54 protein-coding genes (1 of these 54 only partly in view) are annotated in these 56232 nt (G+C 68.7%); 29 read left to right on the top strand and 25 right to left on the bottom strand.

What is annotated here, in order from left to right:
- Together OZ671_RS05945 and OZ671_RS05950 are read right to left on the bottom strand one after the other, a co-directional pair.
- On the bottom strand, nucleotides 1-263 hold a 263-nt coding region (locus tag OZ671_RS05945), incomplete at its 3' end, for a hypothetical protein (RefSeq protein WP_268859883.1).
- Nucleotide 264: 1 nt separating this feature from the next.
- Complete coding sequence (locus OZ671_RS05950; RefSeq protein ID WP_268859884.1) at nucleotides 265-2475, bottom strand: TonB-dependent hemoglobin/transferrin/lactoferrin family receptor; 2211 nt, start codon at nucleotides 2473-2475, stop codon at nucleotides 265-267.
- Nucleotides 2476-2781: 306 nt separating this feature from the next.
- Here OZ671_RS05950 and hemP point away from each other — a divergent pair, with 306 nt between their 5' ends.
- The 4 genes from hemP to OZ671_RS05970 are packed head-to-tail and all read left to right on the top strand — an operon-like array spanning nucleotide 2782 to nucleotide 5766.
- On the top strand, nucleotides 2782-2922 hold the full coding sequence (gene hemP, locus OZ671_RS05955) for a hemin uptake protein HemP (protein ID WP_268859885.1): 141 nt from the start codon (nucleotides 2782-2784) through the stop codon (nucleotides 2920-2922).
- Between the two features lie 23 nt (nucleotides 2923-2945).
- Nucleotides 2946-3854, top strand: coding sequence for a heme/hemin ABC transporter substrate-binding protein (locus tag OZ671_RS05960; protein WP_268859886.1), 909 nt, complete (start codon nucleotides 2946-2948; stop codon nucleotides 3852-3854).
- 8 nt (nucleotides 3855-3862) lie between these two features.
- Nucleotides 3863-4942 carry a FecCD family ABC transporter permease gene (locus tag OZ671_RS05965; RefSeq protein ID WP_268860042.1) on the top strand — a complete coding sequence of 360 codons (1080 nt, stop codon included), beginning with the start codon at nucleotides 3863-3865 and terminating at the stop codon, nucleotides 4940-4942.
- Complete coding sequence (locus OZ671_RS05970; RefSeq protein ID WP_268859887.1) at nucleotides 4939-5766, top strand: heme ABC transporter ATP-binding protein; 828 nt, start codon at nucleotides 4939-4941, stop codon at nucleotides 5764-5766. Before OZ671_RS05965 ends, OZ671_RS05970 begins: the two co-directional genes overlap by 4 nt.
- Here OZ671_RS05970 and OZ671_RS05975 read toward each other — a convergent pair.
- Nucleotides 5730-6176 (bottom strand): RrF2 family transcriptional regulator, encoded by a 447-nt coding sequence (locus OZ671_RS05975; RefSeq protein WP_268859888.1) that lies wholly within the window; start codon nucleotides 6174-6176, stop codon nucleotides 5730-5732. The genes OZ671_RS05970 and OZ671_RS05975 overlap by 37 nt on opposite strands.
- 179 nt (nucleotides 6177-6355) lie before the next feature.
- Between OZ671_RS05975 and OZ671_RS05980 the strand changes: the two genes are divergently transcribed.
- The 8 genes from OZ671_RS05980 to OZ671_RS06015 all read left to right on the top strand — a co-directional run bounded on the left by OZ671_RS05980 (nucleotide 6356) and on the right by OZ671_RS06015 (nucleotide 14656).
- On the top strand, nucleotides 6356-7129 hold the full coding sequence (locus OZ671_RS05980; protein ID WP_038314136.1) for a FadR/GntR family transcriptional regulator: 774 nt from the start codon (nucleotides 6356-6358) through the stop codon (nucleotides 7127-7129).
- 287 nt (nucleotides 7130-7416) lie between these two features.
- Nucleotides 7417-8736 carry an ABC transporter substrate-binding protein gene (locus OZ671_RS05985; RefSeq protein ID WP_268859889.1) on the top strand — a complete coding sequence of 440 codons (1320 nt, stop codon included), beginning with the start codon at nucleotides 7417-7419 and terminating at the stop codon, nucleotides 8734-8736.
- Nucleotides 8737-8767: 31 nt separating this feature from the next.
- Nucleotides 8768-9664, top strand: a complete 897-nt coding sequence (locus OZ671_RS05990) for a branched-chain amino acid ABC transporter permease (RefSeq protein ID WP_268859890.1) — start codon at nucleotides 8768-8770, stop codon at nucleotides 9662-9664.
- A 2-nt stretch (nucleotides 9665-9666) separates the two neighbouring features.
- Nucleotides 9667-10623: a branched-chain amino acid ABC transporter permease gene (locus OZ671_RS05995; RefSeq protein ID WP_268859891.1), complete on the top strand. Its 957-nt coding sequence runs from the start codon at nucleotides 9667-9669 to the stop codon at nucleotides 10621-10623.
- A complete protein-coding gene (locus OZ671_RS06000) occupies nucleotides 10620-11381 on the top strand; it encodes an ABC transporter ATP-binding protein (protein ID WP_268859892.1) in 762 nt (253 codons plus the stop codon). Before OZ671_RS05995 ends, OZ671_RS06000 begins: the two co-directional genes overlap by 4 nt.
- Nucleotides 11378-12067 (top strand): ABC transporter ATP-binding protein, encoded by a 690-nt coding sequence (locus OZ671_RS06005; protein WP_268859893.1) that lies wholly within the window; start codon nucleotides 11378-11380, stop codon nucleotides 12065-12067. The genes OZ671_RS06000 and OZ671_RS06005 overlap by 4 nt, the downstream gene beginning before the upstream one ends.
- Nucleotides 12068-12184: 117 nt before the next feature.
- Entirely contained in the window at nucleotides 12185-13786 is a 1602-nt protein-coding gene (locus OZ671_RS06010) for a class I adenylate-forming enzyme family protein (protein ID WP_268859894.1), read from the top strand.
- 105 nt (nucleotides 13787-13891) lie between these two features.
- A complete protein-coding gene (locus OZ671_RS06015; RefSeq protein ID WP_268859895.1) occupies nucleotides 13892-14656 on the top strand; it encodes an alpha/beta fold hydrolase in 765 nt (254 codons plus the stop codon).
- Nucleotides 14657-14696: 40 nt separating this feature from the next.
- Here the strand turns inward: OZ671_RS06015 and OZ671_RS06020 are convergent, their stop codons facing one another.
- Entirely contained in the window at nucleotides 14697-15617 is a 921-nt protein-coding gene (locus tag OZ671_RS06020) for a LysR family transcriptional regulator (RefSeq protein ID WP_268859896.1), read from the bottom strand.
- Nucleotides 15618-15730: 113 nt separating this feature from the next.
- On the opposite strand from OZ671_RS06020, the gene OZ671_RS06025 reads away from it, so the two are divergent.
- A complete protein-coding gene (locus tag OZ671_RS06025) occupies nucleotides 15731-16609 on the top strand; it encodes a pirin family protein (protein WP_268859897.1) in 879 nt (292 codons plus the stop codon).
- A gap of 70 nt (nucleotides 16610-16679) precedes the next feature.
- Nucleotides 16680-17360, top strand: a complete 681-nt coding sequence (locus OZ671_RS06030; protein ID WP_268860043.1) for a hydrolase — start codon at nucleotides 16680-16682, stop codon at nucleotides 17358-17360.
- A gap of 49 nt (nucleotides 17361-17409) precedes the next feature.
- Here the strand turns inward: OZ671_RS06030 and OZ671_RS06035 are convergent, their stop codons facing one another.
- From OZ671_RS06035 to OZ671_RS06045, 3 genes are all read right to left on the bottom strand, one after another.
- The gene (locus OZ671_RS06035) at nucleotides 17410-17814 is read right to left on the bottom strand and encodes a hypothetical protein (RefSeq protein ID WP_268859898.1); all 405 of its coding nucleotides are present in this window, start codon (nucleotides 17812-17814) and stop codon (nucleotides 17410-17412) included.
- Nucleotides 17815-17833: 19 nt separating this feature from the next.
- On the bottom strand, nucleotides 17834-18970 hold the full coding sequence (locus tag OZ671_RS06040) for a serine hydrolase domain-containing protein (RefSeq protein WP_268859899.1): 1137 nt from the start codon (nucleotides 18968-18970) through the stop codon (nucleotides 17834-17836).
- Nucleotides 18971-19118: 148 nt separating this feature from the next.
- Nucleotides 19119-20474, bottom strand: a complete 1356-nt coding sequence (locus tag OZ671_RS06045) for a M20 family metallopeptidase (RefSeq protein WP_268859900.1) — start codon at nucleotides 20472-20474, stop codon at nucleotides 19119-19121.
- Between the two features lie 144 nt (nucleotides 20475-20618).
- Between OZ671_RS06045 and OZ671_RS06050 the strand changes: the two genes are divergently transcribed.
- The 5 genes from OZ671_RS06050 to OZ671_RS06070 all read left to right on the top strand — a co-directional run bounded on the left by OZ671_RS06050 (nucleotide 20619) and on the right by OZ671_RS06070 (nucleotide 25910).
- Nucleotides 20619-22202 (top strand): ABC transporter substrate-binding protein, encoded by a 1584-nt coding sequence (locus tag OZ671_RS06050; protein ID WP_268859901.1) that lies wholly within the window; start codon nucleotides 20619-20621, stop codon nucleotides 22200-22202.
- A gap of 84 nt (nucleotides 22203-22286) precedes the next feature.
- Nucleotides 22287-23177 carry a MurR/RpiR family transcriptional regulator gene (locus OZ671_RS06055; RefSeq protein WP_268859902.1) on the top strand — a complete coding sequence of 297 codons (891 nt, stop codon included), beginning with the start codon at nucleotides 22287-22289 and terminating at the stop codon, nucleotides 23175-23177.
- Nucleotides 23177-23809, top strand: coding sequence for a cysteine hydrolase family protein (locus tag OZ671_RS06060; protein ID WP_268859903.1), 633 nt, complete (start codon nucleotides 23177-23179; stop codon nucleotides 23807-23809). The genes OZ671_RS06055 and OZ671_RS06060 overlap by 1 nt, the downstream gene beginning before the upstream one ends.
- Nucleotides 23810-23814: 5 nt before the next feature.
- The gene (locus tag OZ671_RS06065) at nucleotides 23815-25140 is read left to right on the top strand and encodes a glutamine synthetase family protein (protein ID WP_268859904.1); all 1326 of its coding nucleotides are present in this window, start codon (nucleotides 23815-23817) and stop codon (nucleotides 25138-25140) included.
- The gene (locus OZ671_RS06070; protein ID WP_268859905.1) at nucleotides 25140-25910 is read left to right on the top strand and encodes an N-formylglutamate amidohydrolase; all 771 of its coding nucleotides are present in this window, start codon (nucleotides 25140-25142) and stop codon (nucleotides 25908-25910) included. Before OZ671_RS06065 ends, OZ671_RS06070 begins: the two co-directional genes overlap by 1 nt.
- A 24-nt stretch (nucleotides 25911-25934) precedes the next feature.
- Here the strand turns inward: OZ671_RS06070 and OZ671_RS06075 are convergent, their stop codons facing one another.
- Nucleotides 25935-27044, bottom strand: a complete 1110-nt coding sequence (locus tag OZ671_RS06075; protein WP_268859906.1) for a saccharopine dehydrogenase family protein — start codon at nucleotides 27042-27044, stop codon at nucleotides 25935-25937.
- Nucleotides 27045-27261: 217 nt separating this feature from the next.
- Here OZ671_RS06075 and OZ671_RS06080 point away from each other — a divergent pair, with 217 nt between their 5' ends.
- On the top strand, nucleotides 27262-27768 hold the full coding sequence (locus tag OZ671_RS06080; protein ID WP_268859907.1) for an Lrp/AsnC family transcriptional regulator: 507 nt from the start codon (nucleotides 27262-27264) through the stop codon (nucleotides 27766-27768).
- 84 nt (nucleotides 27769-27852) lie between these two features.
- Here OZ671_RS06080 and OZ671_RS06085 read toward each other — a convergent pair whose 3' ends face one another.
- The gene (locus OZ671_RS06085) at nucleotides 27853-28404 is read right to left on the bottom strand and encodes a cupin domain-containing protein (protein WP_268859908.1); all 552 of its coding nucleotides are present in this window, start codon (nucleotides 28402-28404) and stop codon (nucleotides 27853-27855) included.
- Between the two features lie 147 nt (nucleotides 28405-28551).
- On the opposite strand from OZ671_RS06085, the gene OZ671_RS06090 reads away from it, so the two are divergent.
- Nucleotides 28552-29889, top strand: coding sequence for an aspartate aminotransferase family protein (locus OZ671_RS06090; RefSeq protein WP_268859909.1), 1338 nt, complete (start codon nucleotides 28552-28554; stop codon nucleotides 29887-29889).
- Between the two features lie 177 nt (nucleotides 29890-30066).
- Here the strand turns inward: OZ671_RS06090 and trhA are convergent, their stop codons facing one another.
- The 12 genes from trhA to OZ671_RS06150 form a co-directional block, all read right to left on the bottom strand.
- Complete coding sequence (gene trhA / locus OZ671_RS06095) at nucleotides 30067-30735, bottom strand: PAQR family membrane homeostasis protein TrhA (protein ID WP_038314151.1); 669 nt, start codon at nucleotides 30733-30735, stop codon at nucleotides 30067-30069.
- 66 nt (nucleotides 30736-30801) lie between these two features.
- Complete coding sequence (locus OZ671_RS06100; RefSeq protein ID WP_268859910.1) at nucleotides 30802-31770, bottom strand: glutathione S-transferase family protein; 969 nt, start codon at nucleotides 31768-31770, stop codon at nucleotides 30802-30804.
- A gap of 219 nt (nucleotides 31771-31989) precedes the next feature.
- Nucleotides 31990-32748: an FCD domain-containing protein gene (locus tag OZ671_RS06105; RefSeq protein ID WP_268859911.1), complete on the bottom strand. Its 759-nt coding sequence runs from the start codon at nucleotides 32746-32748 to the stop codon at nucleotides 31990-31992.
- A 47-nt stretch (nucleotides 32749-32795) separates the two neighbouring features.
- Nucleotides 32796-33647 (bottom strand): tryptophan 2,3-dioxygenase, encoded by an 852-nt coding sequence (kynA, locus tag OZ671_RS06110; RefSeq protein WP_038314159.1) that lies wholly within the window; start codon nucleotides 33645-33647, stop codon nucleotides 32796-32798.
- A gap of 196 nt (nucleotides 33648-33843) precedes the next feature.
- On the bottom strand, nucleotides 33844-34671 hold the full coding sequence (locus tag OZ671_RS06115; RefSeq protein ID WP_268859912.1) for a polysaccharide deacetylase family protein: 828 nt from the start codon (nucleotides 34669-34671) through the stop codon (nucleotides 33844-33846).
- Between the two features lie 30 nt (nucleotides 34672-34701).
- Nucleotides 34702-35463 carry an SDR family NAD(P)-dependent oxidoreductase gene (locus tag OZ671_RS06120; RefSeq protein WP_268859913.1) on the bottom strand — a complete coding sequence of 254 codons (762 nt, stop codon included), beginning with the start codon at nucleotides 35461-35463 and terminating at the stop codon, nucleotides 34702-34704.
- On the bottom strand, nucleotides 35456-36220 hold the full coding sequence (locus OZ671_RS06125) for an SDR family NAD(P)-dependent oxidoreductase (RefSeq protein ID WP_268859914.1): 765 nt from the start codon (nucleotides 36218-36220) through the stop codon (nucleotides 35456-35458). The genes OZ671_RS06120 and OZ671_RS06125 overlap by 8 nt, the downstream gene beginning before the upstream one ends.
- The gene (locus OZ671_RS06130) at nucleotides 36213-36932 is read right to left on the bottom strand and encodes an ABC transporter ATP-binding protein (RefSeq protein WP_038314164.1); all 720 of its coding nucleotides are present in this window, start codon (nucleotides 36930-36932) and stop codon (nucleotides 36213-36215) included. The genes OZ671_RS06125 and OZ671_RS06130 overlap by 8 nt, the downstream gene beginning before the upstream one ends.
- Entirely contained in the window at nucleotides 36919-37728 is an 810-nt protein-coding gene (locus OZ671_RS06135; protein ID WP_268859915.1) for an ABC transporter ATP-binding protein, read from the bottom strand. Before OZ671_RS06135 ends, OZ671_RS06130 begins: the two co-directional genes overlap by 14 nt.
- A gap of 3 nt (nucleotides 37729-37731) precedes the next feature.
- Entirely contained in the window at nucleotides 37732-38667 is a 936-nt protein-coding gene (locus tag OZ671_RS06140; protein WP_268859916.1) for a branched-chain amino acid ABC transporter permease, read from the bottom strand.
- Complete coding sequence (locus OZ671_RS06145; protein WP_268859917.1) at nucleotides 38664-39545, bottom strand: branched-chain amino acid ABC transporter permease; 882 nt, start codon at nucleotides 39543-39545, stop codon at nucleotides 38664-38666. Before OZ671_RS06145 ends, OZ671_RS06140 begins: the two co-directional genes overlap by 4 nt.
- Nucleotides 39546-39621: 76 nt before the next feature.
- A complete protein-coding gene (locus OZ671_RS06150; protein ID WP_268859918.1) occupies nucleotides 39622-40779 on the bottom strand; it encodes an ABC transporter substrate-binding protein in 1158 nt (385 codons plus the stop codon).
- A 295-nt stretch (nucleotides 40780-41074) separates the two neighbouring features.
- Here OZ671_RS06150 and OZ671_RS06155 point away from each other — a divergent pair, with 295 nt between their 5' ends.
- Nucleotides 41075-43462 carry a penicillin acylase family protein gene (locus tag OZ671_RS06155; RefSeq protein WP_268859919.1) on the top strand — a complete coding sequence of 796 codons (2388 nt, stop codon included), beginning with the start codon at nucleotides 41075-41077 and terminating at the stop codon, nucleotides 43460-43462.
- 82 nt (nucleotides 43463-43544) lie between these two features.
- Here the strand turns inward: OZ671_RS06155 and OZ671_RS06160 are convergent, their stop codons facing one another.
- Entirely contained in the window at nucleotides 43545-44333 is a 789-nt protein-coding gene (locus tag OZ671_RS06160) for an IclR family transcriptional regulator (protein WP_268859920.1), read from the bottom strand.
- 524 nt (nucleotides 44334-44857) lie between these two features.
- Here OZ671_RS06160 and OZ671_RS06165 point away from each other — a divergent pair.
- Nucleotides 44858-46255: an MFS transporter gene (locus OZ671_RS06165; protein ID WP_268859921.1), complete on the top strand. Its 1398-nt coding sequence runs from the start codon at nucleotides 44858-44860 to the stop codon at nucleotides 46253-46255.
- A 51-nt stretch (nucleotides 46256-46306) separates the two neighbouring features.
- On the opposite strand, the gene OZ671_RS06170 is transcribed toward OZ671_RS06165, so the two are convergent.
- Entirely contained in the window at nucleotides 46307-47008 is a 702-nt protein-coding gene (locus OZ671_RS06170; RefSeq protein WP_268859922.1) for a GntR family transcriptional regulator, read from the bottom strand.
- A 157-nt stretch (nucleotides 47009-47165) separates the two neighbouring features.
- Between OZ671_RS06170 and OZ671_RS06175 the strand changes: the two genes are divergently transcribed.
- Genes OZ671_RS06175 through OZ671_RS06190 form a run of 4 tightly spaced genes read left to right on the top strand, consistent with a single transcriptional unit; the run spans nucleotide 47166 to nucleotide 52060 of the window.
- Nucleotides 47166-47966 carry an enoyl-CoA hydratase/isomerase family protein gene (locus OZ671_RS06175; protein ID WP_268859923.1) on the top strand — a complete coding sequence of 267 codons (801 nt, stop codon included), beginning with the start codon at nucleotides 47166-47168 and terminating at the stop codon, nucleotides 47964-47966.
- A gap of 8 nt (nucleotides 47967-47974) precedes the next feature.
- Complete coding sequence (locus OZ671_RS06180; RefSeq protein ID WP_268859924.1) at nucleotides 47975-49546, top strand: CoA-transferase; 1572 nt, start codon at nucleotides 47975-47977, stop codon at nucleotides 49544-49546.
- Between the two features lie 29 nt (nucleotides 49547-49575).
- Nucleotides 49576-50721, top strand: coding sequence for an acyl-CoA dehydrogenase family protein (locus OZ671_RS06185; RefSeq protein WP_268859925.1), 1146 nt, complete (start codon nucleotides 49576-49578; stop codon nucleotides 50719-50721).
- A complete protein-coding gene (locus OZ671_RS06190) occupies nucleotides 50714-52060 on the top strand; it encodes an FAD-dependent oxidoreductase (protein ID WP_268859926.1) in 1347 nt (448 codons plus the stop codon). The genes OZ671_RS06185 and OZ671_RS06190 overlap by 8 nt, the downstream gene beginning before the upstream one ends.
- 114 nt (nucleotides 52061-52174) lie before the next feature.
- Here the strand turns inward: OZ671_RS06190 and OZ671_RS06195 are convergent, their stop codons facing one another.
- Nucleotides 52175-53428, bottom strand: a complete 1254-nt coding sequence (locus tag OZ671_RS06195; RefSeq protein ID WP_442957057.1) for an NAD(P)/FAD-dependent oxidoreductase — start codon at nucleotides 53426-53428, stop codon at nucleotides 52175-52177.
- 91 nt (nucleotides 53429-53519) lie between these two features.
- Nucleotides 53520-54743 (bottom strand): cytochrome P450, encoded by a 1224-nt coding sequence (locus OZ671_RS06200; protein WP_268859928.1) that lies wholly within the window; start codon nucleotides 54741-54743, stop codon nucleotides 53520-53522.
- A gap of 250 nt (nucleotides 54744-54993) precedes the next feature.
- Here OZ671_RS06200 and OZ671_RS06205 point away from each other — a divergent pair, with 250 nt between their 5' ends.
- Together OZ671_RS06205 and OZ671_RS06210 are read left to right on the top strand one after the other, a co-directional pair.
- Nucleotides 54994-55323 carry a DMT family transporter gene (locus OZ671_RS06205; protein ID WP_268859929.1) on the top strand — a complete coding sequence of 110 codons (330 nt, stop codon included), beginning with the start codon at nucleotides 54994-54996 and terminating at the stop codon, nucleotides 55321-55323.
- Between the two features lie 103 nt (nucleotides 55324-55426).
- Nucleotides 55427-56232, top strand: the 5' portion of a protein-coding gene (locus OZ671_RS06210) for an ABC transporter ATP-binding protein (protein ID WP_038314173.1). The gene runs 118 nt beyond the window's last position; only the first 806 of its 924 coding nucleotides appear in the window; the start codon lies at nucleotides 55427-55429; its stop codon lies beyond the right edge, outside the window.

Genomic DNA, 56232 nt, shown 5'->3' on the forward strand with positions numbered 1-56232 from the left:
ACCGGCGGCGCGGCGACCGCTTCGGTTTCCGTGGCTCCCGTGCGGCTGCCGATGCTCAAGGCCGGAACCGGAGCAGCGAGGGCATCGCCGACGCGATCGGCCGCCGGCGCGAACAGCGCGACCGGCTCGGCGACCGCCGTCGCAGAGGCGATCGGCGCGGCCCCGGCGAGGATCGGCTCGGAACGATCGTGCGGCCCGGTCCGTCGCCGGGGAAGCCTAGCGCCCCGCTCGGACGTCCGCCGCGCAACCGCTGCCCGGCTCATGTCAGAACCTCGCCGAGACGTTCATGGTGAAGTAGCGGCCCGGAGCGCGCAGCAGCTCCAGATTGACGTTGTTGCTGGCGACACCGGCCACGTCGATGGCGTTGAAGTAGCGCGCATTGCCGATGTTCATGACGCCGGCATTGACCGTCAGGTGCCGGTTGATCTCGTAGCTGCCGAGCAGATCGAAGGTGGCATAGGCGCCGGGCTTGAAGGTCGAGACGCCGCCCTGCTGCATGGTGGAATCGACCAGGGTCTTCGCCGCCGCCGCACGCATCCGGCCCTCGATAGTCCAGCCCCGGCCGCTGTCATAGCGGAGCCCTGCAACGCCGGTCAGCGGGTCGACCGAATTGATCGGCTGGCGGGTGACGAGATTGGTGCCGCGGGCATAGGCGAGCGCGCCGGTCAGGGTCCATTCCGGCGTGATCCGCCACTCGCCCTTGGCCTCGAATCCGTAGATCTCGACCGAGGAAATGTTCTGGTACTGGAAGGTCTGGAAGCCGGTCGTCGGCGAAGTGCGCACCAGCACCGTGTCGATGAAGTCGTGGTAGCGGTTGTAGAAACCCGAGACCTGGAAGCTCGAGCCGTTGGCGAAGCGGCCCCTGAGGCCGCCCTCGAAGCCGTCGCTGGTCTCCGGCTTCAGGTTCATGTTGGGCAGGATCTCGTAGCGCTGCACCGGATTCGAGAAGGCGAAGTTCGCATTGTCATAGGGCGGCGCGCGGAAGCCGCGCGAATACTGGGCGAACAGGCGGAAGGTCTCGTTCAGATCGTAGGTGATGCCGAGCTTCGGCGACACGGCGAAGGCCGAGACATTGCCGATCGCATAACCCGGATTGGAGTTGTAGAAGGCCGCGTCCGGGTTCGGCGTCAGGTGATAATAGTCGAAACGGATCGCCGGGATGATGCGCAGGGCGCCGTACTGAGCGGTGTCCTGGATGTAGAAGGCGGCCTGGGTGCTGCGCGTATCCGGGAAGTTCTTGTTCGGGAAGCTCTCGCCGGCGATCGGTCCGGGGATGACCATGCCGGTGACGAGATTGGTCTCGGTGCGCATGCGCGGGCGCGACGTCATGGTGTAGTCGACAGTCGCGCCATAGACGAACTGATGATCCCAGCCGGCAAACTGGCGCTGCGCCGTGAACTGCAGGCCGGCGCCGAAAATGACCTGACGGAAATCGAAGTCGGAGACGCGCAGCCGGTTGGCCGCCGTCACCGGCGAGGGCACGCTGCGGCGCCACTGGTCCTGGTGCTCCTGCCGGTCGAGGTCGGTCCAGTAGGCCATGGCCGTCACCTGATCGGCGATGGCCCACGAGAGCTGCTGGGTCCAGTCAAGGCTCAGCCGGAAGCGCTTGTTGGTGTCGTGGGCGATCGAATCGGCGACGCTGGTCGAGCGGTCGGTGATGAGATTGGTGGCGTAGCCGCGCCAGGTCGCCTCGCCGGTCAGCCGCCAGCGGCCCGAATCCGGCGTCTCGTAGATCAGCTTCGCCAGCAGATTGTTCGACTGATAATATTGCGGGTTGGCACGGCGCGTCGCCGAATTGATCAGCGTTTCCGTGCCGTCGCGACGGGTGAACTGCAGCAGCGCCTGCCACGGCCCCTGGCGGGCGGCGCCGGTGAAGGTCTCGGCAAACGAGCGGTCGACGCTGTTGAAGCTGAGCTTGGTGCCGGCATACCAGTCGCGGCCAACCTCGCGCAGATAGTCTTCCGGATCCTTGGTGACATAAGACACGACGCCGCCGATGGCGTCGCTGCCATAAAGCGCCGAGGCCGGGCCACGGATGATCTCGAGCCGCTTCAGGCTGTCGAAATCGACGAAATCGCGGGTATAGAGGCCGGCGCCGACGTTCGAGCCGGGATAGTCCGGCACCCGGACGCCGTCGACCTCAATGCGCACGCGGTTGTCGCCGATGCCGCGGATGACGTAATTGCCGATGCCGCTGCGGGTCGGGCTGTTGGTGACCGCAAGGCCGGGCTCGTTGCGCACGGCATCGCGCGGATTCTGGATGACCTGCTGGTCGATCTGCCGGCTGTTGATGACGGTCACCGTGCCGGGCGAGTTGAACACCGTGCTGGGCGCGCGCTCGGCGCTGACGGTGATTTCGTCGAGCGCCGTCACGGGCTGGCCGGCGGCCGGCGGCCGCTCCGGCGTCGGGGCTGCGCCCTGAGCCCCGGCTCCCGCCATCCCCGCCGCCAAGACGACGAACGAAACCGACGCCATGAGCGCCGCATGCCTGTACCCGCTGACCATTGTCCGACCGCTAGCCTGTCTCGATTTGTCGGCTGGCTGGCTTCGGCGCAAAGCACCGGGCTGGCTGGCGATTTTTTTGCGCTGCGGCATCCCCGCCCAAAGCGCCCTTGACGCTTGGTACTTAAGCTGACTACCAATGTCAACAATACCTCCTGGATAGCCAGATTTGAACGCTTCCAAGGAGTTACCGTCGTTTATTACAGTTCTAAACTAGGTGTCTTCTTCATGATCTCCGGCCTTTCCCGGCCGCCCAACGGCGGTCAGCCCAGCACGTCCGTGCCGGCATCCGCCGATGCGGTTCCGACCGTCGAGCTGACCGCCATCATGGGGGCCGGCCGGGAGGCGGTGATCCTGCACAAGGGCGAGCGCTACCGCCTGAGGGTCACCGCCAACGACAAGCTGATTCTGACCAAATGAGCCCAGGTCCGATGCCCCGCGCCATGCCGAACCCCTCTCTCCCGCTCAGCCGCAGGGCCTTCGTCGCGCTGGCGAGCCTGGCGGCCGGCGCCGGCCTGCAGCCGGCTCCGGCGCGCGCGCAGGCCGCCGCAGCGCAGCGCATCGTCGCGGCCGGCGGCGTGGTCACCGAGATCCTCTATGCTCTCGGCCTTGCCGACCAGGTCGTCGGCGTCGATACGACGAGCCTCTATCCGGCGGCCGCGCTGAGGGACAAGCCGAATGTCGGCTATGTCCGCGCGCTGTCGGCAGAGGGCGTGCTGTCGCTGAAACCGACCCTGGTCATTGCCATCGAGGGCGCCGGCCCGCCCGACACGATGAAGCTGATCGAGGAGGCCGGCATCCGGGTCGAGCGGCTGCCCGACGATCTCACCGCGCCCGGCATCGTGACCCGCATCCGCACGGTCGGCCGGCTCGCCGGCGCGGCCGAGAAGGCCGATGCCCTCGCCCGCGAGGTGGAGGCGAAGTTCCAGACGCTGGCCGCCGAGCGCGACAAGCACGCGGCGCGCAAGCGCGTCCTGTTCATCCTGTCGCTGCAGAACGGCCGGGTCGTGGTCGGCGGCCGCCATTCGAGCGCCGATGCCATCATCGCGCTCGCCGGCGCCGTCAACGCGGCGGCCGACGTGGAAGGCTACAAGCCGCTCACCGACGAGGGCATCATCGCCGCGGCGCCCGACGCGGTGCTGGTCATGCAGCGCGGCGACCACGCGCTTTCCGCCTCGGACGTGTTCGGCCTTCCCGCCTTCGCGGCGACACCGGCGGCGCGCGACAAGGCGCTGATCGGCATGGACGGGCTGTATCTCCTCGGCTTCGGCCCGCGCGCGCCGGACGCCGCCCACGACCTGATGGCCGCGGTCTATGGCCGCAGCGAATGCCAGGCGGGACGCCGGCCGTGAGTCTTGCCATGGAGGCAGGCACCGTCCCTGCCCTGTTTGCCCGCCAGCGCCGCCGCCTCGCGCTGGCCGCGGCCCTGCTCGTGCTCCTCCTGCTCGGCCTCGCGGTGATCTCGCTCGGCACCGGCGCCGTGGCGATCCCGCCGGGCCGCGTCGTCGCCGTCATTCGCGGCTGGTTCGCCGGCGATCCCGCCGTGCTCGCCAGCCGGGAGGCCCTGGTGATTTTCGGCATCCGCCTGCCGCGCCTCGTGCTCGGCGGCCTGATCGGCGCGGCGCTGGCCGTCTCGGGCGCGCTGATGCAGGGCCTGTTCCGCAATCCGCTGGCCGATCCCGGCCTCGTCGGCGTCTCCTCCGGCTCGGCGCTCGCCGCCGCCACCACCATCGTGCTCGCCGACCGCATCCTCGGCACCAGCCAGTTCCAGCTGCCCTTCGTGCTCCTGCCGGCCGGCGCCTTTCTCGGCGGCCTCGCGAGCACGCTCATTCTCTACGCGATCGCGACGCGCGAGGGGCGCACCTCGATCGCCATCATGCTGCTCGCCGGCGTCGCGCTCGGCGCCTTTGCCGGCGCGCTGACCGGCGTTCTCTCCTTCATCAGCGACGACCGCCAGTTGCGCGACCTCACCTTCTGGTCGCTCGGCTCGCTCAGCGGCGCGAGCTGGACCAAGGTCATGACGGTCGCCCCACTGATCCTGCCGGTGCTCGTCGCCGTGCCGATGCTGGCGCGCGGGCTCAATGCCCTCCTGCTCGGCGAGGCGGAAGCCTTCCATCTCGGCATTCCCGTGCAGCGGCTGAAGAACACCGCCATCGTCATGGTCGCGGTTGCGGTCGGCGCGGGGGTCGCCGCCGCCGGCGTCATCGGCTTCGTCGGCATCGTCGTGCCGCACCTGCTGCGCCTGATGTTCGGCCCCGACCACCGCATGCTGCTGCCCTTCTCCGCCCTGGCCGGCGCGACGCTGCTCACCGGCGCGGACCTCATCGCCCGCGTCATCGTCGCGCCCGCCGAGCTGCCGATCGGCATCCTGACGGCGGCTATCGGCGCTCCGTTCTTCCTCTGGCTGCTGCTGCGGCGCGACCGGAGCCTCGACGCATGACGGCGATCCTGGAAGCCACCGGTGTCGGCATCGCGGTCGGCGGGCGCCGGCTGGTCGACGGCGTCTCCGTCAGCCTTGCCGCCGGCGAGCTGCTGGTGGTGGTCGGTCCGAACGGCGCGGGCAAGACGACGCTGATGAAGCTGATGACCGGCGAGCTGACACCGACCGCCGGCGAGATCCGCCTCGACCAGAAGCGGCTCGCCGACCTGCCGGCCTGGCAGCTCGCCGGCAAGCGCGCCGTCATGGCGCAGGCGACCCGCCTCGCCTTTCCCTTCACCGTGGTGGAGGTGGTGCGCATCGGCATCGACAGCGTCGGCCGCTCGCTGCCGCGCGCCGAACGCGAAAGGCTGATCGCGGAGGCGCTCGCCGCCGCCGACATCGAGCCGCTGGCCGCGCGCAACTACCAGACCCTGTCAGGCGGCGAGCAGCAGCGCGTGCAGTTCGCCCGCACCTTCGCGCAGCTCAAGGCCGGCAGGCGCAACCACCCGCGCCAGGTCATGTTCCTGGACGAGCCGGTGGCGAGCCTCGACCTCGCCCATCAGATCGCGCTCATGGAGGCGGCCGGTGCGCTGACGCGCGACGGCGTCGCCGTGATCGCGGTGCTGCACGACCTGAACCTTGCCGCGACCTTCGCCGACCGCATCCTGGTGATGCGCGGCGGCCGCGCCGAGGCGGTGGGTGCGCCGGCCGCGGTGATCACCCGCGATCTCGTCGCCCATGTCTTCGGGGTCGATCTCGTCAGCGCGGAAACGCCGGCGGGCGGGCTGCCGGTGGTGCTGCCCCAGAACTATGCGCGCAGCCGGGCGATGCGCGGCGCATCCTGATCGCCGCGCCGCGTGCCCTGCGCGATCAGGCGCGGCTCGATCTCGGCCAGCGTCGTCTCCTCCAGCGGCTGGAAGAATCCGCGATGGGCGCGGAACATCAGCTTGGCGACGGGATCGCTCGCCTCGTCTGTCATCAGGAAATTGGCCGGGCAATCCTTCGGCTCGAAGGCGCGGACGATTTCGGCCACCTTCACCTCATGCGAGGGCCGGGCGAGCCTCAGGCCGCCGTAACGGCCGCGTTCGGCCTCGGTGAGGCCGGCACGCGCCAGGGCGTGGGCGGTCTTCTGCACATTGAGGAAGGTGATGCCGGTCGCCTCTGCGAGATCGGCCGCCTTGACCGCATGGGGCCAGCGGGCGGAAAGCTCCGCCATCAGCCGGATCGCATCAAGGGTTCGCTGATTGAGCCACATGGCCGCTGGTCTAGCCGATTGGCGGGCGAGATCAAACAGTTATGTCGTCGCAGCGGCGGCCTTGCGCAAGGCCCGCGCCGCCACCGGCCCCTTCGCGCCCATCCCAATGGCGACGGTAGCGCCGATTGACGCTGCCGAGCCCCTTGCTAGGATGAGCATTGTCGGACAAACGGATAAACATGACCAGCGAAGCGGACCGTTTCGAACGCATCCAGCCGGCCCCCGCCTATCAGCAGGTCGCCGAAGCCATCGAGCAGGAGATCCTGTCCGGGCGGCTGCAGCCGGGCGATCCGCTCGGCACCGAAGCCGATCTCGTGCGCCAGTTCCAGGTCAATCGCTCGACCGTGCGCGAGGGCATCCGCCTGCTCGAGCAGGGCGGCCTGATCCGCCGGGGCCAGGGCCGGCGCCTGCATGTCAGCCTGCCCCGCTACAACCGGCTCGCCACACGCGTCAGCCGGGCGCTGGTGCTGCACCAGGTCACCTTCCGCGAGCTGTGGGAGGCCTCGATGCACCTGGAGACGGCAACCGTCGAATCGGCCGCGGCCCGGGCGAGCGATGCCGACATTGCCGAACTCGAAGCCAGCGTCGCGCGCATGGCGGCAGCGACGAGCGCCGAGGCCCATGCCGAAATCGACAGCGATTTCCACGCCCTCGTCGCCCGTGTCTCAAAAAACCGGGTGCTGCAGCTCGCGCGCGAGCCGGCGGGCCTCCTGTTCACGCCGACGCTGACCATGATCCTCAACAGCGTGCCGCAGGCCGGCCCGCGCAATCTCGAGGCGCACCAGCATATCGTCGAGGCCTGCAAGGCGCGCGACGTCGTGGTGGCACGCGACTGGATGCGCCGGCACATCACCGACTGGCGCCGCGGCTTCGAAATCGCCGGCAAGTCGCTGGACGACCCGGTCGAGCGCACCTTCGCCGGCCATCTCGGCCTCGGCAGCGCATATAGCTGACGCGAGTGGCGAATGGCGTGCCGCTGCCGCGGCAGTCTTTCCCACCCGCAATTCGCCACTCGCCATCCGCCCCTTCATCCCATCGATAGCCTTGACGGCAACGCCGCGCCTATTTCACTGTTCGATTGTCCGACAATAGAAAGGCCAAGGCGATTCATCGCCGGCCGGACCTGCCGCGGGCGAAAGCAACGAGCCGGGCCCCGCGGGGCGGCGGCGCAAGACGGCCTCAAGGCCGCATATGTCGAGGAAACCGTCGAGCGCACGCAGGCGTGCCCAAGGGAGATCCCATGTCCAGAACAGCCCGAAGCGGCGGCCGATGGTTCGGCCGCACCGCCATCATCGCCGCAGCCTTCGCCGGCCTCGTCAGCTCCGGCGCGCGGGCACAGGAAACCTTCAAGCTCGGCATCGTCACCTTCCTCTCCGGGCAGGCGGCGGAAAGCTTCGGGGTCCCTGCCCGGCACGGCGCGGATTTCATCATCGAGCAGCTCAACCGCGGCCAGGCGCCGGCGCCCTATAACCAGGTCGGCTTCGGCGGCCTGCGCATCGAGCCCGTCATCATCGACGAGAACGGCGGCGCGACCAAACAGGTCCAGGAGCTGCGCAACCTCTACCAGCGCGAGAACGTCGACGCGGTGGTCGGCTATATCGGCTCGGGCGACTGCCTGGCAGTGGCACCGGTGGCGGAGGAGCTGAAGAAGTTCCTCATCCTGTTCGACTGCGGCACGCCGCGCATCTTCGAGGATGCGAGCTACAAATACGTGTTCCGCACCGCCGCCCACGCGACGCAGGACAATGTCGCGCTGGTCCGCTACATGCGCTCGCGCAACATTGCCGCCGCCAGCTACAGCATGATCAACCAGGACTATGCCTGGGGCCAGGACTCGCGCGGCGACTTCATGGCGGCCATGGCGCAGCTCTATCCGCAGGCGAAGGCCGCGGCCGACCTGCTGCCCGCCTTCGGATCCGGCCAGTACGGCACCGAGATCTCGGCGCTCGGCCGCGCCGGCTCCAACGTCGTCTATTCCAGCCTCTGGGGCGGCGATCTGCAGGCCTTCATCCTGCAGGGGGCTCCGCGCGGCATCTTCCAGCGCAGCCAGGTGGTGCTGAGCGCCGCCGACCACGTGCTGCAGGCGCTCGGCGACAAGATGCCGAACGGCGCCATCATCGGCGCGCGCGGCGCCTATGGCCTGCTCGCCCCCGACAACGCCCTGAACCGCTGGTTCTTCCCCGGCTACACGCAGTTCCGGAACGGCACCTATCCGGTGCAGGCCTCCTACCGCATGGCGCAAGCCCTGCTCGGCCTGAAGGCGGCGGTCGAAAAGGCCATGGCCGCCAATGGCGGCCGCAAGCCGACGCCGGAACAGCTCGCCGCGGCCATGGAGAACCTCTCCTGGGAGACGCCCGGCGGCCTCATCCAGATGCGGCTCGGCAATGGCCACCAGGCGATCCAGGACATGGCCATCGGCCGCACCCGCTATGACGCGGCCCGGCGGATGGTAGTGGTCGAGGACATCCAGCGCTTTCCGGCCGAATGCGTGAACCCGCCGGCCAACATGCGCAGCCTCGACTGGATCAAGGCCGGCTTCCCCGGCGCCCGCTGCGACTGACGCACGGCCAGCCCGAAGGGAGTAACGACCGGTGCAACTGGCGCTCACCATCGTCATGGACGGCCTGATCTACGCGTCCTGGCTGTTCGTCGTGGCCCTCGGGCTGACCCTGGTCTTCGGCGTGCTGAAGATCCTCAACATCGCCCATGGCAGCCTCTATGCCGTGGGCGCCTATGCCTCGGCGAGCGCGGTCGGTCTCATCACCGCGCTCGGCTGGCCCCCCGGCCTGTCGCTTCTCGCCATGCTGCTCGCCGCCATCGCCGTCGCGCTCGTGCTCGGCCCGCTCATGGAACGCGGGCTGCTGCGCCTGTTCTACGGCCGCGACGAGGTGGTGCTGCTGCTCGTCACCTATGCCCTGTTCCTGATCCTCGAAGACGCGGTCAAGCTCGTCTGGGGCGTCAATCCCTACTATGTCTCCGAGCCCTACCAGCTGTTCGGCAATATTGCCTTCGGCCCGCTCTTCTACGTCGGCTACGACTTCGCGCTGATCGGCCTTGCCGTGGTCTGCGGTCTTGCCGTCTGGTTCGGCCTCAACCGCACCGTCTCGGGCAAGATCGTGCTCGCGGTCATCCACAGCCGCGAGATGAGCGGCAGCATGGGCGTCAATGTCGACCGCGTGCAGTGGATCGCCTTCACCATCGGCGTGTTCCTGGCAGCCCTCGGCGGCGCCTTCACCGCACCGATGATCTCGGTCCAGCCGGGCATCAGCGTCAGCGTCATCATCGTCAGCTTCGCCGTCGTCATCATCGGCGGGCTCGGCTCGATCGAAGGCGCGGCCATCGGCGCCGTCGTCGTCGGCCTCGCCCGCGCGGCCGCCGTCCACCTCATGCCCGAAGCCGAGCTGTTCAGCATCTATCTCGTCATGGCGGCGGTGCTGATCTTCCGGCCGGAAGGGCTGTTCCAGCGCGCCGCCGCGCGGAAGATCTGACCATGACGCGCATCAGCCTCTCGCTCGCGGCCGCCGCCCTCGTCGCCGGCCTCGCCCTTCTCGGCCTTGTACTGCCGCGCTGGCTCCTGTTCCTCGTCACCATGGCCGCCTCGCACGGCATCGTCTCGCTCGGCATCCTGATCATCATGCGCGGCGGCGTCGTCTCGTTCGGCCAGGGCCTGTTCTTCGCCTTCGGCGGCTATGCGGTGGCGCTGTCGGTGATCAAGCTCGGCCTCACCGACGCGCTCGTTCTGCTCGTCATCGGCGGCGCGGCAGCCGGCCTGGTCGGCGCGGTCACCGGCCCCCTGCTCGCCCGCTACAGCGGCATCTTCTTCGGCATGCTGACGCTGGCGCTGTCCATGGTGCTCTACGGCATCCTGATCAAGTCGACCGCGCTCGGCGGCTCCGACGGCTTCAACATTCCGCGGCCGAGCCTGTTCGGCCGGCGACTGGAAGGGCCCGGCGGCGACTACGCACTCTACGTCCTGGCGATCGTGACGACCGGCCTTGCCGCGCTCCTCACCGCGCTGCACACGCGCTCGGCGCGCGGCCTCGTCACCCAGGCGATCCAGGCCAATCCGCTCAGGGTCGAATATCTCGGCACCTCCGTGCAAAGGGTCATGGCGGTCAATTTCACCCTGGCCGCGGCGCTGGGCGGCATCGGTGGGGCGCTGACCGTGCTGGCGCTCGGCCATATCGAGCCGACCTTCGCCTTCTGGACCCAGTCGGGCGAATTCGTCTTCGTGGCGATCCTGGCCGGCGCCAAGAGCGTCGTGGCGATCTTCGTCGCCTCGCTCGCCCTGGAGCTCGTCCGGTCGTTCTCCGGCCTCTATTTCCCGAACAGCTGGCAGATGGCGCTCGGCCTGTTCCTGCTCGTCATCATCCTGTTCCTGCCGGCCGGCATCGGCTCGCTCTGGGTCCGGCGGCGGGGCGCAGCCACCAGCGAGGAGCGGCCATGACGGCAAACGCGACACCCGTCCTGTCGGCCCGCGGCCTTGCCAAAAGCTTCGGCGCGGTGGTCGCCGCCGCCGACGTCACCATCGAGGTGCCGGCCGGCCAGAGGCTCTGCCTGATCGGCTCGAACGGCGCCGGCAAGACCACCTTCGTCAACATGGTCACGGGCTATCTGAAGCCCGACGGCGGCGCGATCGAACTGGACGGCCAGCCGATCCTCGGCCTCGGCCCGCGGCAGATCGCCAACAAGGGCATCTGCCGGTCGTTCCAGATCCCGCAGCTCTGCGTCGAGCTGACCATGCGTGAGAACATGCTGGTCGCCTGCGCGGCCGCGGCACCCTCGGGCCTGTCGTTCTGGCGCGATCCCGGATCCGACGGCCGCCGCGCGCGGGCCGACGATCTGATCACCCGCTTCGGCCTCGCCGCCTTCGCCGACCGGCCGGTGAGCGAGCTGCCCGGCGGCGTCCGCAAGCTCCTCGACATCGCCATGGCGCTCACCCGCAAGCCGCGCCTGCTGCTGCTCGACGAGCCGACGTCGGGCGTCAGCGCCGAGGAGAAATTCCCGGCCATGGACCGGGTCATGGAAGCCATCGCCGGCGAGGCCGCGACCGTCGTCTTCGTCGAGCACGACATGGACATCGTGCGCGGCTATGCCGACCGCGTCGTCGCCTTCTACAGCGGCCGGGTGATCGCCGACGGCGCTCCCGACGCGGTGCTCGGCGACGGCGAGGTGAAGCGCTACGTCACGGGAGATGCGGCATGACCGGACCGACCGCCGCCGGCCTTCCGGCACTGCTGAGCGTCGAGAACCTCTCCGTCACCATCCAGTCCATGCAGGCGCTGCGCGGCTTCTCCTTCGCGGTGGCGCGCGGCCGGATGATCGGCATCATCGGCCGCAACGGCGCCGGCAAGACCACGCTGATGCGTTCGATCATGGGCCATACCACCATTGCCGGCGGCCGCATCCGCTTCGACGGCGACGACCTGGCGGGCCGCCCGCCGCATGGCCGCGCCCCGCTCGGCATCGGCTACATGCCGGAGGACCGCCAGCTGGTGCCGGAACTGACGGTCGAGGAGAACATCCTCCTGCCGGTCTGGGTGTCGAAGACGCTGAACGGTCCGGACCGGCTCGGCTTCGTCTACGACATGATGCCCGAGGTCGCCGCCATGCGCGACCGCAAGGCCCTGCTCCTGTCGGGCGGCCAGCAGAAGCTCGTGGCGCTGTGCCGGGCGCTCGCCGCCGGCACCCGCCTCCTGCTCCTAGACGAGCCTTTCGAGGGCGTCGCGCCAGCCTTGTCGCAGCGCCTCGCCGAGGTCATCTCGGGCCTGAAGGGCACCGATCTCAGCGTGGTGATCGCCCAGTCCGACCTCAACCATTCGCGCACGCTGTTCGACGAGGAGCACGTCATCGAGCGCGGCGCCAATGCCGTCCACGGCGCGGCGGCCTGAGCCGCGCGCATGAGATCCCCGCGCCGGCCGGGCGATCCGGGCGGGCCCATTTCGGGTTACTCTCTCCCTTCAAGCCTTAGTGCCGGCGCCGGCGCGCCGGAGACAGGATCCGATGCGATGAAGTGGCTCGACGGCACCTTGACCTCCGTTTGCCCCGCTGTCCGGCGCGAGGCGCATTTCGCCGATCGCGTGGTCGCCTGCTTCGCCGATCGGCCGGCGGGTACCTATGCGATGTTCACCGAGGCGGTGGCGGCGAACCCGGCCGGTGAAGCGGTGGTTGCGGGCGAGCAGCGCCTGACCTACCAGCAGCTCGACGCGGAGGTCGCCAGCCTTGCCGCCGCGCTCGCCGGACGGGGCGTCGGCGCCGGCGACCGGGTCGCGCTGCTGCTCGGCAACCGCACAGAATTCGTCACCCTGCTGCTCGCCATTCTCCGGCTCGGCGCCATCGCCGTGCCCATGGGCATCCGCCTGCAGACGCCCGAGATCGCCTATGTGCTCAACGATTGCGGCGCCCGCCTCATCGTCCACGAGGCCGACCTGAGCGACCGCCTGCCCGCCCCGGCCGACGTGCCCGGCCTTGCCGAGCGGATCGCGACCGGCCCCGCCTTCGCCGCCCTGCGCGCCGGCGGCGACGGCCGCGTGGCCGGCCCGCCCGCCACGCCGGCGGAGGAGGACACGGCGGTGATCCTCTACACGTCGGGCACGACGGGACGGCCGAAGGGCGCCATGCTCACCCATCTCGGCATCGTCCATTCCTCCATGGTCTATGCCACCTGCATGGCCCTGACCCCGGCCGACCGGTCGGTCGCCGCGGTGCCGCTCAGCCATGTCACCGGCCTCATCGCCAACATCACCGCCATGCTGCGCGCCGCCGGCACGCTGGTGATCATGCCGAGCTTCAAGGCGGCGGACTATCTCAGCCTCTGCGCCCGCGAGAAGGTGACCCAGACCATCCTCGTGCCGGCCATGTACAATCTCTGCCTGCTGCAGCCCGACTTCGACCGCTACGACCTGTCCGCCTGGCGCATCGGCGGCTATGGCGGCGCCCCGATGCCGACACCGACCATCGAAAAGCTCGCCGAGAAACTGCCCGGCCTCAAGCTGATCAATGCCTATGGCGCGACCGAGACGACCTCGCCCTCGACGATGATGCCGCCCAATCTCACGGCGAGCCGCGGCGACAGCGTCGGCCTTGCCGTCCCCTGCGCCGAGATCATCGTGGTCGACGATGCCGGCCGCGAGCTGCCGCCGGGCGAAACCGGCGAGATCTGGATCAAGGGGCCCGCGGTCGTGAAGGGCTACTGGAACAATCCGGCCGCCACGGCGGAGAATTTCACCGGCGGCTTCTGGCATTCCGGCGATGTCGGACGCATCGACGCCGAAGGCTTCGTCGAGGTGCTCGACCGCAAGAAGGACATGATCAACCGCGGCGGCTACAAGATCTTCACGGCGGAGGTGGAGACCGTGCTGGTGGCGGCCGAGGGCGTCGTCGAATGCGCCGTCGTCGCCGTGCCCTGCCCCGTGCTCGGCGAGCGCGTCCATGCCTTCGTCGTCATCGACCCGGCGGAACAGCCGACCATGGAGGCGCTGAAGCGCTACTGCGCCGAGCGGCTCACCGACTACAAGGTGCCGGAGACCATGACGCTGACCACCGAGCCGCTGCCGCGCAATGCCAATGGCAAGGTGATGAAGCGGGCGCTGCGCGAGACGCTCGGCTGACGCCCGGCGCCACGCCGCGCGGCATTGTCATGCGGCATCGGCTTCCCCATCATCGGGCATCGCGCGGCCGGCCCCGACGGCCTCCGCAGGGAGGATGGACGAGCCATGCAATCGCTTTCTCTGGCGGGCACCGACGCCAGGCTGCGCTATCACGACATTCCGGGAAACGGCGCGCCGCTGATCTTCGTCCACGGGCTCGGCTGCGCCTCGTCCTGCGACTATCCGCGGGTCGCGGGCGATCCTGCATTGGCCGGCCGGCGCATGGTGCTGGCCGATCTCCTGGGCTCCGGCTTCAGCGATCGGCCCGACGATTTCGACTATGCGGTCGACAGCCACGCCCGGACGATCGCCGCGCTCGCGGAAAGCCTGGGCCCGGGTCCGGTCGATCTCTACGGCCACAGCATGGGCGGCGCGGTCGCCATTGCCGCGGCGACCGCGCTGGGCGCCAAGGTCCGCCGCCTCGTGCTCAGCGAGCCCAATCTCGACCCGGGCGGCGGCGCCTTCAGCCGCGGCATCGCCGCCATGGCCGAGGCCGACTATGTGGCCCATGGCCACCGCGACCTCGCCCGCTCCTCGGCCGCGACCGGCAACGACGTCTGGGCCGCTTCGCTGCTCGTCAGCGCGCCCCGGGCGGCTTACCGCGGCGCGGCCTCGCTGGTGGCCGGCGGCAGGCCGAGCTGGCGCGACCAGCTTCTGCGTCTCGCCATGCCGAGGACCGTGCTCTTCGGCGAGCAATCGCTGCCGCAGGCCGACGCCGGCGCGCTGCCGGCACACGGCATCGCGGTCGGCCTCGTGCCGGCGGCCGGCCACGCGATGGCCTGGCAGAATCCGGGCGGCCTTGCCGCAGCGCTGCACCGGGCACTCGCCTGAACCGCCGTGGCCCTGGTCCGCCGGCGCGCCGGGCGAGGACCTAGACCCTGATCCCCGCGGCTGCCTCGAGCGCGGCATATTCGGTGGCGAGGTGATCCAGCAGAGCCCGCACCGACGGCAGCAGGCCGCGGCGCGAAGGGAAGACCGCATGGACGATGTGGCTCTTAGGCACCCATTCGGGCAGGACGTCGACCAGCAGCCCGCCGGCAAGCTCGTCGACGATCATCATCGTCGGCAGTTGCGCGACCCCGACCCCATGGCGCACGGCGAAGCAGAGCCCGACGACATCGTCGACGATCATCCGCGGCCGGTGCTGCACGCGCGCATGGGCGCCGTCCGGGCCGTCCAGCGACCAGACATGGTCGCCGGCCCGCGGCCCGAGAGCGATGCTCGGCAGCGTCGCCAGATCGGCCGGCACGCGTGTCTGCGGATGGCGCGCGAGCAGCGAGGGAGCCGCGATCAGCCGGTGGCGGCTGTCGCCGAGCACCTTCATGACGAGATCCGTGTCCTCGAGCGGCGGCTGCCGTGCCCGCAGCGCGACGTCGATGCCTTCCGCGACGACGTCAACGCGCCGGTTGGTGCATTCGAGCTGGACCTCGACGCCCGGATGAGCCGCCATGAACCGCCCGAGCATGTCCCCGACATGGAAATAGACGAGCGCCGGCGGGCAGCTCACCTTGATGAGCCCGCGCGGCTCGGACCGCATCTGCGCGATCGCCTCCTCCGCGGCATCGGCCTCGACCAGCATGGCCACGCAGTGCCGGTAATAATCCTGGCCGATCTCGGTCACGGCAAAATGCCGGGTGGTCCGCTGCACGAGGCGGACGCCGAGCCTGTCCTCCAGAACCGCGATGCGCCGGCTGAGCCGCGATTTCGGGATGCCCAGCGCGCGCGACGCCGGCGCAAACCCGCCGTGCTCCACCGCCTGGACGAAAAAATAGAGGTCGTTGAGGTCTCTCATCGTTCCATGAATAGGACTCTGAAACCCAAAATGCCAGGCTATTGAGCCCATCGTCCCATTGGCATCTTCTTTCCATGCGATCGGCCCTTCCGACGGACAAGGAGATCACCGCCATGAGACAGGTTCTCGGCATCTACAGCGCACCAGAGCAGCATTGGGTCGGCGACGGTTTCCCCGTCCGCTCCATGCTGTCCCACGGCGCCCAGGGCGGCCATATCAGCCCGTTCATCCTGCTCGACCATGCCGGCCCCACCCGCTTCACGCCGACCACGGCGCGGCGGGGCGTCGGCCAGCATCCGCACAAGGGTTTCGAGACGGTGACCATCGTCTATGAGGGCGAGGTCGCGCATCGCGACTCGACCGGCGCGGGCGGCACGATCGGCCCCGGCGACGTGCAGTGGATGACCGCCGCGAACGGCATCCTGCACGAGGAGTTCCACTCCGCCGATTTCGCCAAGACCGGCGGCAATTTCGAGATGGTCCAGCTCTGGGTCAATCTGCCGGCGAAGGACAAGGGCGCCGAGCCCGGCTACCAGAACCTGCTGGCGGCCGACATCCCGACCGTCGCGTTGCCGGGCGAAGCCGGCACGCTCAGGGTGATCGCCGGCCGCTTCGGCAGGGTCATCGGCCCGGCGCGCACCTTCACGCCGATCAACATCTGGGACGTCAGGCTCGCCGCCGGCAAGACCGCGGCGCTCGACGTACCCGAAGGCCACACGCTCTCCGTCCTTGTGCTGTCTGGCACCATCGCGATCGACGGCCGGGACAGCGCGGGCGCAGCCCAGACGGTGATCCTCGGCCGCGAGGGCGGCGGGCTGACCATCACGGCCGGCACCGACGCCAAGCTGCTGGTGCTCACCGGCGAGCCGATCGACGAGCCGGTCGTCGCACACGGGCCGTTCGTGATGAACACCGCCGACGAGATCCGTCAGGCGATGCGTGACTTTCAGGCCGGCCGGTTCGGCGCGATCCGCCGCACCGCCAGCGCCTGACAGGAACGGCACCGGTCCGCTGCCGCCATTGCGGACCTCCCCACCGACAGGAGACATATCCATGACCACCATCGCCTCGCCCGCAAATTTCGCCGGCCAGACGCCGAAGATCGATCCCGACAAGGCGGCCATGCTGCTGATCGACCATCAGAGCGGGCTGTTCCAGACGGTCGCCGACATGCCGATGCCGGAGCTGCGCCAGCGCGCGGCCGCGCTCGCCCGCATGGCGACGCTCGCCAAGCTGCCGGTGATCACCACCGCATCCGTGCCGCAGGGACCCAACGGACCGCTGATCCCGGAGATCCATGCCAATGCGCCGCACGCGCACTATGTCGCCCGGCGCGGCGAGATCAATGCCTGGGACAATCCCGACTTCGTCGCGGCGGTGAAGGCAACCGGCCGGACCCAGCTCATCATCGCGGGAACCATCACCAGCGTCTGCATGGCTTTCCCCTCGATCGCCGCCGTGCATGACGGCTACCAAGTGTTCGCCGTGGTCGACGCGTCCGGCACCTATTCCAAGATGGCCGAAGAAATCACCCTCGCCCGCATCGTGCAGGCCGGCGTGGTGCCGATGGATACCGCAGCCGTCGCCTCCGAGCTGCAGCGGACCTGGCACCGCGCGGACGCCGAGGAATGGGCAAAAGTCTACACCCAGATCTTCCCGCCCTACCAGCTCCTGATCGAAAGCTACCAGAAGGCGCGCGAAGTCGAGAGCAAGGGCGAGCAGCTCGACTCGGCCCGCAGCTAGAGGTCGCCGCCGCGGCCGTGGCCCGCCCCGCCGGATCGCGTCACGGCCGTCATCGCCCGTCCGGCCCCCCGCCGGCGCCGCGTCCGAACCTGTCGCCGAGCGGCGGGCTGTATGCGAGGGCGAGGATCGCTCCGAGCAGCATGTTCTCCGCGATCGACAACAGCGTCATGAACCCGGACGTCTCGGCCGCGCCGAGCGCCGCCGACGCCGCGACATAGAGCGCGGCCTGAATCGTGACGACGGGCCGCGCCCAGCGCCTGAAGAACGCCAAGCCGAGCAAGGGCAAGCCGACGATGGCGGTAACCGCCGCGACGACGGCGGCGGCGACGGCGACCTCCCCGTAGCGAGCCACGAAAGGCTGCGCCGCGCCGGGCGGTTCGCCCCAGTTGACCGCGGCGCTCGCCAGAACCACGGCGAAGTCGAGCGCGACCAGCCAGCGAAAGACGCGCGTCACCGCCCCCTCTCGCCGGCGGTTACCGCAACGCCCCGACCAGGCGGGAAAAGAACCCGTCCGCGGCGCTCTTGTCGATCCAGCGCAGCACCACGACGAGATCGTGGTCCGGATCGGCCCAGATGACGTTCGTGCCCGCGCCGAGCGCGGAAAAGACCGAGGCCGGCAGGTCGGGCTTCGCCGCGGCGCCGCGGTTGAGCCACCAGAGATAGCCGTAATTGCCGAGGGTCGGCGACGGCGTCAGCATGGCCTTGACCCAGGCGTCCGACAGGATGCGCCGCGAACCCCAGAGGCCGCCGCGCGCCACCATCAGACCGAAGCGGGCATGATCGCGCGCGCCGATGAACAGGCCGCCGCCCCAATGGCCGCCGCCCGGCACCGACTGCATGCTGCGGCCATCGATATCGACCCAGGAGTTGCGGTAACCCTGCCATTCCCAGCGGTCCGAGGCGCCGATCGGGTCCATGACCCTTTCACGCAGGATCTCCGGCAGCGGCCTGCGGAAGCGCTGCAGCAGGCAATAGCCGAGCAGGTTCACCCTGACGTCATTGTATTCATAATAGGTGCCGGCCGGGTTCAGCGCCCGCTTCTCGCCCTTTCGGCTGTTGTCGGCGCCGGGGCCGATCTGCCTGAAATGGTCGACCTGGTCGGACTTGCCGAAGAGCTCGCCCTGCCATTCGCTCGACTGCTGCAGCAGGTGGCGCCAGGTGATCGGCGCATTGTGGGGGCTGGCAAAAAAGGCATCGTCGACGGTCGCCCGCACGGGCTCGTCGACATCGCGGATCAGACCGTCGTCGAAGGCGAGGCCCGCGACCACCGCGAGATAACTTTTCGCGATGGAGAAGGTCATGTCGGTGCGGTCGGTCTCGCCCCATTCGGCGACGCGCCGCCCGCCCTTCAGGACAAGCCCCGCGGGACCGCCGCGCTCGCGCACGGGACCTGCGATCTCGCTCCACGGCCCGGACTCGTTCCACTCGACGATGCCGACATAGCGTCCGTCGGGATAATAGAGGCTGCGCGGCCAGGAACTCTCGCTCGCCTTGGCGAAATCGATCGCTGCCTGCAGCCGCGCGGGGTCGAACCCGGCCTCTGCGGGCGCGAGGTCGGCCCACTCGGCGCCGTCGCGCGGGGGGATGTAGAGATTCGGCTCGGCGGTCATGCAGGTCTCCGGACTGGCGCCACGAGGGCGGCGTCAGTCCTAGCAAGGCGCGCGGCGACTGGCGACGCCTCAGGCGAATGGCAGCCGGGCGCGAAAGCCACCCGGCGGCGAACGCGCGGAAACACGGCGGGATGCGCGCGAGCGCGCGTCAAGCCCTGACGCCGCAGAACCTGACGACGCTGTCGGCGATGACCGCGGCGGTCTCGGTCAGCGAAGACATCAGCACGAACTCGTCCGGCCCGTGCTGGCCGCCGCCGGTCGGGCCGAAGACGACGGCCGGAATGCCGCGCGCCGTATAGTGCGCGGCATCGGTCACGCCCAGCATACCGGCAATGACGGGCTCGCGGCCGCTCGCCCTGATCGCGGCCTCGACCGAACGGGTCAGCGGATGGTCGAGCGGCGTATTGACCGGCGGGAAATGCAGGTCGCCGAGCTCCCAGCGGATTTCCGGCGGATGCTCGCGCAGCCACGGATCGGATTTGGCGAAATGGCCGATCCAGTCCTCGAACTCGCGCCGGATATCGGCCGAGCGCTCGTGCGGCAGGAACTTCATGTCGAAGTCGATGACGCAGATGTCCGGCACCATGGCGGGGTTGCCGAGCAGGGCCGGCAGGCCGTCCGGTCCCTCGCCGCAGCCGGCGACCATCACGCCGGGGCTGATCGTGTTCATCCCCGCCGGCATGCCGGGGAAGCGGCGGGTGAGCCCCCACTGGGTCTCCAGCTCGCGCACCGCCGCCAGCAGGCGGGTGCCGAGTTCGATGGCATTGACGCTGCGCACCGGCACGTCGTTGACGGGGTCCACGGGATAGATCGAGGCGAAGCGCCGCGCCGAATGGCCGCTCAGGCCGCGCAAGGTCACCCGCACCCATTCGAGGCCGCCGGCCCAGGGCCTGAGCACGCCGCCGCTCGGCTCGGCGATCAGCACGCCGGCAAGGCCCGCGCTCGCCGCCGCGGCCGCCATGGCGCCCGTGCCGCCGCCCTCCTCGTCGACGACGGCATGGAACTCGAGCCGGCCGTCCAGGACGACGCCGACATCGGCCAGCGCCCGGCAGGCGACGAGCGCGGCGGCGATGCCGCCCTTCATGTCGCTCGCGCCGCGGCCATAGAGGCGATCGCCGTCGATCCTCGGCTCGTAGGGCCCCGAGCTCCATTGCCCGAGATCGCCGTGCGGCACCACGTCGACATGGCCGCAGAGCGCCAGGCTGCGCGCAGCGCTCCCCGCGCGCCGGCCGATCAGGTTCGGCCGGTCCGGCCAGGGAAAGCTGCGCTCGGTGGCGAAGCCGAGCGAGGCCAGCTCGGCCTCGATGAGGTCCTGCACGGCAGGCTCGCGGTTGAAGGCGGGGTCGACCAGGAATTTCGGATTGACCGAGGGGATACGGATGAGCCGCGCGAGCAGATCGACCAGATCGTCGGCGCGCGCCTCGACCGCCCGGCGCAGCTTCTGTGTCAGATCGGCGGGAACGGCGGCCGGTTCCGTGCTGGCTTGGGTCCTGGCCTCGGTCATGGGACGCCCTCCGTCGGCATTGTCGATTTCATTACATTATTGCCACATCTGCATCATCATGCAATGAATATGACACCGTTGCGTCATGCGGCGGCAGCGGGGCGGCCCCGCCAAGAGGAACAGGCCGCGAGGGGATCTCACACCATGGATCGACGTCGGTTCCTGCACGTTTCATCGGCCGGCCTTGCCGCCCTCGCGGCGCCGCGCCTCGGCCTGGCGGCCGACCAGCGCGTCCTGAAATTCGTGCCGCATGCCGATCTCTCGGTGGTCGACCCGACCTGGAACAACGCCTATGTGACGCGCAACCACGGCTACATGGTGTACGACACCTTGTTCGCGCAGGACGGCAGCTATCGCATGCAGCCGCAGATGCTCGAGGGCTTCACCGTCGAGGAGGACGGCAAGCGCTGGGTCATGAAGCTGCGCGAGGGCCTCGTCTTCCATGACGGCGCGAAGGTGCTGGCGCGCGACTGCGTGGCGAGCCTCAACCGCTGGGGCAAGCGCGACGAATTCGGCCGCAACCTGTTCGCCGTGACCGACGAACTGTCGGCGGCCGACGACCGGACCATCGTGTTCCGGCTGAAGCGCCCGTACCCGCTGCTGCCCATGGCGCTCGGTAAGACCGGCCTGATGATGGCCGCGATCATGCCCGAGCGCATCGCCAACGGCGATCCGGACAAGCCGATCACCGAGGTCGTCGGCAGCGGCCCCTACCGGTTCAAGGCCGACGAGCGGCTCGCCGGCGACAGGGTCGTCTACGAGCGCTTCGCCGACTATGTGCCGCGCGCCGGCGGCACGCCGGAAGGCACGGCCGGTCCGAAGGTCGCGATGTTCGACCGGATCGAATGGAAGATCATCGCCGATGCCTCGACGGCCGGCGCGGCGCTGCGCACGGGCGAAGTGCACTGGTGGGAGCTGCCCGGCGCCGACATGCTGCCGCTGATGCGACGCACGCGCGGCGTCAAGGTCGAGACGCTCGACCCATCGGGCTATGTCGCGGCGCTGCGCATCAATCACCTGCATGCGCCGACCGCCAACGCGGCGGTCCGCCGGGCGATGGTGCGCGCCATCTCGCAACGCGACGTGGTGATGGCCATGGCCGGCACCGACCCGAAGCTGTGGCGCGAGAATGTCGGCTATTTCTGTCCGGAAACCACCTTCGCCAACGATGCGGGCATCGAGGCCGTGTCCTCGCCGCGCGACCCGCAAGCGGTGAAGCGGGCGCTCGGGGAAGCCGGCTATGGCGGCGAGAAGATCACCCTGCTGGTGCCGGAAGACCTGCAGATCAATGCCCTGCCCTCGACCGTCGTCGCCGACAACCTGACCAAGGCCGGTTTCAATATCGATTATGTTTCAACGGATTGGGGCACTCTGGTGCAGCGGCGCATCAAGAAGGATGCGCCGAACCAGGGCGGCTGGGGCGCCTATGTCGTGCTCAATTCGGGCACCGACATGCTCACCCCCGCGGTACATGCGGGCCTGCGCGGCAACGGCTCGGCACTGAACGGCTGGTGCGAGAGCCCCGGCATCGAGAAGGAGCGCGACGCCTGGCTCGCCGCCCCCGACCAGGCCGGCCAGATCGCCGCCGCCCGCGCCCTGCAAGCCCAGGCCTTCACCGACGTGCCCTATATTCCGCTCGGCCAGATCGCGCAGCTCACCGTTTTCCGCGACGACCTCAGCGGCATGATCAAGGGCATGCCGGTGTTCTGGAACATCCGCCGCGGCTGACGGCGCACCGGCGCGGGCCCGGCGTTTCGTCCGATGCCCGCGCGCTCTAAAGATGGGCTGTCCGAAGGAACCCGCCCCGACGCCATGACCATCCGCGAACGCCTTGCCGATCCGTCCCTGGCCCTGACGCCGTCCGAGCGCAAGCTGGCGCGCGTCATCCTGGCGAACTATCCCGTCGCCGGCCTCGGCACGGTGGCGACGCTGGCCGCGCGCGCCGATGTCAGTGACCCGACCGTGGTCCGCTTCGCGACGAAGCTCGGCCATCCGAGCTTCACCGCCTTCCAGGAGGCGCTGCTCAGCGAGGTGGAGCAGCGCCTGCGCTCGCCGCTGATGATGATGGAGGTGCGCCAGGGCCGCGCGGCCAGCCATCCCGTGCGCGGTTATGCCGAGGCCATGGCGGCGAGCCTCTCGGCCGACGGCGAGGTCCTGTCGCCGGCCGAATTCGACCGGGCGCTCGACCTGCTCATCTCGGCCAAGGGCCGCCTCATGCTCATCGGCGGCCGGTTCAGCGGCCATCTCGCGGCGATCATGGAGGCGCATCTGCGCCAGATGCGGCCCGGCACCGTGCTGCTCGGCGGACCAGGAGCCGATCTCGTCGACCAGCTCGTCGATATCGGCAGCCGCGACGTGCTCGTCGTCTTCGACTATCGCCGCTACCAGTCGGATGTCGTCGCCTTTGCGCGCCAGGCCCGGGCGCGCGGCGCGCGGATCGTGCTGTTCACCGACCGCTGGGGCTCGCCGATCGCGGAAGCGGCCGAAGTGGTGCTGGCGAGCGAGGTCGAGGCGCCCTCCCTTTTCGACACGATGGTGCCGGCGCTGGCGCTCGTCGAGGCCGTGCTGACCACCATGGTCGAGCGCATCGGCAAGCCGGCGCTGAAGCGCATCGAGGCGCTGGAAGAGGCTCGCCAGGAGAATGCGGTCACCGTCGACCGCGATGACACGGCAAAGACCGGAACAGCTGAGGAGAAGCGCTGATGACAGCGATGCGGCGCGATGCGCCCTATGCCCGTGGCGAGACCGCCCTGCTGTTCGTCGACATGCAGAAGATCTTCGCCGAGCCCGGCCGCGACCCGGCCCATCCCGAGCGCGGCGCCGACCATCCGTTCTATCGCACCCTCGCGGAGACGGTGGTGCCGAACCAGCGGCGCATTCTCGCCGCCGCGCGGGCCGCCGGCATCGAGGTCATGCACACGGTGATCGAGGCGCTCACCCGCGACGGCCGCGACCGCTCGCTCGACCACAAGCTTTCCGACATCCTGGTGCCGCGCGGGCACCCCGACGCAGCCGTGATCGATGCGCTGAAGCCCGGCGAGGACGAGATCGTCCTGCCCAAGACCTCGTCCGGCGTCTTCAACTCCACCAATATCGACTATGTCCTGCGCAATCTCGGCGTCCGCACATTGATCGTCGCCGGCATCGTCACCGACCAGTGCGTCGACATGGCGGTGCGCGACGCCGCCGACCGCGGCTATTGCGTCAGCCTGCCGCGCGATGCCTGCGCAACCTATACGAGCGAGCGGCACGAGGCGGCGCTGCGGGCCTTCGGCGGCTATTGCTGGGTGACCGACACCGACACGGTGGTCACGCGCCTGGAGGCACTGCGGTGACCGTCATGACCACAGTCGAGCCCGAACATCTCGTCACGCTGGTGACGACGGACTATTCCGGCATCACCCGCGGCCGCTCGATCCGGGCCCGTGCCTTCGAGGCGGATGCGGCAGCCAGCGTCGGCTGGGTGCCGGCCAACCAGTCGCTGACGCCCTTCGACATCATCGCCGCCGACAGCCCGTGGGGCTCGTCCGGCGATCTCCGGCTGATGCCCGACCGGGCGGCGCGCCACGCCGTGCGCCTGCCGGGCGCGGCGACCGCTCTCGACATGGTGATGAGCGACGTCGTCGAGCTCGACGGCAGCCCCTGGGCCGCCTGCCCGCGCGCGTTCCTGAAGAGCGCGCTCGACGACCTCGGCCGCGAGACCGGCCTGACGCTGGCCGGCGCCTTCGAGCACGAGTTCCAGGTCAAGGGCGAGCCGTTCCCGGCAGCGCCGGCCTTTTCGCTCGCTGCGCTGAGGCGGGCCGATCCGCTCGGCCCCCTGGTGCTGGCCGCTCTCGGCGCCGCCGGCCTCGCGTCCGACACCTTCATCGCCGAATATGGCCGCGACCAGTTCGAGGTGACGGTCGGCCCGGCGCAAGGCGTCGCGGTCGCCGACCAGGCGGTGGCGCTGCGCGAGATCATCCGCGAAACGGCCCGCCTTGCCGGCCTTGCCACCACCTTCGCCCCGAAGACCGCGCCGGACGCGGTCGGCAACGGCGTGCACATTCATATGAGCCTTGTCGACGGCGCCGGCCGCAATGCGCTCTACGATCCCACCCGCCCCGGCCGCCTGTCGGAGGTCGGAGCGGCCTTCGCCGCCGGCATCGTCAGGCACATGCCGGCCATCGTCGCGGTGACCGCGCCGAGCGTTGCCTCCTATCTTCGGCTGAAACCGCACAACTGGAGCGCCAGCTATACCTGGCTCGGCGACCAGGACCGCGAGGCGAGCCTGCGCATCTGCCCGACGCCGACGCTGGGCGGCAAGGATCCCGCCAGGAGCTTCAACATGGAGTTCCGCGCCGCCGATGCGACGGCCTCGCCGCATCTTGCGCTCGGCATGCTGGTGCGCGCCGGCCTTGCCGGCATCCGCGAGCGGCTGCCGGTGCCGCCGATCTTTTCGGGCGATCCGGAACAGCTCGACGAGGCCCAACGCAACCGCCTCGGCCTCGTTCGCCTGCCGCAATCGCTCGGCGCGGCACTCGAAGCGCTGGACAGCGATGCCGTCGCCCGCGCTTTCCTCGCCCCGCAGGCGCTTGCGACCTATCTGGGCATGAAGCGGGCGGAGATCGCGCTGACCGACGGGCTCGATCCGGCGGCGCTCTGCCGGCGCTATGCGGAGATCTATTGATGGCGTCCGCAATGGCTCCGGCGCTCGCGCCGGAGGACGAGCCCGAGGTCGTGACCGTGCTCAATGCGGCCGGCACCTCGCCGGTGGTGCTGGTCTGCGAGCACGCCTCGAACTTCATCCCCGCCAGCTATGACGGGCTCGGCCTCTCCGCGGCCGACCGGCAGCGCCACATCGCCTGGGACATCGGTGCGGCGGGCGTCACCCGCGCTCTCTCCGGCCTCATCGACGCGCCGGCCTTCCTCGCCGGCTGGTCACGCCTGCTGATCGACGGCAACCGGCCGATCGGCGCGCCGAGCAGCATTCCGGAAACGAGCGAGGCGACCGTCATTCCCGGCAATCGCGGCCTCGGCGCCGCCGAGCGCGAGCGGCGGGCCGATCGCTTCTTCCGGCCGTTCCACGACCGGCTCTCCGCCTTCCTCGATGCCCGGCGCGCCGCCGGCAAGGACACCTGGCTGGTCGCGATCCATTCCTTCACGCCGGTCTTTCTCGGCGTCGCCAGGCCCTGGCACGCCGGCATCCTCTACGGCCATTCGCGGGACTGGGGCGCGCGGCTGGTGGCGGCTTTCGACAGTCCCGATCGGCCGGTGGCGGCCAACGAACCCTATATGATCGAGGCCGAGAGCGACTATCTCGCGCCGGTCCATGGCGAAGCGCGCGGCCTGCCGACCGTCCTGTTCGAGATCCGCCAGGACCTGGTGGCGACCGCCGCGGCCGAGCAGGACTGGGCACGGGCGATCGCCGCCCTGCTCACGGCAGTGCCGCCGCGCTGAACGCGGCGGCCGCCGGTCGGCGGCCTATTCCGCAGCGAGCGGGATCATCGGCGCCTGGCGCATCGACCGATCGTCGGGAGCGTAGACGCGGCCGAAGCGGTTGCCGAGGAAGGCGGCGAGATCGACGTCCTCCTGGCGGACGAAGCCGTGTTGCGGCAGGCGGCCCTGGCCGAGCAGGTCGAGCACGGCGCAGATCCCCGCCGCCGTGGTGAGCTGGATGGCGCTCAGCCGGCCGTCGCCGCCGATGCGGTTGGCATAGCTCTCCTGGACGAGCCGCCCGTCGCGATAGCCGGCGACCGTGACGATGATCACCACCACGTCCTGCAGCGTCGAGGGCAAGGCCCCCTCCAGGATGTCCTTCATCAGGCCGCGCCGCTCGCTGAGCCTCAAGTCGCGCAGCAGGAGCTTCATCACCGCGGCATGGCCGGGGTAGCGAATGGTCCGATAGTTCAGCTCGCGCACGCGGCCGGCATAGGTCTCGCACAGCGTGCCGAGGCCGCCCGAAGTGTTGAACGCCTCGTAGGCGACGCCGTCGAAGGTGAACTCCTCGCGCTCCTCCAGCGGCGGCACCTGGCGCAGGGCGCCATCGACGATCGCTTCGCACGGCTCGCAATATTCGTTGATGACGCCGTCCGTGCTCCAGGTCAGGCTGTAGCCAAGCCCGTTGGCCGGAAAGCGGGGCAGTGCGCCGACCCGCAGGCGGATGCTGTCAAGCCGGTCGAACCGGCGCGCCATGTCAGCGGCGATGATCGAGACCGCGCCGGGCGCAAGCCCGCATTGGGGGATGAAGGCGGTGCCTGCGGCAGCGGCGAGTTCCTTGACCCGGCGGGTGCTGGCGACATCCTCGGTCAGGTCGAGATAGTGGATGCCGCTTGCGGCGGCGGCCTCGGCGATCGCCGTGGTGAGGTGGAACGGCGCCGCGCTCATGACGGCGAACTTGCCGGCCAGCAGCAGCTCGAGGCCGGCGCGATCGGCAACGTCGAGCTGAACGCGCTCGACCGGCGCGCCCGGCCGCTCGGGCCCGACGGGCACCAGCCGGTCGGCGAGCGTCACGCGATAGTCGCCGGTCGCGGCGAGGTTGTCGGCGATGGTCGCCCCGATCTTGCCGGCTCCGATGACGACGACATGTTTCATGCGAATGGTCCCCTCATGGCTCCCGGCAAGCCTCGCCGCGTCCGTGCACGGAAGCCAGATGCGGAGCTCCGGCAGGCGGCGGCCTGGCCGTCATTCTGCCGGATCACGCGATCATTCTGCCGAAAGGTGCTTGACCCGAATCCGGCGGCGGGGGGAAGGAAGGAGGGCACGCCCGGCGGCGCCGCGGCCGCGCGCAAGGTGGAGACGTGACGGATCGATGGGCTGGCTCGGCAAGATCTTCGATGAAATCGACCGGCGGCTCGTCGCGCTGCTGCAGTCGAATGCCCGGCAGTCGACGGTCGAGCTTGCCCGACGCCTCGGCGTGGCGCGCTCGACCGTGCACGACCGCATCCGCCGGCTGGAAAAGGCCGGCGCGATCCTCGGCTACCAGGTGGTGCTCGCCCGCGACGTGACCGGCGCCAGCGCCCAGTCGATCGTGCTGCTCTCCATCTCGCAGAAGCAGCAGCGCAGCGTGATCGAGGCGCTTGGCCGCCTGCCCGAGATCAAGCTCTGCCATACGGTGAGCGGCGAATACGACCTCTTCCTGCTGATCGAGACGCCCCAGCTCGAAGATCTCGACGCGGTCATCGACGAGGTCACCTCGATCGCCGGGGTGACGCGCTCGCAGTCCTTCATCCTGCTCGCCAAGAAGTTCGACCGGATGACCGATCGCGGACCATTGGCGCAGCCCGCCGGGGCCGCGGCGGCGCGGACGGCGGATTAGGATTCGACGTCTGCGCGTTGGCCTCGAGCGCCCTTTGAGAAAGCGGGCCGTGGTTCGAGGCAATGGTGCCGAATTGCACTGATCCTAGAACGTCGGTGGCGTGCAGGCGCTGACCAACTCGCAGGCGACCGGGCCGACGCAGCGGAACCGATGCGGCCGGCGGCTCTCGAAATAATAGGCATCGCCCGGCCCCAGGATCTTGCGCTCGTCGTCGACGGTCACTTCGAGATGGCCCGACAGGATGATGCCGCCCTCCTCGCCGTCGTGGACGAGCGGGATCTGGCCGGTGCCGGAGCCGGGCTCGTAGCGCTCCTTCAGGATCTGCAGCGCCCGGCCGAACAGGTTGTCGCCGACCTGGCGGTAGGAGATCGGGCCTTTGCCGATCTCGGTCAATTCATCGGCGCTGTAGAAGGCCTTCGTCCGACGGTCCGGCTCGATGGCGAAGAATTCGGCAAGGCCGATCGGAATGCCGTCAAGGATGCGTTTGAGCGCGCCGACCGAGGGATTGGTGCTGTTGGATTCGATCAGCGAGATGGTCGAGTTCGTGACGCCGGCCCGCTTGGCGAGTTCGCGCTGGGAGAGATTGTTGGCAATGCGGACGTAACGCAGGCGATTGCCGAGGTCGATCGACGACATGATCGCAGAACCCGTTTCAGGTGTTTCCGATAACGCAAATGGCTGACCATGATATACATGTTTTCAATGGGTTGGTAAAAATCAGAAAAGGACTTGTTGCGTTCTCCCGATCATGCGCCTGCTGGCGGCAATCTGCGGAGGAACCCCATGAACGCCCATACGCCGACCAACAGCACCAGCCTTGCCAATTACTGGATGCCGTTCACCGCCAACCGGCAGTTCAAGGCGGCGCCGCGCCTGCTCGCCTCGGCCGAAGGCATGAACTACACGAGCATCGACGGTCGCACCGTGCGCGACGGCACCGCCGGCCTCTGGTGCGTCAATGCCGGCCACGGCCGCCGGCGCATCACCGCCGCCGTCGAGCGCCAGCTCGCCACCCTCGATTTCGCGCCCTCGTTCCAGATGGGCCATCCGGTCGCCTTCGACTTCGCCGAGCAGCTCGCGCGCGTCGCCCCGGGCGGGCCGGCCGCCCAGCTCGACCGGGTGTTCTTCACCGGCTCGGGCTCGGAATCGGTCGACACCGCGCTGAAGATCGCCCTCGCCTACCAGCGCGCCATCGGCCAGGGCACGCGCACGCGCCTCATCGGCCGCGAGCGCGGCTATCACGGCGTCGGCTTCGGCGGCATCTCGGTCGGCGGCATCGTGTCGAACCGCCGCGTCTTCCCGCAGCTGCCGGGCTCGGATCATCTGCGCCATACCCACGACCTCGCCCGCAACGCCTATTCCAGGGGACAACCGGAGCACGGCGCCGAGCTTGCCGACGACCTCGAGCGCCTGGTCGCGCTGCATGGCGCCGAGACGATCGCGGCGGTCATCGTCGAACCGGTGGCCGGCTCGACCGGCGTGCTGATCCCGCCGAAGGGCTATCTCGAGCGCCTGCGCGCGATCTGCGACCGGCACGGAATCCTCCTCATCTTCGACGAGGTCATTACCGGTTTCGGCCGGCTCGGCGCGCCCTTCGCGGTCGATTATTTCGGCGTCGTGCCCGACCTCGTCACGACCGCCAAGGGCCTGACCAACGGCGCCATCCCGATGGGCGCGGTCTTTGCGAGCCGCAAGGTGCACGATGCGCTCATGACCGGTCCCGAGGGCCAGATCGAGCTGTTCCACGGCTATACCTATTCGGGCCACCCGGCCGCCTGCGCCGCCGGCCTTGCGACGCTGGAGATCTATCGGGAGGAAGGGTTGCTCACCCGTGGCGCCGCGCTCGCCAGGGCCTGGGAGGATGCGATCCACGGCCTGAAGGGCCTGCCGCATGTGATCGACATCAGGACGATCGGCATCATTGCCGGCATCGAGCTGGACGCGCGGCCGGACGGCGCCGGCAAGCGTGCCTATGACGTCTTCGTCGACTGTTTCGAGAAGGGTCTGCTGATCCGCGTCACCGGCGACATCATCGCCCTGTCGCCGCCCCTGATCCTGGACGAGGACGACATTGCCGGGATCATGGATGTTCTCGGCGCGGCATTGAAGCGGGCAGCCTGATGGCTGCCTCGGGATTGTGGATGTTCTCGGCGCGGCGCTGAAGCGGGCGGCCTGACGGCCGCCTCGGGATTGTGGATGTTCTCGGCGCGGCGCTGAAGCGGGCAGCCTGATGGCTGCCTCGGGATTGTGGATGTCCTCGGCGCGGCGCTGAAGCGGGCAGCCTGACGGCCGTCCGTCTCACGCCGCGAGCACGACCCCGCTGACGACGGCGGCATATTGGCAGGCCGCCGCCGCCAGAACGAAGGCGTGCCAGATGGCGTTCTGGAAGCGCAGGCCGCGCCAGGCGTGGAAGACGACGCCGACGGAATAGAGCAGTCCGCCGGTGACGAGCAGGCCGGTCGCCGAGACGGGCAGCCTCGCCACCACCTCGTCGGCGATCACGAGGCCGCTCCAGCCGAGAGCGAGATAGAGCCCGACGGCCAGGCGGTCGAACCGGCCGGGCGCGGCAAGCTTGATCGCCGCGCCGCCGACCGCCACCGCCCAGACGCCGCCGAGCACGGCATAGCTGAGCGGCGTGCCCAGCCGGATCATGAACGGCGTGTAGGTGCCGGCGATCATCAGATAGATCGCCGCATGGTCGAACCGCCGCAGAAGCCACTTGGTGCGTGAGATCGGCCACATATTATAGGCCGCCGAGCAGCCGATGACGGCCATCAGCGCAAGCGCATAGACCGACAGCGACGCCACGGCGGCCGACGGCAGATAGACGAGCGCGAGGGTGATGAGCACGGCGGCGGCCGCCACGGCGAAGACCGCGCCGACAACGTGCACCACGCCGTCCGCGACCAGCTCGTACCGGTCATAGGCCCAGGCAAGCCCGATCGGCCGGCCGTCGTCCAGGGTCATCGCTCCATCCCGAAATGCCTCGCTGCCTCATCCTACACGAGGAATGCGACCGGTCGAACACGACGCTCAACGGGAGGCTGGCTCGGAAAAATCAACGAGCGGCCCCCGCGGCACGATGCCGGTCGGGTTGATGCGCCGGTGGCTCTCGTAATAGTGCCGCTTGATGTGGTCGAAATCGGTCGTCGCGGCGATGCCGGGCATCTGGTACAGCGCGCGGGTATAGGCCCAGAGCGCGGGGTAATCGACGAGCCGCTTCATGTTGCACTTGAAGTGGCCGACATAGACGGGATCGAAACGGAAGAGCGTGGTGACCAGCCTGAGGTCCGCCTCGGTCAGCCGGTCGCCGGCCAGATAGCGCTGGCGCGACAGGATCTCCTCAAGCCAGTCGAGCGTCGCGAAAAGCGGGCCGATCGCCTCGTCATAGGCCGCCTGGCTGCCGGCGAAACCGGCGCGGTAGACGCCGTTGTTGAGGGTTTCGTAGATGCGGGTGTTGAGGGCGTCGATCTCGGCCCTGAGCGCCTGCGGATAATAGTCGCCGACCGCAGCGCCGACGCCGTCGAAGGCGCTGTTGAACATGCGGATGATCTCGGCGGATTCATTGCTGACGATCGTCGCCGTCGCCTTGTCCCAGAGAACCGGCACCGTGACCCGGCCGGTATAGGCAGGATCGGCGGCACGATAGATCTCGTGGAGGCAGGCCGCCCCGATCAGCGGCTCGGCGGTGACGCCCGGTCCCGGCGCGAAGGTCCAGCCTTTCTCGGCCATCAGCCAGTGGGTCACCGAAAGGCCGACCATGTCGTCGAGCCCCTTCAAGGCCCGCATGATGGTCGTGCGGTGCGCCCAGGGGCAGGCGCGCGCGACGACGAGGTGGTAGCGGCCGGGCTCCGCCTTGAAGCCGCCCCGCCCGCTCGGGCCGGGCGCGCCGTCCGGCGTCACCCAGTTGCGGAATACGGAAGCCGGACGCTGCATGCGCCCCTCACTGTCGAGCATGGCCCGGTCGTCGTCGTGCCAGACGCCGTCGATCATGATGCCCATCGGCCCTCTCCTTCGTGTCCGTCACACGCTGCGACCGCCTTCTCCATAGCTTCCCGGCCGCGACCGGTCGCCTTGCATTTGCGCAAGCGAGGAATTGAGCGCCCCGGAGACAACAACGGCCGTCCTCTGGCCGCGGCACGGCGTTCGTGATCGACCGGCGCACCGTGCGGCATCGGACCGAGCCGATCCCGGCCGCCCGGGCAGGCCATCACGACCGGATCAGGCGCCGGTCGCGCGGCGCGGCCTCGCCGGCACGGCCGCGACCAGGACCACGCCGCCGGGCGCTTCCGGCTCGGCCCAGAGCCCCTCGGCCGCCTGTTCGGTGCGCGTCACATGGTCGGCCATCAGCCGGCAGGCTGTCTCGGCGTCGCGGGCCAGCGCGGCATCCATGATCGCCCGGTGCTCGGCCGCCACCGCCTCGGGGGCGGGGACCGCCGCGGCGCCGCGAAACATCCTGAGGCGCCGGTAACGCTCGCCAAGGTCGAAGGTCTGCCGGTGGAACTGGCGCAGCCAGGCGGAAGGACAGGCCGCCACGAGGCTGTCGTGGAAAGCCTTGTGCCTCGCCTCCCAGAGATCGACCGCCTCCGGCTCGCCGCCATGGCGCGGCAGTGGCGTGAGGGCCAGGAGATGGAAGCTTGCGACGATCGCCGCCTCCCAGGCGGCATCGCCATGGGCGATGGCCTCGCCGAGGCAGAGGGTCTCCATGTGGCGCCGGGCGATGAACAGGTCCTTGAGCTCGGCCCGGCTCGCCGCCGCGACCTTGAAGCCCTTCTGGCCTTCGGCCGTCACCAGCCCCTCGACGCCGAGGCGCATCAGCGCCTCGCGCAGCGGGCTGAGCCCGAGCGCATAGCGCCGGCCGAGCTCGGCCGGGCGCAGCGGCGCGCCTGGAGCGAGCATCCCGCCGAGAATGTCGCGCCTCAGCCTGAGATAGGCGAGTTCGGCAAGCGTGCCGATGCCCGGATCGCCCGTCCGTTCCACGGTGCGCTTCGCGCCCCGCGCCCTCGATGGGCCGGCCATCGCGGTCGTCACAGATAGGTCCTGACCTGCCAGAGCTCGGGAAACAGCTCGAGCTGGAGCACGCTCTGCAGGTAGCCGACGCCGCTGGTGCCGCCAGTGCCCTGCTTGAAGCCGATGATGCGCTGCACCGTGGTGACGTGCCGGTAGCGCCACTGACGGAAACTGTCCTCGATATCGACCAGCTTTTCGGCGAGCTGATAGAGGTCCCAATGGGCCTTGGGCGCGGCATAGATCTGGCGCCAGGCCTCGAGCACCGAGGCATTGGCCCGGTAGGGCTCGCGCCAGTCGCGCCCGGTCACGGCGGCGTCGATGGCAAAACCCCGGCGCGCGACGAGCCTGAGGCTTTCGTCATAGATCGAGGGCGCCTCGAGCGCGGCCATGACCTCGGCATTGCGGACGGGGTGATGGGCATGCGGCCGGGCGAGGACCGGGTTCTTGTTGCCGAGCAGGAATTCCAGCACGCGGTACTGATGCGACTGGAAGCCCGAGGAGCGGCCGAGCACGCCGCGGAACTCGGTATATTCGCTGGGGGTGAGCGTCGACAGCACGGTCCAGGCCGAGACGAGCTGGTCCATCACGCGCGAGACGCGGGCGAGCATCTTGAACGAGGGATCGAGCTCGTCACGCCGGATGCAGTCGCGCGCAGCCGTCAGTTCGTGGAGCAGCAGGCGGATCCACAATTCGCTCGTCTGATGCTGGATGATGAACAGCATCTCGTCATGCTTGTCCGAGCGCAGGTTCTGCGCCGAGAGCAGCGTGTCGAGCTCCAGATAGTCGCCGTATCCCATCTCATGGGCGAAATCGAGATGGGCGCCCTTCAGACCGTCCGCCTTCGGGTCGTGCTTCTGCCGCGTGCTCACCGATCGCTCTCCCCTTCGACGGCGCACCACCGGCGGCACGCGGGATTTATGGCGTCGATGCTAATTTATAAATTTGAACAGTCCAAGCCGGTCCGGTCCTGGAAAGCAAAACGGCCGCGACCGCCTCGCCCGCCAGCGAAACCGTCGCGGCCGTCGGAACCGGCGCCAGAGGAGCGCGGCGCCGGCCCCTTAAGCGTCAGGACGCCTCGTATTGCGCAACCCAGGCCTCGGCGACCTCGGTGCCGGTGGCGAACCAGACGCCCGGGAAGGTGCGGATGAAGGCGATGAGCTCGCGCAGCAGCGCGATGCGGCTCGGCCGGCCGACGATCTGCGGGTGGAAGATGATGTCGAACAGCCCGCCCCAGCGGTAGATCTCGCGGAACTCCTCCTTGAACACCTGGAGCATGTGCTCGTTGGTGAAGATCGGCCGCGGGTTCTTCACCGAGAACAGGGCATAGGGCGCATCGTCGAGGCTCCAGTGCCAGGGCAGCTCGACCGGCCCCCTGGAGCCGTCAGGCAGCACGTGGCGATAGGGATTGATGTCGTCCATCAGCGAGGAATTGTAGAGAAAATTGTGCTTCTGCAGGAGCTTGAACAGGCCGCTGCTGACCTCGCCGGCCGGCGAGCGATAGCCCTTCGGCACGACGCCGACGGTGCGCTTCAGAGCTTCGAGGCCCTTCTCGATCTCCTCGACCTCGGCGGCAGGATCGTCGCTCACCCAGCGATGCGAATAGCTGTGATGGCCGACCTCGTGACCGCCCTTCAGGATCATCTCGACGCGGTCGGTGTGATTCTCGGCGGTCCAGCCCGGCACGAAGAACGTGCCCTTGAGGCCTTCCTCCTCCAGCGTGTCGAGAATCTTCGGCACGCCCACCTTGGCGCCGTAGCGGCCCTGGCTCAGCACGCCCGGCCGGTTGGCATTTTCGGGATCGCGCGAGGTCCACAGCGTCTCGGCGTCGAAATCGAAGGTCAGCATCACCGCGCAGCGGGCGCCGTTCGGCCAGGTCACGCTCATGTCGTGCATCGAAAACTCCTCCCCGAAATGATCAGATCATCAGGATTCGGGCGGCGTGTGGCGCGCCGCCGTGTAGCCGCCGTCGACGGGAATGACGGCGCCGGCCACGAAGGACGCGTCGTCGGAGGCAAGAAAGGCGATGACGGCCGCCTGCTCCTCCGGCGTGCCGACGCGGCCGACCGGCGTCGGCTGCACCTGCAGGCGGATATAGTGCGGGTCCTTGAGCCGCGCGGCGGTCATCGGCGTCTCGACGACCCCGGGCGCGACGGCATTGACGAGAATGCCCTCGGGCGCCAGCTCGCCGGCGAGCTGGCGGGTGAAATGGGCGACGCCGGCCTTCGCCACCGCATAGGCCGTGGTGCCGGGATAGCCGACGAGGCCGAAGATCGAGGAGACGTTGACGATCCGCCCGCCCGGCCGCGGCAGGTGCGGCACGATCGCCCGCGTCACCCGCAGCATGGCGTTGAGATTGGTGTCGATGATCCGGTCGATCAGCGGATCGTCGGAATCGGCGAGCCGCCGCGAACCGCCGATGCCGGCATTGTTGACGAGGATGTCGATGCGGCCGAAGGCCTCGAGCGCCGCGGCCGCCATGCGCGCGCCGGCATCGCGCGCGGTGATGTCGAGGACCAGCGCCCGCGCGCCGATCGCCGCGGCCGTGGCTTCGACCTCGTCGATGACGTCGACCAGGAGAACGTCGGCGCCGTCGGCGGCGAGACGGCGGGCGGTGGCGGCGCCGATGCCGCGCGCCGCGCCGGTGACGATGGCAGCCTTGCCGGCGAAGCGGGTCCTGTCAGGCAACGCGGCCTCCATCGACGGGCAGAGCGACGCCGGTGGTGAAGCCGGCGGCATCGCTCAGCAGATAGGCGACAGCGGCGGCGACCTCGTCGGCCGTGCCGAAGCGGTTCATCGGATGCTGGGCCTTCTGGAAGGCCTCGGCTTCGGCCTGGGCCGCGGCATCGCCCGCCTGGGAGATGGAGGCATAGGCCATGGCCGTGTCGATGGTGCCCGGGCAGACGCAGTTGACGCGGATGTTCTCGGCCGCGTGGTTGCGGGCAAGGCTGCGGGTAAGCAGCGTCACCGCGCCCTTCGAGGCCGAATAGACCGAAAGCCGCGGCGAGCCGACGAGCCCGGCGGTGGACGAGAACAGCACCACCGCGCCACGGCCGATCTCGCGCATATGCGGGATGAAATATTTGGCCGCGAGCCAGCTGCCTTTGACATTGACCGCGAAGACCCGGTCGAAATCGGCCTCCTCGACGTCGATGGCGATGCGCGCCGGGCCGACGATGCCGGCGGCCACGGCGAGCAGCTCGACCGGGCCGAGCTCGGCGCGGGCGGTCGCCGCGGCGCGGGCGACATCGGCTGCCGAAGCCGCGTCGCCGGCGACCGTGACCGCGCCCGGGCAGAGGGCGGCGGTCTCGGCGAGGCCTTCGGCGTCGCGATCGAACAGGATGAGACGGGCGCCCTCGCGGGCGAGCATGGCGGCTGTCGCCCGGCCGAGGCCGCCGGCCGCTCCGGTGACGCAGGCGACGCGGCCGGCGAAGCGATCACTCATGGTCCTTGCCTCCGAGGTAGAATTCCTGCAGCTCGGCCATGGCGACGCCCTCGCCCACCGCCCGCTCATAGGCGATGCGGCCGCCGCGGATGACGTAGATGTGGTCGGCGATGTCGAGCGCCATGCCGACATTCTGCTCGACCAGGAGAAGCGTGAGGCCAAGCTCCCGAAGGCCCAGGATCGCCTCGGCGATCTCCTCGACCACCTTCGGCGCCAGGGCCGCCGACGGTTCGTCGAGCAGCAGCATCGTGGGGCGCGCCATCAGCGACCGGCCGATCGACAGCATCTGCCGCTCGCCGCCGGAAAGCATGCCGGCATTGACCTTGCGCCGCTCGCGCAGCCGCTTGAAACGGACATAGACCGCCTCGAGATCCTCGGCGATCTCCCGCCGCTGCCGGCGCCGGTGATAGGCCCCCATCAGGAGGTTCTCCTCGACGCTCATGCCGGCGAAGACCTCCTTGCCCTGCGGCACCAGCGACAGGCCGAGGGCCGAGCGCTCCTCGGCCGGCACCGGATCGATGTCGCGGCCATCGAGCAGGATGCGGCCCTCCTGGACCTTGACGAGGCCCGCAATGGATTTCAGCGTCGTCGACTTGCCGGTGCCGTTGCCACCGAGCAATGCGACGAGGCCGCCCTTGGGCACGTGCAGGCTGACGCCGTGCAGAATGCGGGTACGGCCGTAACCCGCGACGATGTTCTCAAGCCTGAGCACGGCGCTTCCATCCCGATCCGATATAGGCTTCGACGACGACCGGATCGTTGACCACGGTCTCGGGCAGGCCCTCGGCGATCTTCACGCCGGAATCGAGCACCACCACGCTGTCGCAGAGGTCGCGGACGACCCGCATCACGTGCTCGACCAGAAGGATGCTCATGCCGAACTCGTCGCGCATGCGGCGGATCAGGGCGATCAGCCGGTCGACATTGGGCGGCGACAGGCCCGCCGCCGGCTCGTCGAGGACGAACAGGCTCGGCTCGCTCATCATGCCCCGGGCGAGCTCGACCATGCGCTGCTGGCCGATCGAGAGCGCCGAGACCGGCCGCGAGGCGAAGGGCTCGAGGTCGAACCAGGCCAGCATGCTGCGGGCGCGGGCGCGCACCGCCTCCTCCTCCTCGACGGCCGCGCGCCGTTTCAGCACGGTGTCGAAGAGGCCGGTCTTCATCCGGATGTGATGGGCGAGCAGGAGGTTGTCCTCCACGCTCAGCGAATGGAACAGGCGCAGCAACTGGAACGAGCGGGCCATGCCGAGGCGGGCGCGCCGGTAGGACGGCTCGGAGGTGATCGCCGCGCCGTTGAAGGCGAAGGAGCCGGCATCGGGCCGGAGCTCGCCGGTGACCAGGTTGACCATGGTCGACTTGCCGGACCCGTTGGGCCCGATCAGGCCGACGATCTCGCCCTTGCCGACGGTCATGTCGACATTGCTGACGGCGACGACGCCGCCGAAGCGCTTGGTGATGCCGCGCGCCTCGAGGATCGGCGTCGGCTTTGCTTGGGCTGTCTCGGCCACGGCTCAGCCCTCCCTCAGGCGGCGGATGCGGCCGACAATGCCCTCGGGGAGCAAGGTGACGGTCACCACCAGCAGCACGCCGAAGATGAACATCTTGTACTCGGCGAAACGGCCGAGGAATTCCGGCATGGCGGTGAGCAGGACGGCGCCGAGGATCGGCCCGATGAAGGTGCCCTTGCCGCCCACCACCATCATCGCGACCACGGTGGCGGAAATCCAGATGGTGAAGTCGTCGGGCGTCACGCCGCGCAGGGCATGGGCGGTGACGACGCCGGCAGCACCCGCAAGCGCGGCCGAGGCGACGAAGGCGGTGAGCTTGCCCCTGGTCGTGTCGAGGCCGACGGCGGCCGCCAGCGTCTCATCGTCACGGATGGCGATCCATTCGCGCCCGAGACGGGACTTCAGAAAGCGCCAGGCGATGGCGAGCGCGACAACGGCGACGCCGAGCGTCAGCCAGTAATAGGAGCGCAGGCTGCCGATCTCGAACAGCGTGACGCCGAACAGGCTGACCGGGCCGACCGGCGGCACGGCCAGGCCGGTCTGGCCGCCGGTGAACGAGGTCCATTGCGAGATGGTGAGATAGACGATGGTCTGGAAGGCGATCGTCACGATGGCGAGGAAGTGGCCCTTGAGGCGCAGCGCGGGCACGCCGAGGATCAGGCCGAACAGGCCGGCAACCGCGATACCCGCCGGCAGATTGACCCAGAAGCTGGTGCCAAGGTCCCGCGACATGATGGCGGTGGTATAGGCGCCGATGCCATAGAAGGCGCCCTGGGCGAAGGAGAACTGGCCGCAATAGCCGGAGACGAGATCGAGGCCGACGGCGAGGATCACGTAGAACAGGATGATCATGAGGACGTTGACCTCATAACCGCCGAGCCCGAACGGCGCGAGCGCGAGCAGCACGATCGCGGCGAGAGCGAGAGCAAGGTTCCTCATGACCGGTCCACCGCCTTGCCGAACAGGCCCTGGGGACGGAACAGCAGGACCGCGATGACCATCACGAAACCGATGATGTCGCGCATGCTGTTGGCGAGATAGGCGGAGGTGAAGGATTCCGCGACGCCCAGGAGCAGGCCGGCGACCGCCGCGCCCGCGACATTGCCCATGCCGCCGAGGATGACGACGGTGAAGGCCTTGAGCGCAATCATGTTGCCGACCAGCGGATGGACCAGGAAGACCGATGACATCAGCAGGCCGGCGACGCCGGCGAGAGCGGCGCCGACCATGAAGGTGACGACCGCGACGCGGCCGACGCGCACGCCGCACAGCCGCGCGACGGTCGCATGCTGGGCCATGGCGCGCAGGCTGCGGCCGGTCCAGGTATAGCGCAGCACCAGATAGAGCGCGGTGATCAGCACGACCATGGCGATCGGGATGAGCGCACGCTGCAGCGGCAGGAAGACCGGGCCGATCTCCACCGGAATGGTCGAGAGATTGGTGCGCAGCAGCTGCGGCTGCGGCCCGAGGGTGAGCATGGCCGCGTTCTGCAGCGCGACCGCAAGGCCGAAGGACGAGATGATCGAACTCGTCGCGTCATGGCTCTTTAGCGGCTTGTGCAGGATTGCCTCGGCACCGAGGCCGAGCGCCGCGGAAAAGACCAGCACGATGCCGATCGCGGCCCAGACGGGCATGCCGAACAGCGTCACGGCGGTGATGCCGGCATAGGCGCCGAGCATGTAGAATTCGCCATGGGCGAAATTGACGACGCCGAGAATGCCGAAGATCAGCGTCAGGCCGACGGCGACCAGCACATAGGTGCTGCCGATGACCACGCCATTGGCCAGATATTGCAGGAAAAGATCGAAATCGAACACGTGTCAGGTCCTTCGGGCGCCCCGCCGCAGCCGCGGGAGGCGCCCTGCCCCGTTTGAGGATCGGCGGGCTGAGACGTCAGCCGACCGGCGAAAGCGAACGTCGGCCGTTGCGCACGATGGCCAGGAAGCAGCGGAAATCGACGCTGCCCTTGTCGTTGAAGGCGGCGGTGGTGCCGGCGGGGCCCTGGACCAGCGGGAAGTCCTTCATGCCGGACTTCATCATCTTCTGGATTTCGGCGCCGTCGGCCTTGCCGACCCGGCGCATCGCCTCGATGGCGATCGAGGTGGAATCGAAACCGAGCGCGTTGAAGGTGTTGGCCTCGGCCTTGTATTTCTCGCGGAAACGGTCGCCGAAGGCCCGGCCGACCGGATTGGGCGTCGAGCTCTCGAACATGGTCGCGACCGCGAAGCCCTCGGATGCGGGACCGGCGAGCCGGATGAAGTCGTCCGACAGCATGGAGCCCGAACCGATGAACTGGGTGCGCAGGCCGACCTCGGCCGCCTGGCGCACGATATTGGCGCCGTCGCCGGCCCAGCCGCCGATATAGACCGCCTCGGGCCGCTGCGTGCGCAGCTTGGTGAGCATGGAGGAAAAGTCCTGCTCGCCGGCATTGTAGCTGTCCTTCGACACGATCGTGCCGCCCTCGGCCGCGGCGACGCGGGTCACCTGCTCGGCCAGCGTCAGGCCGTAATTGGTATTGTCGTGGATGATCGCGATCTTGGTCTTCTTCAGGACGCGGATGATGTCCTGGGCCGTGCTCTCGCCCTGCCCGTTGCTGTCGGGCCAGGACCGGAAGAACCAGGGATCGCCGGGCGGGTTCTCGTCCGTCGCGCTCGCGGCGGTCGAGCCGCCCGACAGCATCGGCACCTTGTATTCGCGCGCGATCTTGGATCCTGCCACCGCGACGGCGCTGGCATAGGTGCCGATGATGAAGGGCACCTTCTCGCGCTCGATCAGCTTGCGCACGGCGGTGACGCCCTTGGTCGAGTTGCTCTCGTCATCCTCCATGACAAGCTCGAGCTTGCGCCCGAAGACGCCGCCCTTGGCATTGACCTCCTCGACCGCGAACTGCAGGCCGCGGATGATCTGGTGCCCCTCGATGCTGGCCGGGCCCGACAGCGGCAGCATGCCGCCGATCTTGAGCGGGCCGGTCTCCTGCGCCCGGACGATGGCCGGCGCGGCAACGCTCGCGCCCAGAATGGTGAGCATGTGACGGCGAGACAGTGACGCCATGATCCTTGGCCCCGTTTGGTTTGTATATATTGTTTAGCGATACGGTTATATCGATAAACTGCTACGCGCCCCCGACCCTGTCAAACCTCTTTTTCTTGCTGCATCGCACAAACTATTCGCACATGCAGCACCCTCGAGCGGCATTCGCATGGCCCTTGCGCCTGCTGCCGATCTCGGACATTCATATCTCCAATCAAATCGATCGTATTGTTTTGCGATACGATCGAAAGTCCGCGCCGCGCTCCGCATGCGCGGTCCCGCCTCGCAGCCCACGCTTTTTCCTTGGGAAATCGACATGTCCGAGCTGTCTTCTCGTCCAGCCGACGAGACCATCGCCATCGAAGGCCTGTCAGAACGGGCCGAGATCATCGTCGATCGCTGGGGCATTCCGCATATCCGGGCCGGCAATCAGGCAGATCTCTTCTTCGCGCAAGGCTTCAATGCGGCGCGTGACCGGCTGTGGCAGATCGACCTCTGGCGCAAGCGCGGCCTCGGCCTGCTCGCCCGCGATTTCGGCCCCGGCTACCTCGCCCAGGACGAAGCCTCCCGCGCCTTCCTGTTTCGCGGCGACATGGCCAGGGAATGGCCAAGCTACGCCCCGGACGCGCAGGCGATCGTCCGCTCCTTCGTCGCCGGCATCAACGCCTATGTGGCCCTGACCGAGCGCGAGCCGGAGCGCCTGCCGGTCGAGTTCGGCCTTGCCGGTACGCGCCCCGACCGCTGGCAGCCGGAAGACGTCGTGCGCATCCGCAGCCATGCGCTGACACGCAACGCCCTGTCGGAGGTGCTGCGCGCCAGCATCGTCTCGGCCTATGGCCATGAGACCGATCTCCTGCGCAAAAATCTCGAGCCCGCCGTGGTGCCCGGCAATGCCGGCGATGTCGACCTCGCGGCGATCCCGGTCGAGATTCTCGACCTGTTCAAGCTGGCGACCGCCGGCGTGACCTTCTCGCCCGAACGCCTCGCCTGCCGCCTCGAGGAAGCCGGCAAGTGGACCAAGGTCAATGCGCTTGCCGAAGTGATCGCCGACAGCACCTGGACCGGCTCGAACAACTGGGCGATCGGCCCCGACCTCACCGCGACCGGACGGCCGGTCATGGCCGGCGATCCGCACCGCGCGCATGCCGTTCCTTCGCTGCGCTACCTCGTTCACCTGAGCGCGCCCGGCCTCGACGTGATCGGCGCCGGCGAACCGGCGGTGCCGGGCATTTCCATGGGCCACAACGGCACGATCGCCTTCACCCAGACGATCTTCGGCTCGGACCAGGAAGACGTCTATGTCTACGAGACGGAGCCCGGCAATCCCGACCGCTATCGCTACAAGGGCGACTGGATGTCGATGACGGTGGTCGAGGAGCGCTTCGCGGTCAAAGGCGCGCCGGACCAGGTGCGCCGCCTGCGCTTCACGCGGCACGGGCCGGTGGTGTCGGCCGACCCCGACAAGCGCATCGCCTTCGCCATCCGCTCGGTCTGGTTCGAGCCGGGCGCGGCCGCCTATCTCGGCGGCCTCTCCTCGATGCGGGCGAAAACGCTGCCCGAATTCCGTGACGCCATCCGCCGTTTCGCGACGCCCTCGCTCAACCACGTCTATGCCGACGTCAAGGGCGCGATCGCCTGGCTGCCCTTCGGCATGACCCCGGTGCGGCGCAACTGGGACGGCCTGACCCCGGTGCCGGGCGATGGCCGGTTCGAATGGGACGGCTTCATCGATCTCGACGAAATGCCGTGCCTCGTCAATCCGCCGGCCGGCTTCGTGGCGTCGGCGAACGAGGCCAATGTGCCCGCGACTTGGGACCACGAAAAGGTCCGCATCGGCTACGAATGGCTCGAGAACAGCCGGGCGGTGCGGATCGCGGAAGCGCTCGGCCATCGGCCGGCCGGCGAAAAGCATTCGGTCGCGACCTCGATGGCCCTGCAGACCGACGTCACCTCGGTGCCGGCGCGGCGCCTGCGCGTGCTGGTCGAGGCGATCGCGCCGGGCGCCGATGCCGAGTTGGCGGCCGCGCGCGCCATGCTGCTCAGCTGGGACGAGAAGCTCGATGCCGGGTCGGCCGCCGGTGCGCTGTCGGAACTCTGGTTCACCCGGCACCTGAAGCCGGCCCTGCTCGCCCTGTTCGTGCCGGATCAGCGGCTGCAGCCGCTGATGCAGCCGCTCGACGTCGAAGGGCTGCTGCAGGTGCTCGAGCGCCCGGGCGAAGCCTTCGGGCCGAATCCCGCGGCCGGCCGTGACGCGCTGATCGCCCGGACCCTCGCCGGTGCCTGGCGCGAGGCGCTGAGCCTGCTCGGGCCGGATCCGGCCGCCTGGCAGTGGGGCCGGCTGCATCACGGCCAGTTCGACCACCCGTTGAGCGCAATCGCCGGTCCCGACGATGCCGCCAGGCTCAATGTCGGCCCGCTCGCCAAGGGCGGCAGCGCCTCCACCGTCATGCATGCCGCCTACCGGCCGCAGGATTTCCGCGTGGTGGTCGGCGCCTCCGTGCGCTTCGTCCTCGATGTCGGCAACTGGGACGCGAGCTATTGCATCAATGCGCCGGGCCAGTCCGGCGATCCGCGCTCGCCGCACTACCGCGACCTGTCGGTGCAGTGGGCCAAGGGCGAATACGTGCCCTTCCTCTATTCCCGCGAGGCGGTGGACGGAGCGGCCGAACAGCGCATCCGCCTGGTGCCGGCGCCGGGCGCCTGAGCCCGTCGCGACGGGCACGCCGCGGCGACCTGCGGCGCGCCTGCCGCGGCAGGTCCGCGCCGGGCGGCAGAGCGTTGCCGGCTCAGGAGCTGAGCGCGCGGGCCGCCTCGATGGCCAGCGGCGCAAAACGCTTGCGGAAATCGTCGACTGTCCATTCGCTCAGGGAGCCGGCAATGTGCACCGCTCCGATCGGGTAGCCCGCATGGTTGCGGACGGCCGCCGCCAGCACGATCTCGCCGATCAGGGCCTCCTCCACCGCATAGGAATAGCCCTCCAGACGGATCTCGCGGATCTTGGTCCAGATGTCGGAGATCTCGGTCAGGCTCTTCGGGGTCATCGGCCGGCGGTTGGACCGGTCGAGAATGTCCTGAACCTGTTCGTCCGGCAGAAGGGCGAGACAGGCGCGCCCGCCCGATGACAGGAAGGTCGGGATGCGCCGGCCGGCCAGCGTCGCGTAGAAGGTCTCGCGCTTGCTCTGCAGGCGGATGGCATAGACGACCGACAGGTCGTCGAACTTGCTGTCGAACAGGCTGAGATCGATGCGCTCTCCCGCGAGCTTGCGCAGCTCCATCAGGATCGGGGTCGCCCGCTCGATCAGCGGGTTGGACCGAAGATAGTCGAAGGAGCGGTCGAGAAACAGGCGGCCGAGCGTCAGCCCGCCGTCATCGGAGCGCTCCAGATAGCCGCGGCTGAGCAGGGTCTGGCCGATGCGCTGGGCCGCGCTCTTGTTGACGCCGGCGCTCGCCGCGATCTCGCCGAGCGATTTCGGTCGCGGGCTCTTGGCATAGGCCTCCAGGACGTCGAGCGCACGCGCGACGGACTGGAGAAACAACCGTTCGTCGACCGGCGGTAGGCGCCCGTTCTTGCTCATGCGGCGTTTCTCGTCCCGATGCTTGTCGTGGCGCGGGGCGCTCCGGCCACGCGCTTTCGTGAGCCGGCAAGTATGTCGAAGCTTCATGTCAAAATCAACACGATCGTATTGAATATCAATACCATCGCCCCGTAATAGTGGCGGATCGTGTGATCGTCGGGATGTTCGATGATCCAAAGTGCGATTCAAAGTCGGATTCATTGCTGATCCGGCAGCCCCGCGCCGCGCACGCGCCGCGCGCGACCGCCGAGCCGTCCCCCATCACGCGCATTCGGCGCAGACAAGCCGACCGTCGAGCCGGGCGAAGTCTTGGAGGCAGGGGGCGGTTGGGCACTGCTCCGTCACGGATGCCGTCTCGCCACCTCGACGCGCCATCGGCGAGAGCCGACCACTAGCGCCGGCAGAGAAACACTTGTAATATATTACAAGAATATTATTATCACACGAATGGCCGAAGGCCGGCCGCTCGCGCCTGGTGCGAGCCGGCGGCCGGATCGTCCAAATTCCTGGGGAGGAAACCGCTCATGAACATGACCGTGGAACCGGCAATGCCCGATGCCGCCGCGCGCCTCGAAAGACTGCCGATGACCGGCTATCAGCGCGGCATTTTCCTGATCATCGCGACGGCCTGGCTGTTCGATTCGATGGATCTCGCCGCCATGACCTTCATGCTCGGCTCGATCCGCGCCGATCTCGGGCTGACGACGGCGCAGGCCGGGCTAGCGGCCAGCGCAAGCTTCATCGGGATGTTCTTCGGCGCCTCGATCGCCGGCCTCGCAGCGGACCGTTTCGGCCGCAAGCCGGTGTTCCAGGTCAGCATGATCGTCTGGGGCGTCGGCAGCCTCCTGTGCGGGCTGTCACAGGGCTACAGCGACCTGTTCGTCTATCGCGTAATCCTGGGCGTCGGCATGGGCATGGAGCTTCCGGTCGCCCTCGCCATGGTCTCGGAATTCATTCCCGCGGCCAAGCGCGGCAAATACACCGCCATCCTCGAAGGTTTCCTGCCAGTCGGCTATGTCTGCGCCGGCATCCTGATCTATCTGATGCTTCCGCTGGTGAACTGGCGGGGCATCTTCATCATCCTGGCCGTCCCTTCGGTGTTCCTGCTGGCGATCCGGCGCTGGGTTCCCGAGTCGCCGCGCTGGCTGGAGGCACAGGGCCACCACGACAAGGCCGGCGCGGTCCTCGGCCAGATCGAGGAGAAGGTACGCGGCCGCCTGGCCGAGGGCGTTCTGCCTCCCGTCAAAACCGGCGCTCGCGCGCTGAGCGTCACGGGCGCGCCGGCGGCCCGAACCCGCTTCTGGGATTCGATCGCGGAGCTGTGGCATCGGCCCTATGGCCACCGCACGCTGATGATCTGGATCGTCTGGTTCTTCACAATGATCGGCTATTATGGCCTGACGTCCTGGCTCGGCGCCCTCCTGCAGGAATCCGGCTACGACGTCTCGAAGTCGATCCTTTACACGGTGCTGATGTCGGCCGCAGGCATTCCCGGCTTCATGTTCGCCGCCTGGTTCCTGGAGGCGGTCGGCCGCAAGAAAGCGGCTGTCACCATGCTGTGCTGCTGCGCGGTCAGTGCCTACGCCTACGGCCAATGCGCCGCCTTGCGGCTGCCGGTCGAGCAGGTGGTGGCGGCCGGCGCCGTCATGCAGTTCTTCTTCTTCGGCATGTGGTGCGTGGTCTACGCCTACACTCCGGAGCTCTATCCGACACGAGCCCGGGCGACCGGGGCTGGCGCAGCCTCCTCTCTCGGTCGTCTCGGCTCGATCATCGGCCCGGCTGGAATCGGCTTTGCCCTTCCCGTGATCGGACAAAGCGGCGTCTTCATCGCCGGTGCCGTCTGTTTCGTCATCTCGGCCCTGGCGATCTGGATCATGGGCATCGAGACGCGCGGGCGCGCGCTCGAGGAGATCTCCCGCTGACGGGCGGCCGGCGGCCTGGCGCGGGCGCGCCCGGCCGCCTTCTGGGCCGCGTCAGACGGCGCCGACCCCGAGGCTCCGCGTGAAAATCGCCCGCGTATAGTCCTCGATCACCGCCATGAGCTCCAGGCAAGTTCGCCGCGCCGCCTCCTCGTCCGCGTCGGCGACCGCCTTCGCCCGGCGCGCATGCAGTTCGCCGACTTCGGCAAGGTTCATCAGGTCGCTGTGATAGTTGAAATAGAAGCGGCGCGACAAGGCGTGCAGCGGCGAGATCGCCTTCTCCGCAAAAGGATTGCCGGCCATGCCGGCGATGAAGCGGTTGATGTGGTAGAGCTGGCGCAGATAGACGATCACATCGCTTCGTCCGGCAGCCTCCATGGCGGCGGCCATGGTCACGAGCATCTCGCGCTGGCTCTTCGTGGCGCGCCGTGCGGCGCGGACCGAGACGAAGACTTCCAGCTCCTTGCGGATGTCGATGACCAGCAATTGCTGGGGGAGATCGATCTCGGCCACCATCAGGCCGTGCCGCGGCAGCACCTTGATCAGCGTATCGCTCTGCAGGCGCTTGACCGCCTCGCGCACCGGCGTACGGCCAAGGCCGATGTGATCGGCCAGCGCATCCTCCGACCAGCGGCTTCCGGGCGGCAGTTCGAGCGTGACGATCATTTCCTCCAATAGCCGGTGCGCCTTGGCAGCCATGGATTCCTCCGGCTGCGGAAACTTCGATTTGGCGTCCCGCGCCGCGGATTTGCGCATGCCGGTCTCCCTTCAACATGGCGCACGCGCCCGAAAGTCGCCCGCCATCGCCGCCGATCATAGCGGCCGATTGACCGGACACTTGTAGTATACTACTGATACATCATTGTTGCTAACAGGAGCGCTCGACGCTCCCATCGGGCAGGAGAGACACAGCATGGCCGAGGATGATCGGGCGGCGCCAAAAGACACTCCGGCAGCCGCCGAGGCGGTGACGATCGAGCGGACCGGCGCCGTCGCCGTGGTGACATTGCACCGGCCTCTCAGCCGCAATGCGATGGACCGTGCGCTGGTGGAGCAGTGCCGGGCCGCTCTCCTGTCGCTCGACGGCGACGACGCGGTCCGTGCCGTGCTCCTGCGCGGCGCGGCGCCAGGCTTCTGCGCGGGAAGCGATCTGAAATTCATCAGCGCCCTGGCGCTCGAGGCCATGAGCCGCTTCGAGCAGGAATGCGGCGATCTCGGCCGTCTCATGGCCTTCCTGTCGAAACCCATCATTGCCGCCGTCGAGGGCTTCGCCATTGGCGGCGGCTTCACCCTCGCGGCCTGCTGCGACTATGTGGTCGCCGGCCGCACGTCGAAATGGAGCCTGCCGGAAGTGCCGCTCGGCTGGCTCACCCCGTGGGGACTGAAGGCGCTTATCGCCCGGGTCGGCCCTGTGCATGCGCGCACGCTGTGCTGGTGCGTCGCGCCGATGACCGGCGAACAGGCACGCGAGGCTGGCCTCGTCGATCACGTCTGCGATGACGGCGACGCCGAAGCCGAGGCGCTGCGCATCGCCGCGCAGATCGCCGCCCTGCCCGCGCCTGCTGTCGCGGCCACCAAGCGCTTCTTCTCCAGCTATGTCCTGAAGGACGCAGAAACGATGGATTACGAAGCCAACAGGCTGTTCGTGGAGAACTGCCGCAGCACGGAAGCGCGGCGGACTTTCGCGAAATTCGGTTCGGCAGCGGTCGCATGAGGCCTCCGATGTCCCGCTCCACCTCCAAGGTGACCCCTCTCGCCGACGCCATTGCCACCATCCGCGACGGCGACATGGTCGCAAGCGTCGGCGTCAACGGCTGGCTCGTACCGAACGCGCTGCTGAAGGGCATAGGCGACCGCTTCGCTGCCGGGCGCGGCCCGCGCGGTCTCAGCTTCTTCTTCCCGGTCGGCGTCGGCGACGCCCTGGACATCAAAGGGATGGACTACGTCGCGCGCGAAGGCCTGATCAAACGCGTGATCTCCGGGCACTACATCAATCCGCTCGATCCCCGTACCGGCCGCAAGGCCGAGATGATGCGGCTGATCAACGAGAACGCGATCGAGGCCTATGCCTGGCCGATCGGCGCGACGATGCATTGGCTGCGCGAGGTGGCCCGGCGTGGCCCCGGCTATCTGACCAAGGTCGGCCTCGGCACCTTCATCGACCCGCGCCTCGACGGTGGACGCCTGAACGCGCGGACGCAAGACGACATCGTCGAGGTCCGCACCTTCGGTGGCGAGGAGTATCTGTTCTACCCGCGCTTTCCGCTGGATGTCGCCCTGCTCCGGGCGAGCGCCGCCGATGAGCTCGGCAACCTCTCCCTGACCGACGAGCCGCTGCATTCGTCCAGCCTCGCCCTGGCGCTCGCGACCAAGGCCTGCGGGGGACGCGTCATCGCCCAGGTCAAGGAGATCATCCCGGTCGCCAGCCGGCCGGCGGAGCAGATGCATATCCCGGGCGCCCTGGTCGATCAGGTCGTCGTCGATCCAACCGCCATGATGAACACCGATGTCGTCTTCGACGCGCGCTATCTCGGCGGCACGCTCGATCCGCGCAACCTCGACGTGGTGCCGCCCGGCATCGATCGGGTGATCGCGCGCCGGGCGGCGAAAGAGGTCCGGGAGGGCGACGTTTCCATTTTCGGGTTTGGCCTTGCGACCAGCATCCCGCTCATCCTGGCCGAGCAAGGCCAGTTCGCCGATGGCGGCATCCATCGCCACCGGCACACGACCGAGCACGGCGTCTTCGGCGGCATCGTCATGAGCGGCTGGCAGTTTTCCGCCAACCTCTTTCCCGAAGCCCTGATCGACGGCCCCTACCAGTTCGATTTCATCAATGGCGGCAACTGCCCGTTCGCCGCCCTGTCCTTCGCGCAGCTCGACGCCGAGGGGAATCTCAACGTCAGCAAGTTCGCGGGCTTCTCGCCGGGCTCCGGCGGGTTCATCGACATTGCCAGCAATGCCCGCCGCCTGGTCTTCGTCGGCACCTTCACCGCCGGCGGCCTGAAGGCACAGCCGGGCAACGGCAGACTGGCAATCGCCGAGGAGGGCCGCATCCGCAAGTTCGTGCGCCACGCCGACCAGGTGACCTATCCGGTCGGCAGGGGTGTCGCGGAACGCGGCCAGGAGGCCATGGTCATCACCGAGCGGGCCGTCTTCACCTGCACGGCCGACGGAATGACGCTCACCGAGATCGCCGACGGTGTCGACCTCGAACGCGACATCCGCGGCCAGGTGGAATTCCCCATCGCCGTCTCGGACCGGCTCCGGCTCATGGACCCGGACCTGTTCCGCTGACGCCAAGCCATCGCAAGGGAAGAGACGAGATGCTGCTGGACCTCACCGAAGACGAAACCCTTCTGAAGAACGCCGTCGAGGCCTTTGCCGAGAACAGGCTGCGGCCCGCGATCAAGGACTATGCCGACCGGCACCGCTTCCCGACAGAGCTCGTGCGCGAATTCCTCGGCCTCGGCTTCATGGGCACGGCCTATCCGCCGGAGGCCGGCGGCGCGGGCCTTGGCACGCGCGGCGCCGCGATCGTCGCGGAGGTGCTCGCGCGGGTCGAACCGAGCTTTGCCGCCATCTATCTGTGCAACAGCGCGCCGATGACCGTCATTGCGCGTTACGCCTCGGATGAACAGAAACGGCGTTGGCTCGCGCCACTCTGCGCCGGCGAAACCATCGCCTCCTTCGGCGTCACTGAGCCGAGCGGAGGATCCGACGTCGCCAGCATCAAGCTGCGCGCGATGGAGGACGGCGATCATTTCGTGCTGAACGGCTCGAAGATCTTTTCCACCAATGCCGGCACGCCGCTGCACGGGCTGTCGACGGTGATCGCCGTCACCGATCCCGACAAAGGACCGAAGGGTCTCTCGACCTTCATCGTGCCGGTGGGGACACCCGGCTTCAGCGTCGGCAAGGCCGGACGGAAGATCGGCTGGCGCATCGCCGATTCGGTCGAGCTGTTCTTCGACAATTGCCGCGTCCCGAAGGCTCAGTTGGTGGGCGAGCGCGGCGAGGGCCTGAAGCAGATCCTGACCACACTGAGCATCGGCCGCATCCTGGTGGCTGCGACCGGGCTCGGCCTCGCTCGCAAGGCGATGGACCTCGCCAAGGCCTATGGCAATGGCCGCAAGGTGGGAGGCCGGGCGATCTTCGCCCATCAGGGCCTTGCCTTTCCGCTCGCCGACATTCTCACCAAGATCCACGCCGCCGAGCTGATGATCCGGCATTCCGCCATTCTCTCCGATTCCGGACGCGCCTTCCGGACCGAGACCTCCATGGCCAAGCTCTTCGCCAGCGAACTGGCGGGCGAAGCCGCCGACATCGCCGTGCAGGTGCATGGCGGCTATGGCGTCTACGAGGACTATGATGTGTCGAGCCTGCTGGGCGAAGCCAAGGTGCTGCAGATCGTCGAAGGCACCAGCGAGGTCCAGCGCCTCGTCATCGCACGGGAGCTGACCGATGCCTGAGGAGATCATGACCGTGGACCGGCGGGACCGCCTACGCATCGATACCGACGTGCTGGTCATCGGCGCCGGAGCGGCCGGCGTCGCGGCGGCGACGACCGCGGCGCGCCAGGGTCTGGACGTGACACTGGTGGAACGCTACGGCTTTGCCGGCGGCGGCGCCGTGGCAGGGCTCTCCGGAACCGTCTGCGGCCTCTATATGGCCAGCGACCGGCGGGACAACCGGCCCGAACAGGTGGTGTTCGGCTTCGCCGACGAGTTCTGCCGACGCCTGGAGGCGAGCGGCGGGCTCACGGCCGCCGTTGCTTACGGCAAGACCTACACGCGTGTGCACGACCCGCTGATCTGGCGCGAGACCGCCGATGGTTTCCTCGCCGACAGCGGCGTTCGGATCATCTACCACGCCACGGCAATCGGCGTGCTGATGGAGGGCGGAGAAGCGGTCGAGGGACTGACCGTCTGGACCAAGCAGGGGCTGATCGACATCCGCGCCCGCGTCGTGGTGGATGCCAGCGGCGACGCCGATGTCGTCGCGATGGCAGGCCTTTCCTCCTTCGTCGGCGACCAGGGACGGGTGCAGAACCCGACCATGATCTTCCGTCTGCTCAATGTCGACACGGCCCGCTTCCTTGCTGCCTACGGCCACGACACCATCATGCCCGACCGGGTCAGCGCCCTGATCCGGGAGGCCAATGCCAGCGGCCGCTACGCCCTGCCGCGCGCCAAGATCTGGCTCTTCACGACGACGCGGCCCGGCGAGCTGATGTGCAACTGCACCCGGATCGTCGGCGCGGACGGCCGGGAACTGAACCCGCTCTTCCACCAGGATTTCACCGAGGCGGAAATCCGGGGCCGTCTGCAGGCGCGCGACTATGCCCGCTTCTTCCGGGAGCACCTGACCGGCTGCGAGGACGCTTTCGTGAACGATACCGGCGTCCAGGTCGGCGTCCGCCAGACCCGCCAGGCGGAGGGCGTCGCGCGGCTGATGAACGCCGATGTTCTGGCTGCGCGCAAATCGGCGGACGGGATCGCCCGTTCGCCTTGGCCGATCGAGCTGCACGCCGGCGAGAAACCGAAGGTCGAATGGATCCTCGACGACTATTATGAGGTGCCGTACGGCTGCTTCGTGCCCGCCATGGGCGAAAACCTGCTCGTCGCGGGCCGCTGCCTCTCCGCCGAGCACGAAGCCGTCGCCTCGGCTCGCGTCACGGCGCAGTGCTTCTCCTACGGCCACGCCATTGGCCACGCGGCGGCACTCGCCCTGCGCGACAATATCAGCCCGCGCAAGCTGGCCGGGGCCGATATCCGCATGGTGCTGAACGCCGACGGGGCGCAGCTCTAAGGTCTTCGCCGTTTCATGAAAGCGGAGAAAGACACAAGGCAGCTGTCTCGAGGCGTTTTCTTCGCGCGCCCCGCCTCATCCCGCAGAAGGCATCGCATATTGCGGCGCCCTCGCTCAGACGCGGCTGCGCCCCTCGCGCGGGCTCGCCCCGGCGAGCGTCTTCAGGTCGAAGCCGCAGGCCTCGAAATCGGCGAGGCTGAGCGCGCGGGAGGCTGCCAGGACGCGCCGCGCCAGCATGTTGTCCGCCGGACGGTTGATCGATTCCACGCCCAGGAAGCGGCCGTCCTTGAAACAGAAGGCGGAGAACCGTCCCTCCGCCACGGCGCCCTGCAGCACCACGTGGTCGTGGCCCGCCGTGAGGCCCGCCATCTGCAGCTTGACGTCGCCCTGGTCCGACCAGAACCAGGGCACGGCCTGGTAGCGCGCCGGCCGGCCGACGAGCCGGGCCGCCACGGCACGGCCCTGGTCGCTGGCATTCTGCACCGATTCCAGCCGGATCAGCCCGCCGCAGAAATCGTTCGGATGGACGGCGCAGTCGCCGATCGCCGAGATGGCGGGATCGCCGGTCACGAGGTGCTCGTCGACGAGAATGCCGTTGTCGACGGCAAGACCGGCCGCCGCCGCGAGTTCGGCATTGGGCAGCACCCCGATGCCGGCGACCACGAGATCGGCCTCGATGCACCGGCCGTCGGCGAGCCGCACGCCCGTGACATGCCCGCCGTCATGCTCGATCGCCGCGACCGCCGCGCCGAACGAAAAGGCGGTGCCCCAGCCCTCGTGGCGGCCGAGCACATAGTCCGAGCAGGCCTGGCTGACGGCGCGCGCCATGGGCCGGGCGGCGGCCTCGACGACATGGACGTGCCGGCCGAGCTTGGCCGCAACCGCCGCGAATTCGAGCCCGATGAAGCCGGCGCCGATCACCACGATCGCCCGCGCATCGGCGAGCCTGGCCTGCAGGGCCTGGGCATCCCCGATCGAGCGCAGATAGGCGACATGGTCCGCGCCCGGCACGGCCAGCCGGCGGTTGCGGGCGCCAGTGGCCAGGACCAGGTGGTCGTAGGCCAGGCGCCGGCCGTCGGCGAGCTCGAGGATCTGCGCCTCGCGGTCGATGGCGGCCGCCTCCGCTCCCTGCAGGAAGGCGATGCCGCGCTCCTCCAGGAAGGCGCGCGGCCTCAGCTCCAGGCCGGTGGCGTCGACCGCGCCGATCAGGAAGGCCTTGGACAGCGGCGGACGCTGATACGGCACGCTCGCCTCGGCCCCGACCAGGGTCAGGCGGCCATCATAGCCCTCCTCGCGCAGCGACAGCGCACATTGCAGGCCGGCCTGGCCGCCGCCGACGATCACGATGCCCCGATCCATGGCCTTCATTCCGGTCAAGCTCAAAACGTCACCGGGGCAATTGGGGAATGCCGCGGCAAAAAGCCAGGACCACCATCGCAGCCCTGCCCTTCGCTCGGCGTCAGGCCGGCGTCACCGCGAGCGGCAGCGTGGCCAGGCTGCGCAGATTGTTGTTCAGCCGCCGCGTCGGCTCGCCGGTCAGCGTGAGGGTGCCGACCCGCGCCGCCATCGCCTTCAGCACCGCCTCGCCTTCGAGGCGGGCGATCATCTGGCCGATGCACATGTGAACGCCGGTGCCGAGCGCGAGATGGCCGAGCGTCGAGCGGGTGAGATCATAGTCGTCTGGCCGGTCCCAATAGTCGGGGTCGCGGTTCGCCGAAGCCAGGATGATCAGGATCTTGCTGTCGTTGCCGACCTTGGTGCCATCGATCACGACGTCGCGGGTCGTCTGCCGGCAGACGTTCTGGATCGGCGTTTCGAGCCGCATCGCCTCTTCGAGGGCGACGCGCGCCCGCGCCGGATCCTCGTGCAGCAGCGCCCATTGCCTGGCATCGCGGGCGAGATACCAGAGCGCGGCCGAAATGCTGCTGGTGGTCGTATCGAGCCCGCCGCGCAGGAAGGAGCGGATGAGCAGCGGCGCGATCTCCGGGGCGATCTCGCCGGCATCGGCGGCCTTGAAGACTTTTTCCCCGAAGCCGCCGGGCAGCATGCTCTCGCGCTTCATCATCTCGTCCTGCCAATCCATGATCAGATCGGCACGCGCCTGGGTCGCCTCGTAGCGCGGATTGCGCGGCCCCTGCCCGTCGAAGTTCAATTCGCCCAGCAGGAACAGATTGGCCCGCCGCTCCGGCGACCGCTGCAGGCCCAGCGCGTCCGGGAAGGTGTTGGCGACATAGGTCTCGGCCAGATCGTCGACTCCGCAGAAGGACCCGCGCTCGACCAGTTCAGCCACCAGCCTGTCGGCATCGGCCTCGAAGCTCTCCCGCCAGGCGCGGATCTGGGCCGGGGACAGGATGCGCTGCAGCGCGGTGCGCACGCGCGTGTGATCGGGCGGATCGACCTCGACGATCGGGCTGCCAGGCCGCCAGGCGCCGGGCTTGCGGATGTCGGCAAGGCCGGAGCCGCCGGTGGAGGAGAAGGTCTCCCAGTCGCGCAGGACCGGCATGATGTCGCGATGGCGGCCCATGACGTGGACGTCGTAGCGGCTGAGATAGGCCACCGGCCCGGCCTCGCGCACGGCACGATGCATGGCGAAGGGTTCGTTCAGCGTCTCATCCGCGAAAGGATCGACGTCGATGACCGGCGCCGGCCGGCCGGCCGCCCCGTCCAAGACCTCTGCCGTCATGCCGCCACCCTCTCGATCTTCGTATTGCTAGCCAATAATATTGTATTGACAATCATCGTATCGACCTGCCTTGCGGCCTGTCAATTCGAACCGAACAGGTTCTCGCCGCGCTACGGACGGAGCATGCGGCCTGTGCGTCCGCGCAGTTCTGGACGGCGGAAAAACAGATCGCGGGGAAGACGCCCGGAGGCCATGTCAGCGCCATCAACGGCGCCGGCCGCGCCTTGCCGCCGTCACGGAGCGTCCCCTCATGTCGCCTGCCTTCGCCTGGCTCCTGCTCGTCCTGTCCGGCCTTGCCGATGTGGTCTGGGCGGTTACGACCAAGCTCTCCGACGGCTATAGCCGCCACGGCTGGACCGCAGCCTCGATCGCGGCGCTCGTCATGTTTCTGGTCCTGCTCACCCAGGCCCTCCGGATCCTGCCGCTGGGCACCGCCTATGCGGTCTGGACCGGCATCGGCGCGGTCGGCTCGGTCGGGGCCGGCCTCCTGCTGTTCGGCGAGCAGATGAGCGCGGCACGGCTCGCCGCGGTCATCGTCATCGTCGGCGGCATCGTCGCCCTCAAGCTGCTGCCGGAATGAGCCGGGCGCGCGCCGCATCGTCCACAGCCATGATCTTCTGCAAAAGGGTCTTTGCGCGGCGGCGGTCTCGTGTCGCCGAAGCGGTTCGGATAAGATCGGCCTCATGCAGCCGATCATTTCCGTTTCGAATCTGTCGAAGACCTATGCGTCCGGCTTCCAGGCCCTCAAATCGATCGATCTCACCATCCGGCGCGGCGAAATCTTCGCCCTGCTGGGCCCGAACGGCGCCGGCAAGACCACGCTGATCGGCATCATCTGCGGCATCGTCAACGCCTCCTCGGGCAGCATCCTGGTGGATGGCCACGACATCGTGCGCGACTACAGGAAGGCGCGCGCGTCGATCGGGCTGGTGCCGCAGGAGCTGGCGACCGACACTTTCGAGACCGTCCGGGCGACCGTCTCGTTCAGCCGCGGCCTGTTCGGCAAGAAAGCCGACCCCGATCTGATCGAGAAGGTGCTGAAGGATCTCTCGCTGTGGGACAAGAAGGACAGCAAGATCCTGACCCTGTCCGGCGGCATGAAGCGCCGCGTGCTGATCGCCAAGGCGCTCGCGCACGAACCCAAGGTGCTGTTCCTCGACGAGCCGACCGCCGGCGTCGACGTCGAACTGCGCAAGGACATGTGGCAGGTGATCCGGACCCTGCGCGAAGCCGGCACCACGGTCATCCTGACGACCCATTACATCGAGGAAGCCGAGGAGATGGCCGACCGGATCGGCGTCATCAACCGCGGCGAGATCATCCTGACCGAGGACAAGGCCGAGCTGATGCGCAAGCTCGGCAAGAAGCAGCTCGTGCTGGAGCTCGCCGGCCGGCTCGATGCCCTGCCGGAGGCGCTTGCCGGCTACGGCCTGACGCTGAATGCCGACGGCAGCACCATGACCTATCATTATGACGGAAACGGCGAAGG

The sequence above is a fragment of the Phreatobacter sp. AB_2022a genome, assembly GCF_026847585.1.
Classification (GTDB): domain Bacteria; phylum Pseudomonadota; class Alphaproteobacteria; order Rhizobiales; family Phreatobacteraceae; genus Phreatobacter.

Coding starts and splice junctions, on each gene's coding strand:
- OZ671_RS05950 (WP_268859884.1), bottom strand. CDS start 2,475: ATGGCGTCGGTTTCGTTCGTCGTCTTGGCGGCGGGGATGGCGGGAGCC.
- OZ671_RS05960 (WP_268859886.1), top strand. CDS start 2,946: ATGCCGAACCCCTCTCTCCCGCTCAGCCGCAGGGCCTTCGTCGCGCTG.
- OZ671_RS05965 (WP_268860042.1), top strand. CDS start 3,863: ATGGAGGCAGGCACCGTCCCTGCCCTGTTTGCCCGCCAGCGCCGCCGC.
- OZ671_RS05970 (WP_268859887.1), top strand. CDS start 4,939: ATGACGGCGATCCTGGAAGCCACCGGTGTCGGCATCGCGGTCGGCGGG.
- OZ671_RS05975 (WP_268859888.1), bottom strand. CDS start 6,176: ATGTGGCTCAATCAGCGAACCCTTGATGCGATCCGGCTGATGGCGGAG.
- OZ671_RS05980 (WP_038314136.1), top strand. CDS start 6,356: ATGACCAGCGAAGCGGACCGTTTCGAACGCATCCAGCCGGCCCCCGCC.
- OZ671_RS05985 (WP_268859889.1), top strand. CDS start 7,417: ATGTCCAGAACAGCCCGAAGCGGCGGCCGATGGTTCGGCCGCACCGCC.
- OZ671_RS05995 (WP_268859891.1), top strand. CDS start 9,667: ATGACGCGCATCAGCCTCTCGCTCGCGGCCGCCGCCCTCGTCGCCGGC.
- OZ671_RS06000 (WP_268859892.1), top strand. CDS start 10,620: ATGACGGCAAACGCGACACCCGTCCTGTCGGCCCGCGGCCTTGCCAAA.
- OZ671_RS06005 (WP_268859893.1), top strand. CDS start 11,378: ATGACCGGACCGACCGCCGCCGGCCTTCCGGCACTGCTGAGCGTCGAG.
- OZ671_RS06010 (WP_268859894.1), top strand. CDS start 12,185: ATGAAGTGGCTCGACGGCACCTTGACCTCCGTTTGCCCCGCTGTCCGG.
- OZ671_RS06015 (WP_268859895.1), top strand. CDS start 13,892: ATGCAATCGCTTTCTCTGGCGGGCACCGACGCCAGGCTGCGCTATCAC.
- OZ671_RS06020 (WP_268859896.1), bottom strand. CDS start 15,617: ATGAGAGACCTCAACGACCTCTATTTTTTCGTCCAGGCGGTGGAGCAC.
- OZ671_RS06025 (WP_268859897.1), top strand. CDS start 15,731: ATGAGACAGGTTCTCGGCATCTACAGCGCACCAGAGCAGCATTGGGTC.
- OZ671_RS06040 (WP_268859899.1), bottom strand. CDS start 18,970: ATGACCGCCGAGCCGAATCTCTACATCCCCCCGCGCGACGGCGCCGAG.
- OZ671_RS06045 (WP_268859900.1), bottom strand. CDS start 20,474: ATGACCGAGGCCAGGACCCAAGCCAGCACGGAACCGGCCGCCGTTCCC.
- OZ671_RS06050 (WP_268859901.1), top strand. CDS start 20,619: ATGGATCGACGTCGGTTCCTGCACGTTTCATCGGCCGGCCTTGCCGCC.
- OZ671_RS06055 (WP_268859902.1), top strand. CDS start 22,287: ATGACCATCCGCGAACGCCTTGCCGATCCGTCCCTGGCCCTGACGCCG.
- OZ671_RS06060 (WP_268859903.1), top strand. CDS start 23,177: ATGACAGCGATGCGGCGCGATGCGCCCTATGCCCGTGGCGAGACCGCC.
- OZ671_RS06065 (WP_268859904.1), top strand. CDS start 23,815: ATGACCACAGTCGAGCCCGAACATCTCGTCACGCTGGTGACGACGGAC.
- OZ671_RS06070 (WP_268859905.1), top strand. CDS start 25,140: ATGGCGTCCGCAATGGCTCCGGCGCTCGCGCCGGAGGACGAGCCCGAG.
- OZ671_RS06075 (WP_268859906.1), bottom strand. CDS start 27,044: ATGAAACATGTCGTCGTCATCGGAGCCGGCAAGATCGGGGCGACCATC.
- OZ671_RS06080 (WP_268859907.1), top strand. CDS start 27,262: ATGGGCTGGCTCGGCAAGATCTTCGATGAAATCGACCGGCGGCTCGTC.
- OZ671_RS06085 (WP_268859908.1), bottom strand. CDS start 28,404: ATGTCGTCGATCGACCTCGGCAATCGCCTGCGTTACGTCCGCATTGCC.
- OZ671_RS06090 (WP_268859909.1), top strand. CDS start 28,552: ATGAACGCCCATACGCCGACCAACAGCACCAGCCTTGCCAATTACTGG.
- trhA (WP_038314151.1), bottom strand. CDS start 30,735: ATGACCCTGGACGACGGCCGGCCGATCGGGCTTGCCTGGGCCTATGAC.
- OZ671_RS06100 (WP_268859910.1), bottom strand. CDS start 31,770: ATGGGCATCATGATCGACGGCGTCTGGCACGACGACGACCGGGCCATG.
- OZ671_RS06115 (WP_268859912.1), bottom strand. CDS start 34,671: ATGCACGACATGAGCGTGACCTGGCCGAACGGCGCCCGCTGCGCGGTG.
- OZ671_RS06125 (WP_268859914.1), bottom strand. CDS start 36,220: ATGAGTGATCGCTTCGCCGGCCGCGTCGCCTGCGTCACCGGAGCGGCC.
- OZ671_RS06140 (WP_268859916.1), bottom strand. CDS start 38,667: ATGAGGAACCTTGCTCTCGCTCTCGCCGCGATCGTGCTGCTCGCGCTC.
- OZ671_RS06150 (WP_268859918.1), bottom strand. CDS start 40,779: ATGGCGTCACTGTCTCGCCGTCACATGCTCACCATTCTGGGCGCGAGC.
- OZ671_RS06155 (WP_268859919.1), top strand. CDS start 41,075: ATGTCCGAGCTGTCTTCTCGTCCAGCCGACGAGACCATCGCCATCGAA.
- OZ671_RS06160 (WP_268859920.1), bottom strand. CDS start 44,333: ATGAGCAAGAACGGGCGCCTACCGCCGGTCGACGAACGGTTGTTTCTC.
- OZ671_RS06165 (WP_268859921.1), top strand. CDS start 44,858: ATGAACATGACCGTGGAACCGGCAATGCCCGATGCCGCCGCGCGCCTC.
- OZ671_RS06170 (WP_268859922.1), bottom strand. CDS start 47,008: ATGCGCAAATCCGCGGCGCGGGACGCCAAATCGAAGTTTCCGCAGCCG.
- OZ671_RS06175 (WP_268859923.1), top strand. CDS start 47,166: ATGGCCGAGGATGATCGGGCGGCGCCAAAAGACACTCCGGCAGCCGCC.
- OZ671_RS06180 (WP_268859924.1), top strand. CDS start 47,975: ATGTCCCGCTCCACCTCCAAGGTGACCCCTCTCGCCGACGCCATTGCC.
- OZ671_RS06185 (WP_268859925.1), top strand. CDS start 49,576: ATGCTGCTGGACCTCACCGAAGACGAAACCCTTCTGAAGAACGCCGTC.
- OZ671_RS06190 (WP_268859926.1), top strand. CDS start 50,714: ATGCCTGAGGAGATCATGACCGTGGACCGGCGGGACCGCCTACGCATC.
- OZ671_RS06195 (WP_442957057.1), bottom strand. CDS start 53,428: ATGAAGGCCATGGATCGGGGCATCGTGATCGTCGGCGGCGGCCAGGCC.
- OZ671_RS06200 (WP_268859928.1), bottom strand. CDS start 54,743: ATGACGGCAGAGGTCTTGGACGGGGCGGCCGGCCGGCCGGCGCCGGTC.
- OZ671_RS06205 (WP_268859929.1), top strand. CDS start 54,994: ATGTCGCCTGCCTTCGCCTGGCTCCTGCTCGTCCTGTCCGGCCTTGCC.